The 54291-nt window shown below is 72.0% G+C and carries 56 protein-coding genes (2 of these 56 running past the window's edge); 24 read left to right on the forward strand and 32 right to left on the reverse strand.

Annotated elements, in window-relative coordinates:
- A protein-coding gene (locus AC59HU_RS03620; protein ID WP_497221967.1) for a putative B6 ABC transporter substrate-binding protein crosses the window boundary here: on the reverse strand, positions 1-1019 show its 5' portion. It extends 85 nt beyond the left edge of the window; only the first 1019 of its 1104 coding nucleotides appear in the window; the start codon lies at positions 1017-1019; its stop codon lies beyond the left edge, outside the window.
- Positions 1020-1216: 197 nt separating this feature from the next.
- On the opposite strand from AC59HU_RS03620, the gene AC59HU_RS03625 reads away from it, so the two are divergent.
- From AC59HU_RS03625 to AC59HU_RS03640, 4 genes are all read left to right on the forward strand, one after another.
- Positions 1217-1651 (forward strand): hypothetical protein, encoded by a 435-nt coding sequence (locus AC59HU_RS03625; RefSeq protein ID WP_497221968.1) that lies wholly within the window; start codon positions 1217-1219, stop codon positions 1649-1651.
- 94 nt (positions 1652-1745) lie between these two features.
- On the forward strand, positions 1746-2504 hold the full coding sequence (gene pldA, locus AC59HU_RS03630; protein WP_497221969.1) for a 4-pyridoxolactonase: 759 nt from the start codon (positions 1746-1748) through the stop codon (positions 2502-2504).
- Between the two features lies 1 nt (position 2505).
- Positions 2506-3240: a pyridoxal 4-dehydrogenase, SDR-type gene (pldH, locus tag AC59HU_RS03635; RefSeq protein WP_497221970.1), complete on the forward strand. Its 735-nt coding sequence runs from the start codon at positions 2506-2508 to the stop codon at positions 3238-3240.
- An 8-nt stretch (positions 3241-3248) separates the two neighbouring features.
- The gene (locus AC59HU_RS03640; RefSeq protein WP_497221971.1) at positions 3249-4865 is read left to right on the forward strand and encodes a GMC family oxidoreductase; all 1617 of its coding nucleotides are present in this window, start codon (positions 3249-3251) and stop codon (positions 4863-4865) included.
- A gap of 77 nt (positions 4866-4942) precedes the next feature.
- On the opposite strand, the gene AC59HU_RS03645 is transcribed toward AC59HU_RS03640, so the two are convergent.
- The 8 genes from AC59HU_RS03645 to AC59HU_RS03680 all read right to left on the reverse strand — a co-directional run bounded on the left by AC59HU_RS03645 (position 4943) and on the right by AC59HU_RS03680 (position 12241).
- A complete protein-coding gene (locus tag AC59HU_RS03645; RefSeq protein WP_497221972.1) occupies positions 4943-5401 on the reverse strand; it encodes a YbhB/YbcL family Raf kinase inhibitor-like protein in 459 nt (152 codons plus the stop codon).
- 110 nt (positions 5402-5511) lie between these two features.
- Complete coding sequence (locus AC59HU_RS03650; RefSeq protein WP_497221973.1) at positions 5512-6351, reverse strand: alpha/beta fold hydrolase; 840 nt, start codon at positions 6349-6351, stop codon at positions 5512-5514.
- Positions 6351-7286, reverse strand: coding sequence for a 3-hydroxyacyl-CoA dehydrogenase NAD-binding domain-containing protein (locus AC59HU_RS03655; protein ID WP_497221974.1), 936 nt, complete (start codon positions 7284-7286; stop codon positions 6351-6353). Before AC59HU_RS03655 ends, AC59HU_RS03650 begins: the two co-directional genes overlap by 1 nt.
- A 55-nt stretch (positions 7287-7341) precedes the next feature.
- Complete coding sequence (locus AC59HU_RS03660; RefSeq protein WP_497221975.1) at positions 7342-8121, reverse strand: class II aldolase/adducin family protein; 780 nt, start codon at positions 8119-8121, stop codon at positions 7342-7344.
- 62 nt (positions 8122-8183) lie between these two features.
- The gene (locus tag AC59HU_RS03665) at positions 8184-8771 is read right to left on the reverse strand and encodes an amino acid synthesis family protein (RefSeq protein ID WP_497221976.1); all 588 of its coding nucleotides are present in this window, start codon (positions 8769-8771) and stop codon (positions 8184-8186) included.
- Positions 8768-9916, reverse strand: a complete 1149-nt coding sequence (locus tag AC59HU_RS03670; protein WP_497221977.1) for an FAD-dependent oxidoreductase — start codon at positions 9914-9916, stop codon at positions 8768-8770. Before AC59HU_RS03670 ends, AC59HU_RS03665 begins: the two co-directional genes overlap by 4 nt.
- Positions 9917-9999: 83 nt before the next feature.
- Entirely contained in the window at positions 10000-11133 is a 1134-nt protein-coding gene (locus AC59HU_RS03675; protein ID WP_497221978.1) for a M20/M25/M40 family metallo-hydrolase, read from the reverse strand.
- Positions 11134-11302: 169 nt separating this feature from the next.
- A complete protein-coding gene (locus AC59HU_RS03680) occupies positions 11303-12241 on the reverse strand; it encodes an SDR family oxidoreductase (protein WP_497221979.1) in 939 nt (312 codons plus the stop codon).
- A gap of 134 nt (positions 12242-12375) precedes the next feature.
- Here AC59HU_RS03680 and AC59HU_RS03685 point away from each other — a divergent pair, with 134 nt between their 5' ends.
- Positions 12376-13218, forward strand: a complete 843-nt coding sequence (locus tag AC59HU_RS03685) for a helix-turn-helix transcriptional regulator (protein WP_497221980.1) — start codon at positions 12376-12378, stop codon at positions 13216-13218.
- A gap of 87 nt (positions 13219-13305) precedes the next feature.
- The gene (locus AC59HU_RS03690; RefSeq protein WP_497221981.1) at positions 13306-14088 is read left to right on the forward strand and encodes a glucose 1-dehydrogenase; all 783 of its coding nucleotides are present in this window, start codon (positions 13306-13308) and stop codon (positions 14086-14088) included.
- A 16-nt stretch (positions 14089-14104) separates the two neighbouring features.
- On the opposite strand, the gene AC59HU_RS03695 is transcribed toward AC59HU_RS03690, so the two are convergent.
- Both AC59HU_RS03695 and AC59HU_RS03700 read right to left on the reverse strand, forming a co-directional pair.
- Positions 14105-15826: an outer membrane protein assembly factor BamB family protein gene (locus tag AC59HU_RS03695; RefSeq protein ID WP_497221982.1), complete on the reverse strand. Its 1722-nt coding sequence runs from the start codon at positions 15824-15826 to the stop codon at positions 14105-14107.
- The gene (locus tag AC59HU_RS03700; RefSeq protein WP_497221983.1) at positions 15823-16257 is read right to left on the reverse strand and encodes an RNA polymerase sigma factor; all 435 of its coding nucleotides are present in this window, start codon (positions 16255-16257) and stop codon (positions 15823-15825) included. The genes AC59HU_RS03695 and AC59HU_RS03700 overlap by 4 nt, the downstream gene beginning before the upstream one ends.
- Positions 16258-16401: 144 nt before the next feature.
- Here AC59HU_RS03700 and AC59HU_RS03705 point away from each other — a divergent pair, with 144 nt between their 5' ends.
- The 4 genes from AC59HU_RS03705 (at position 16402) to AC59HU_RS03720 (ending at position 22409) form a co-directional block, all read left to right on the forward strand.
- Positions 16402-19077, forward strand: a complete 2676-nt coding sequence (locus AC59HU_RS03705; RefSeq protein WP_497221984.1) for an ATP-dependent Clp protease ATP-binding subunit — start codon at positions 16402-16404, stop codon at positions 19075-19077.
- A gap of 141 nt (positions 19078-19218) precedes the next feature.
- Positions 19219-20781 carry a sensor histidine kinase gene (locus tag AC59HU_RS03710; protein WP_497221985.1) on the forward strand — a complete coding sequence of 521 codons (1563 nt, stop codon included), beginning with the start codon at positions 19219-19221 and terminating at the stop codon, positions 20779-20781.
- Positions 20778-21443 (forward strand): response regulator transcription factor, encoded by a 666-nt coding sequence (locus AC59HU_RS03715; RefSeq protein ID WP_497221986.1) that lies wholly within the window; start codon positions 20778-20780, stop codon positions 21441-21443. Before AC59HU_RS03710 ends, AC59HU_RS03715 begins: the two co-directional genes overlap by 4 nt.
- A 96-nt stretch (positions 21444-21539) precedes the next feature.
- Positions 21540-22409, forward strand: coding sequence for a hypothetical protein (locus AC59HU_RS03720; protein ID WP_497221987.1), 870 nt, complete (start codon positions 21540-21542; stop codon positions 22407-22409).
- Positions 22410-22561: 152 nt separating this feature from the next.
- Here AC59HU_RS03720 and AC59HU_RS03725 read toward each other — a convergent pair whose 3' ends face one another.
- Positions 22562-22777, reverse strand: coding sequence for a PLDc N-terminal domain-containing protein (locus tag AC59HU_RS03725; RefSeq protein ID WP_497221988.1), 216 nt, complete (start codon positions 22775-22777; stop codon positions 22562-22564).
- A 58-nt stretch (positions 22778-22835) separates the two neighbouring features.
- On the opposite strand from AC59HU_RS03725, the gene AC59HU_RS03730 reads away from it, so the two are divergent.
- A complete protein-coding gene (locus AC59HU_RS03730; protein ID WP_497221989.1) occupies positions 22836-23777 on the forward strand; it encodes a quinone oxidoreductase family protein in 942 nt (313 codons plus the stop codon).
- Positions 23778-23858: 81 nt separating this feature from the next.
- Here the strand turns inward: AC59HU_RS03730 and AC59HU_RS03735 are convergent, their stop codons facing one another.
- Positions 23859-24326: a hypothetical protein gene (locus AC59HU_RS03735; RefSeq protein ID WP_497221990.1), complete on the reverse strand. Its 468-nt coding sequence runs from the start codon at positions 24324-24326 to the stop codon at positions 23859-23861.
- 33 nt (positions 24327-24359) lie between these two features.
- Positions 24360-24914: a hypothetical protein gene (locus tag AC59HU_RS03740; RefSeq protein WP_497221991.1), complete on the reverse strand. Its 555-nt coding sequence runs from the start codon at positions 24912-24914 to the stop codon at positions 24360-24362.
- A gap of 114 nt (positions 24915-25028) precedes the next feature.
- Between AC59HU_RS03740 and AC59HU_RS03745 the strand changes: the two genes are divergently transcribed.
- The 4 genes from AC59HU_RS03745 to AC59HU_RS03760 all read left to right on the forward strand — a co-directional run bounded on the left by AC59HU_RS03745 (position 25029) and on the right by AC59HU_RS03760 (position 28638).
- Positions 25029-25433: a TOBE domain-containing protein gene (locus tag AC59HU_RS03745; RefSeq protein WP_497221992.1), complete on the forward strand. Its 405-nt coding sequence runs from the start codon at positions 25029-25031 to the stop codon at positions 25431-25433.
- On the forward strand, positions 25430-26377 hold the full coding sequence (gene modA, locus AC59HU_RS03750) for a molybdate ABC transporter substrate-binding protein (protein ID WP_497221993.1): 948 nt from the start codon (positions 25430-25432) through the stop codon (positions 26375-26377). The genes AC59HU_RS03745 and modA overlap by 4 nt, the downstream gene beginning before the upstream one ends.
- Before the next feature lie 189 nt (positions 26378-26566).
- On the forward strand, positions 26567-27511 hold the full coding sequence (locus AC59HU_RS03755) for an ABC transporter permease (RefSeq protein ID WP_497221994.1): 945 nt from the start codon (positions 26567-26569) through the stop codon (positions 27509-27511).
- A complete protein-coding gene (locus tag AC59HU_RS03760) occupies positions 27508-28638 on the forward strand; it encodes a sulfate/molybdate ABC transporter ATP-binding protein (protein ID WP_497221995.1) in 1131 nt (376 codons plus the stop codon). The genes AC59HU_RS03755 and AC59HU_RS03760 overlap by 4 nt, the downstream gene beginning before the upstream one ends.
- Before the next feature lie 86 nt (positions 28639-28724).
- Here AC59HU_RS03760 and AC59HU_RS03765 read toward each other — a convergent pair whose 3' ends face one another.
- Both AC59HU_RS03765 and AC59HU_RS03770 read right to left on the reverse strand, forming a co-directional pair.
- Positions 28725-29270, reverse strand: a complete 546-nt coding sequence (locus tag AC59HU_RS03765) for a CDP-alcohol phosphatidyltransferase family protein (RefSeq protein ID WP_497221996.1) — start codon at positions 29268-29270, stop codon at positions 28725-28727.
- Positions 29267-29482: a hypothetical protein gene (locus AC59HU_RS03770; RefSeq protein ID WP_497221997.1), complete on the reverse strand. Its 216-nt coding sequence runs from the start codon at positions 29480-29482 to the stop codon at positions 29267-29269. The genes AC59HU_RS03765 and AC59HU_RS03770 overlap by 4 nt, the downstream gene beginning before the upstream one ends.
- 54 nt (positions 29483-29536) lie before the next feature.
- Here AC59HU_RS03770 and AC59HU_RS03775 point away from each other — a divergent pair, with 54 nt between their 5' ends.
- On the forward strand, positions 29537-29869 hold the full coding sequence (locus tag AC59HU_RS03775; protein WP_497221998.1) for an STAS domain-containing protein: 333 nt from the start codon (positions 29537-29539) through the stop codon (positions 29867-29869).
- On the forward strand, positions 29862-30281 hold the full coding sequence (locus AC59HU_RS03780; RefSeq protein WP_497221999.1) for an ATP-binding protein: 420 nt from the start codon (positions 29862-29864) through the stop codon (positions 30279-30281). The genes AC59HU_RS03775 and AC59HU_RS03780 overlap by 8 nt, the downstream gene beginning before the upstream one ends.
- 56 nt (positions 30282-30337) lie before the next feature.
- Here AC59HU_RS03780 and AC59HU_RS03785 read toward each other — a convergent pair whose 3' ends face one another.
- The 3 genes from AC59HU_RS03785 to AC59HU_RS03795 form a co-directional block, all read right to left on the reverse strand.
- The gene (locus AC59HU_RS03785; RefSeq protein ID WP_497222000.1) at positions 30338-31540 is read right to left on the reverse strand and encodes a PP2C family protein-serine/threonine phosphatase; all 1203 of its coding nucleotides are present in this window, start codon (positions 31538-31540) and stop codon (positions 30338-30340) included.
- Between the two features lie 9 nt (positions 31541-31549).
- Positions 31550-32050, reverse strand: coding sequence for a nitroreductase family deazaflavin-dependent oxidoreductase (locus AC59HU_RS03790; RefSeq protein ID WP_497222001.1), 501 nt, complete (start codon positions 32048-32050; stop codon positions 31550-31552).
- A gap of 93 nt (positions 32051-32143) precedes the next feature.
- Positions 32144-33214, reverse strand: coding sequence for an aggregation-promoting factor C-terminal-like domain-containing protein (locus tag AC59HU_RS03795; protein WP_497222002.1), 1071 nt, complete (start codon positions 33212-33214; stop codon positions 32144-32146).
- 383 nt (positions 33215-33597) lie between these two features.
- On the opposite strand from AC59HU_RS03795, the gene AC59HU_RS03800 reads away from it, so the two are divergent.
- Together AC59HU_RS03800 and AC59HU_RS03805 are read left to right on the forward strand one after the other, a co-directional pair.
- Positions 33598-33822, forward strand: coding sequence for a hypothetical protein (locus AC59HU_RS03800; protein WP_497222003.1), 225 nt, complete (start codon positions 33598-33600; stop codon positions 33820-33822).
- A gap of 32 nt (positions 33823-33854) precedes the next feature.
- The gene (locus tag AC59HU_RS03805; protein WP_497222004.1) at positions 33855-34232 is read left to right on the forward strand and encodes a DUF3618 domain-containing protein; all 378 of its coding nucleotides are present in this window, start codon (positions 33855-33857) and stop codon (positions 34230-34232) included.
- On the opposite strand, the gene AC59HU_RS03810 is transcribed toward AC59HU_RS03805, so the two are convergent.
- From AC59HU_RS03810 to AC59HU_RS03820, 3 genes are read right to left on the reverse strand one after another with little or no spacing between them, the layout of a single operon-like run.
- Positions 34210-35403, reverse strand: coding sequence for a cation:proton antiporter (locus AC59HU_RS03810; protein WP_497222005.1), 1194 nt, complete (start codon positions 35401-35403; stop codon positions 34210-34212). The genes AC59HU_RS03805 and AC59HU_RS03810 overlap by 23 nt on opposite strands.
- A gap of 10 nt (positions 35404-35413) precedes the next feature.
- A complete protein-coding gene (locus AC59HU_RS03815) occupies positions 35414-35908 on the reverse strand; it encodes a cation:proton antiporter regulatory subunit (protein WP_497222006.1) in 495 nt (164 codons plus the stop codon).
- 21 nt (positions 35909-35929) lie between these two features.
- Positions 35930-37096, reverse strand: coding sequence for an AI-2E family transporter (locus AC59HU_RS03820; protein WP_497222007.1), 1167 nt, complete (start codon positions 37094-37096; stop codon positions 35930-35932).
- A gap of 106 nt (positions 37097-37202) precedes the next feature.
- Between AC59HU_RS03820 and AC59HU_RS03825 the strand changes: the two genes are divergently transcribed.
- Together AC59HU_RS03825 and AC59HU_RS03830 are read left to right on the forward strand one after the other, a co-directional pair.
- Positions 37203-37853 (forward strand): GntR family transcriptional regulator, encoded by a 651-nt coding sequence (locus AC59HU_RS03825; protein ID WP_497222008.1) that lies wholly within the window; start codon positions 37203-37205, stop codon positions 37851-37853.
- 108 nt (positions 37854-37961) lie between these two features.
- On the forward strand, positions 37962-39065 hold the full coding sequence (locus AC59HU_RS03830) for an ATP-dependent DNA ligase (protein ID WP_497222009.1): 1104 nt from the start codon (positions 37962-37964) through the stop codon (positions 39063-39065).
- A 142-nt stretch (positions 39066-39207) separates the two neighbouring features.
- On the opposite strand, the gene ligD is transcribed toward AC59HU_RS03830, so the two are convergent.
- The 10 genes from ligD to AC59HU_RS03880 form a co-directional block, all read right to left on the reverse strand.
- The gene (ligD, locus tag AC59HU_RS03835) at positions 39208-40233 is read right to left on the reverse strand and encodes a non-homologous end-joining DNA ligase (RefSeq protein ID WP_497222010.1); all 1026 of its coding nucleotides are present in this window, start codon (positions 40231-40233) and stop codon (positions 39208-39210) included.
- 43 nt (positions 40234-40276) lie between these two features.
- Positions 40277-41350, reverse strand: coding sequence for a Gfo/Idh/MocA family protein (locus AC59HU_RS03840; protein WP_497222011.1), 1074 nt, complete (start codon positions 41348-41350; stop codon positions 40277-40279).
- A gap of 31 nt (positions 41351-41381) precedes the next feature.
- Positions 41382-44072: a phosphoenolpyruvate carboxylase gene (locus tag AC59HU_RS03845; protein WP_497222012.1), complete on the reverse strand. Its 2691-nt coding sequence runs from the start codon at positions 44070-44072 to the stop codon at positions 41382-41384.
- Positions 44073-44130: 58 nt separating this feature from the next.
- Positions 44131-44853: a hypothetical protein gene (locus AC59HU_RS03850; protein ID WP_497222013.1), complete on the reverse strand. Its 723-nt coding sequence runs from the start codon at positions 44851-44853 to the stop codon at positions 44131-44133.
- Positions 44850-45962, reverse strand: coding sequence for an LLM class flavin-dependent oxidoreductase (locus tag AC59HU_RS03855; RefSeq protein ID WP_497222014.1), 1113 nt, complete (start codon positions 45960-45962; stop codon positions 44850-44852). Before AC59HU_RS03855 ends, AC59HU_RS03850 begins: the two co-directional genes overlap by 4 nt.
- Positions 45959-47035: an ATP-grasp domain-containing protein gene (locus AC59HU_RS03860; protein WP_497222015.1), complete on the reverse strand. Its 1077-nt coding sequence runs from the start codon at positions 47033-47035 to the stop codon at positions 45959-45961. The genes AC59HU_RS03855 and AC59HU_RS03860 overlap by 4 nt, the downstream gene beginning before the upstream one ends.
- Positions 47036-47069: 34 nt before the next feature.
- On the reverse strand, positions 47070-47918 hold the full coding sequence (locus AC59HU_RS03865) for an NAD(P)H-hydrate dehydratase (protein ID WP_497222075.1): 849 nt from the start codon (positions 47916-47918) through the stop codon (positions 47070-47072).
- A 106-nt stretch (positions 47919-48024) separates the two neighbouring features.
- Positions 48025-48765, reverse strand: coding sequence for a histidine phosphatase family protein (locus tag AC59HU_RS03870; RefSeq protein ID WP_497222016.1), 741 nt, complete (start codon positions 48763-48765; stop codon positions 48025-48027).
- Between the two features lie 66 nt (positions 48766-48831).
- Positions 48832-49851 carry an LLM class flavin-dependent oxidoreductase gene (locus AC59HU_RS03875; protein ID WP_497222017.1) on the reverse strand — a complete coding sequence of 340 codons (1020 nt, stop codon included), beginning with the start codon at positions 49849-49851 and terminating at the stop codon, positions 48832-48834.
- A gap of 124 nt (positions 49852-49975) precedes the next feature.
- Entirely contained in the window at positions 49976-50749 is a 774-nt protein-coding gene (locus AC59HU_RS03880) for a hypothetical protein (protein ID WP_497222018.1), read from the reverse strand.
- Between the two features lie 190 nt (positions 50750-50939).
- On the opposite strand from AC59HU_RS03880, the gene AC59HU_RS03885 reads away from it, so the two are divergent.
- The 3 genes in view from AC59HU_RS03885 to AC59HU_RS03895 are tightly spaced (at most 44 nt apart) and all read left to right on the forward strand, a layout consistent with a single transcriptional unit that may run on beyond the window.
- The gene (locus AC59HU_RS03885) at positions 50940-53075 is read left to right on the forward strand and encodes a DUF262 domain-containing protein (protein WP_497222019.1); all 2136 of its coding nucleotides are present in this window, start codon (positions 50940-50942) and stop codon (positions 53073-53075) included.
- 44 nt (positions 53076-53119) lie between these two features.
- A complete protein-coding gene (locus AC59HU_RS03890; RefSeq protein WP_497222020.1) occupies positions 53120-53854 on the forward strand; it encodes an MSMEG_4193 family putative phosphomutase in 735 nt (244 codons plus the stop codon).
- Between the two features lie 9 nt (positions 53855-53863).
- Positions 53864-54291, forward strand: partial view of a DUF3090 domain-containing protein gene (locus tag AC59HU_RS03895; RefSeq protein WP_497222021.1) — the 5' portion only. It continues 133 nt past the right edge of the window; the window shows 428 of its 561 coding nt (coding positions 1-428); it begins with the start codon at positions 53864-53866; its stop codon lies off the right edge, out of view.

Raw genomic sequence — 54291 nt, forward strand, 5'->3', positions numbered from 1 at the left:
CCCTGCGACGCCTTGTCGACGGCATCCTTGATGGCCGACGTCATGCTGTCGGTCTCCTGCAGGTACATGCCGCCGTTCTCGACGTCGACCGGGTACGTCTTGGTGCCGAAGGTGCCGGCGTCGACGTCCTTGATCGCCGCCACGTAGGCCGGCTCGTAGTTCCAGCGCACCGAGGTGAGGAGCTTGCTCGGGTCGCTGAGGCCCGGGGTCACGTCGCCGATGTCGGCGATGTACTTGACGCCGGAGGCGGCGTCGATGGCCTGCAGGTAGCCGTGCGTCGCACCGTCGCCCATGCCGAACACGACGTCGGCGCCCGAGGCGATGACCTGCTCGGTCGCGGTCTTGCCGCCGGCGGCGTCGGCGTAGGCCGCCGGGCCGACCGAGGTGTAGAGCACCTGGATGGTCGGGTCGACGCTGTAGACGCCCTCCGCGAAGCCGGACGACATGGCGAACCAGTTCGCGTTGTCGGCAGAGACCACGATGCCGACCTTCTTCGAGGTGGTGGACATGGCGGCCGCGATCCCGGCGAGGTACCCGCCCTCCTGGCCCTCGGGCTTGGCGGCGGCGATCTGGCCGGGCACGTTCTCGTCCTCACCCGCATCCTGGATCAGGATCGGCACCTTCTTGGCCGCGGCGGCGCTGGCGGCACCGATGTTGTAGCCGGAGGCGTGGGCGACGATGAACTGGGCCCCGCCGTCGGCCACCTGCGTGAGCACGGTCTCGATGTTGTCGTAGCCGGCGTCGGGCACGATGGTGACGTCGATGCCGAGCTCCTTCGCCGCCTCGTTGGCGCCGTCGATGCCGGCCTGGTTGTAGCCGTAGTCGGACTCGTTCTCCGGGGCCACCAGGGCGAACTGGGTGACCTTCGTTCCGGAGGACGAGGTGGCGGCGGCGCCACCGGAGTCGTCTCCGCGGCCCGACGAGCAGGCGGCGAGGGTGAGGGCGAGTGCGCCGGAGACAGTGATCACTGCCACGCGGGCTGCGGTGCGGCGGCGGGTGCCGCTGATGAATCTGGTCATTGCCGAGATCTTCCTCTCAGGGTGATGGGCCCCCGGGCTGGTGTGCTGCGGTCCGATGCGAAGCGACCTTGGATTCTCTTACATTGTGCAGGGGTAGCGATACGATATGAGAATTCCGGGCGGATGCCAAGCCTGAAATTCAGTTGTTACACGTCGGAAACACGCTCCGTCAACGATGATCGGAGGAGGTTCTCCCTATGAATCGATCGACCCGAACGGCGCTCGTCGTCGCGCTCGCACTCTGCCTGTCGTCGTGCGCATCCGCGTCTCCGAACGCCCCCGATGCATCCCCCACCCCGAGCGCGCCGGCCCTCTCGAGCGAGGATGCCGCCGCGCTGGCGACACTGGCCCAGGTCGCCGGGCCCACCTCGAACGTCGACCCCGCCGCGATCACCGGCACCGAGTGCTGGCTGCCGTCGGAGCACCTGATCGACGACCCGAGCGTGAGCGCCACCACCTGGCGGGTGCTCTGCCGGGTGCACTACACGGATGCCGACGGGGAGCGCTACCAGGACGCCACCTGCGTCGGCGACTTCGCCGCGCAGCCGATGCTCGATCACTGCTACCGCTGGGCCTACTACACCGGCATGCCGATGTTCGAGGATCACCCCGGTGTTGTTTCGGGCTCGTGAACAAGCTCGCGTGCGCTTGACAGTGCCGAAACCGTTCTCATAACGTGATCCACAATTAACGTCAGATGATAAATAACGGGAAGTGAGCCGGACCATGACGGATCCGAAGGTGCATCTGCTCGACGGCGGGACGCTCGTGATCGACGAGTCGGACGTGCACTGGCACATCAACGCCGGGAACCCGGTGCGGTTCCCGGTCTACAGCGTGCTGGTCGAGCATCCGGACGCCCTCATCCTGTACGACACCGGCTTCGACCTCGACCACGTGAACGCGGTGCTGCCGTTCGAGCTGCCGTTGCAGACCCCCGAGCAGACCATCCCGGCGCAGCTGGCGGCGTGCGGCTTCACCCCCGACGACGTCGACATCGTGGTGAACTCCCATTTCCACTTCGACCACGTCGGCGGCAACAAGTACCTGAAGAAGGCCGTGACCCTGGTGCACAAGGAGGAGCTGCGGCACGCCAAGGTGCCCGAGCCCTTCGAGCGCCTGGGGTATTCCGACCTCTCGTTCGACCACGCCGACGTGACCTACAAGCCGATCTCCGGCGACTACGAGATCGTGCCCGGCGTCTGGCTCTTCGAGACCCCCGGTCACACCATCGGTCACTACTCGCTGCTGGTCGAGCTCGAGAACGAGCCGAGCATGCTGTTCTGCGGCGACGCCGCGTACACGCGCACCACCCTCGAGAAGGAGTGGATCGCCGGCTTCCACCTCGACCCGACCAAGTCGGTTGAGGCCATCCGCCGACTCAACTACCTGGCCCGCACCAAGAACGCCGACATCTACCCCTCGCACGACCTCGCGTCGTTCGAGGAGTGGAAGCTCGCACCCGAGTTCTACGGAGGAAACTGACATGACCGACACCACCACCCGCGTCGCCCTGATCACGGGAGCGGCCCAGGGCATCGGCGCCGCGATCGCCGACGAGCTCGCCGCCGAGGGGATGACCGTGATCGTCGCCGACGTGAACCAGGCCGGAGCCGAAGCCGTCGCCGCCCGCAACAACGGGGTGGCCAAGGTGCTCGACGTGAGCGACCCCGAGCGCGTCGCCACGGTGATCGACGAGATCGTGGCCGAGTTCGGCCGCATCGACGTGCTCGTCAACAACGCCGCCCTCGTGCCGCTCACCCCGTGGGCCGACATCACCTTCGAGGAGTGGCGGAAGGTCATGTCGGTCAACCTCGACGGCATCTACCTGGTCACCCACGCCGTGACGCCCGTGATGGGCGAGGCCGGCTACGGCCGGATCGTCAACATCGCCTCGAACACCTTCGTCGCCGGCACCCCCGACTGCGCCCACTACGTGGCGACCAAGGGCGCCTCGATCGGGCTGGTGCGCGCCCTCGCCGGCGAGCTCGGCCGCCTCGGCATCACGATCAACGCGGTCGCCCCCGGCATCATCGCGAGCGAGGGCGTGCTGAACGGACCGCACCAGGCGGGCTTCGACTACGTCGTGCCCATGCAGGCCTTCGACCGCCGCGGTCTGCCGCAGGACGTCGCGCCCGCCGTCGCCTTCCTCGCCTCCGAGAAGGCCGGCTGGATCACCGGGCAGACCCTCGTGGTCGACGCCGGCCACACCCGCAACTGACGCCCGCCATGGGATCCGACGTCATCGTCATCGGCGCCGGTTCTGCCGGCAGCGTCGTGGCCAACCGGCTGAGCGCCGACCCCGCCCGCCGGGTGACCGTGCTCGAGGCCGGCGACCCGGTCACCGACCCGGAGATGCGGCGGCCCGAGCTCTGGCCGTTCATCCACGGCCGCTCCTACGACTGGGCCTACCGCACCACCCCGCAGCGCGGGCTGGCCGGCCGCTCGCTCGACTGGGCGCGCGGCCGGGGTCCGGGCGGATCGAGCCTGGTGCACGCCATGGCGCACATGCGCGGCACCCGCGCCGACTTCGCCCGCTGGGTGGAGGAGACCGGCGACGAGTGCTGGGGGTGGGAGGGGCTCCTCCCCTCCTTCATCCGCTCGGAGTCGTTCTCCGGCGGCGAGGGGGCCTTCGACCATGCCGTGCACGGCGACAGCGGCCCGCTCCCGGTGCTCCGGCCCGGGCCGGAGCTCTCGAGCCCACTCGTGCTCGACTACCTCGAGGCCTGGCAGGCGCTCGGTGTGCCCCGCATCCGCGATCACAGCCAGGGCGAGATGCTCGGGGCCACCCCGAACTCGCTCACCATCCGCGACGGCCGGCGGGTGACCGTCTCCGACGTGTACCTCGACCCGGTGCGCGACCGGCCGAACCTCACGGTGTTGACCGGGGTCACCGTGCACCGGCTCGTGATCGCCGGCGGCCGGGTCACCGGCGTCGCCGTGACCCGCGAGGGGCGCGACGAGGTGATCGAGGCCGACGAGATCATCCTCTGCGGCGGATCGATCGGCGATCCGCTGCTGCTCATGCGCTCCGGCGTCGGCGACCCCGAGGTGCTCGCCGCCGCCGGGGTCGAGACCGTGCTCGAGTCGCCCGAGGTCGGCAGGAATCTGCACGACCACCTGCTGGGCGCCGGCAACGTCTACACCTCGCGCCGCCCGGTGCCGCCCACCCGGCTGCAGCTCTCGGAGTCGATGACCTATCTCTCGCGGCACGGACTCGGCACGACGACCGGGCCCGCCGACATCGTCGTGGGCTGCGTGGTCGGGCCGAGCGCCTCCGAGGCCCTGGCCGACGAGGCCGCATCCGCCCGGCCGGGCGAGGCGTACACGCTGCTGTTCGGCGTGACGAACCCCACCAGCCGCGGGTCGCTGCGCATCTCGGGCCCGGGCATCGGCGACGAACCGGTCATCGATCCGAACTACCTCGACACCGAGCACGACCGGGCGATGTTCCGGCTCGCTCTCGAGCACGCCCGGCTCGTCGGCGGCTCGGCCGGGCTCGACGGGTGGCGGGATGCGGAGGTGCTGCCGGGCGCGCTGGTGCCGAGCCGCCGGGGAGCGGCCCTCGACGGAACGGCCCTTGGCGGCACGGCCCTCGACGGCACGGACACGGATGCGGCGGCGGACGCGTTCATCGCCCGGGCCGCCATCACCCACCACCACCCGGTCGGCACCCTGCGGATGGGACGCTCGGACGACGCCCCGGTGACGCCCGACCTCCGCTTCCGCGGCCTCGACGGGCTGCGGGTGGTCGACGCCTCGGTGATCCCCGCCATCACGGCCGGCCCGGTGCACGCCGCCGTGCTGGCGATCGCGGAGTCGTTCGCGAGCACGTACCCCTCTTAACGGCATCGAGCCCGTATCCACGGTTAACCGCGTCGAGCCCGCACCCCGGAAGGAGTGCGGGCTCGACGCGTGCGGGACTAGTCGTTGCTGAAGAGCCCGACCGTGCGCGCCTGCTCGATGATCGAGTCGGCGTAGCGGGTGAGGAACTCCTCGCGGGTGGGCTCGCCCTCCACCTTCTCCTTCAGGGCGTAGAGGAAGAAGTAGTAGTGGTGGATGCCGTGGCCGGCCGGCGGCTGCGGGCCGTAGTAGCCGGCCTCTCCCCCGCCGTTCGGGCCCATCCGCACGCCGGGCGCCGAGAGGTCGAGCGTGGTCGCGTCGGCCGGGATGCCGTAGACGACCCAGTGCGTGAAGCCCTGCGCGAGCGGCGCATCCGGGTCGTTCAGGATGAGCGCGTACTCGACCGTGCCCTCCGGCGGGCCGGAGATCTCGATGGCGGGGGTCTCGTTGCCGCCGTCGGCGCTGAACCGGTCGGGGATGCGCTCGAGGTTCGCGAAGTCGGGGCTCGAGACGGTGAGCTTGTCGATGAACAGGGCCATGGATGGTTCCTTTCGATGGTGTTCGGCTGCGGCCGGGCTGTGCCGGCCGCGGTGGTCAGGTCGCGGTGGTCAGGCCGCGGTGGTCAGACCCAGTGGTCAGACCGCGGTGGTCAGACCGAGATCGCGCGAGCGATCTCCTCGGCCACCCGCTCCGGGAATTCTTCGGGGATGTAGTGGTCGGCCTCCTCGACCTCGACCCAGCGGTCGTCCGGTCGATCGAGCATCGCACTCCGCCACGAGGGTTCGCTGACGATCGAACTCAGCCTCCCCCGCAGGTGCGTCATCCGCACCGGCACACTCCGGAATTCCTCGAGGTAGGGCGTGCGGAAACCCTCGATCAGCTGCGTCATCGCCTCGGGCGACGCGCGCGGGATCCAGCTCCCGTCGGCCTGCTGCCGGTAGCCCCAGCGCGCCCGCCGCTCGACGGCACCGGGCAGGATGCGGGTGTACCGGTCGCGCAGGTACCGTTCGATCTCGCCGACGTCGGCGAACTCGCGGAACCCCGCGGCGACCCGGACGTCGAGCTCGTCGAGCACGGCCGCCTCGACGAACGGGGTGTAGTCGACCACGACCGCACCGCTCACCCGCTCGGGGTGACGGGAGGCGGCGAGCCAGGCGTTGCGGCCGCCGAGCGAGTGCCCCGCGACCAGGGCCCGGTCGAGCCCCAGGGCGTCGAGCACGGTGACGACGTCGGCGACGAAGTCGTCGCCGGTGTAGCCGGTCTCCGGTTTGTCGCTCCGCCCGTGGCCGCGCTGGTCGAGGGCGATGACGGTTGCGCCGCCCTCGAGCAGGTCGCCGACCGGCTGCCAGACCGCGTGGTTCGCCGACGTGCCGTGCAGCAGCACGACCGCGGGGCCGGAGCCCCGCATCCGGAACGCCACGTCGACCGCGGCGCCCCGGGTGCGGGTGAGGCCGTCGCCGATGCTCTCGAGGGAGACGGCGGCGGGCATCAGACGTTCGGGATGGTGGAGAGGGTCTTCCGCGCCGCGATGAGACCGGTGATGATCTCCTTGCGCTTCGCGTCGACGTCGCCCTCGCCGTACTCGTACATGCCGCCGTTCGACTTGAAGCCGAGCTGGCCGGCGGCGATCTTCTCCTTGATGAACTCCGGGGTGTCGGTGCTGTTGTCGAGATCCTTGTTCAGGTAGCTCGAGACCGCCTGGTAGATGTCCAGGCCCGCCATGTCGAGCAGGCGGGTCGGGCCTACGACCGAGAGCTTGTAGCCGATGCCCCACTTGACGCAGGCGTCCAGGCCCTCGGGGGTGACGATGCCCTCCTCCAGCAGCGCCATGCACTCGCGGAGGATCGCGTAGAGCACGCGGTTCTCGACGAAGCCGGGGATCTCCTTCTCGAGCACGGGCACGTAGTTGAAGGCCTTGACGATCTCGGTGAGCTTGCCGACGAGGGCTTCGTCGGTCGCCTTGCCCGGGATGATCTCGATCATCGGGATCAGGTGCGGCGGGTTCGACCAGTGCATCCCGATCAGGCGGCCGGGCAGCGTCATGGTCTCGGCCATGGTGCTGATCGGGATGCCGGAGGTGTTCGTGGCGATGATGACGTCGTCGCCGATGCGGGCCTCGAGGTCGGCGAAGACCTTCTGCTTGAGCTCGAGCTTCTCGGGCACGGCCTCGATGATCAGCTCGGTGTCGGCGACGGCCGCATCCAGGTCGGTGCCGAAGGTCACGGAACCGCCGGGCGCGGACGGCGACTCGACGGCCTCGAGCACGCCCTGCACCACGCCGTAGGCGGCCTCGGCGCGGGCGATGGCGTCTTCAGAGATGTCGTAGAGGCGCACCGTGGCTCCGGCGCGGGCGAGCACCGCGGCGATGCCGGGGCCCATGGTGCCCGAACCGATGACGGTGGCGATGGTGGGGAGACTGCTCATCAGGGAACTCTCTTTCGCGGGGTGGATGCGGGTGGAAGCGGGTGGAAGCGGTGGTCTAGATGCCCGGCGGGAGGGCGATAGGCGAGATGCCCAGGCCGAAGGCGTTCTCGACCCGGTCGAGCCGGCGGTTGAAGTAGGTCCAGAAGTTGTGCTGGGCCTTCGGCGGGTAGATGCGGTCGAACTTCTCCTTCGTCTCGAGCGCGTCGGGCTCGATCGGCGGGAAGCCGGAGGCCTTGAGGTCGACCTGGAACCGCGCCGCCTTCTCGAGGAAGATGCCGGTCAGGGTGACCTCGGCCACCGTGCTGCCGACGAACGCGACGCCGTGGTTGGCCAGCAGCAGCGCCTGCGCGTCGCCGAGCGCCTTCGCCGCCGCGACGCCCAGGGGCACCGTGGTGATGATGTGGCTGGTCTCGGCGAAGCGCGGGACGCCCTCGTAGGCGAACCAGACACCGTGGTTGTTGTAGGGCTTCAGCGTCTCCTCCGAGGCGCCGAGCACCGTGGAGTAGTGCGCGTGCGAGTGGCCGACGAAGTTGACGTCGGGGCGCGCCTTCATGATCTCGGCGTGCAGCGGCCACTCGAGGTGACGCAGGCCGCTGCCCTCCAGCACGGCGCCGTCGAAGTCGATCAGGATGAAGTCGTCGCCCTCGACCTCGCTGAGGGCGAGGTTGCCGCGCTTGAGCCACAGTCCGCGGCCGAACGGGTCGCGGAACGAGAGGTGGCCCATCGACATGTCGCCGTGGCCCTCCAGCTCGAGGATGCGGTGCGCCCGCGCCACGTCGGCCAGGATGCTCGCGATGGACGCGTCTTCGAAGTACTGGGTGTGCGAGTAGGTCACGGGTGCTCCCTCTTATATAGGACGGTGTCAGGTCGGGTCGGGTCGGGTCGGGTCGGGTCGGGTCAGGCGTTCGTGCGGGCGATCACGTCGGCGACGGTCATCCCGCCCACGCGGGCGTTCACCCGCCCGCCGGTCGCCACCGCGGCGATGATGACGATCTCGTCGGGCCGCGGTGCATCCGGAAGGGCGAGCGTGATCGCGTCGTAGTGCGACCGCACGTACACCTCATCCTTGTACGCCAGGGGCAGATCGATCGAGGCCCCCGCCGGGGCGACCTTCGTGGCCGAGGAGATCCAGGCCTCGCCGCCGCCGACCGCGGCGCGCAGGGCGTCGCCGAAGACCGTGGTGACGCAGGCCACGATGTGCTCCTGCTCGCCGTTCAGCCCGACCATGCCGCCCTTGCCGTAGCTCTCGACCGGGCGGCCGCCGAGCAGGGCCGCGGCGCGCTCGCCGAGCTCGGTGCCGAGGGAGGCGCTGGCGTCGGTGAGCGGCGAGAGGTCGTCGACCCAGCGGCCGGCGAACGGGTTCTCGAACACCACGGCGACCGCGGCCTTCACCAGCGGCTGCTCGGGCGCGGGGCCGAGCTCGTGCACGGTCTCCTGCACGAAGGAGTGCCAGGCGCGGACCTTGTAGATGGAGTCGATGCTCATGCTGCGTGTACCTCGTGTCGCTTGGGGTCGGTCGGGTTGTAGAGGGCGGTCGTGACGCTGTCGCCGGTGAACTGGTTGCCCTTGGCCATCTCGCGGGTGTCGGCGTACCACTGGGACTTGTCCTGCGCGAGGTCGGTGTAGGGGCGCTCCAGGCGCTCCCACTCGCGGAGCGCGGCGGGCAGGTCCTCCCCCGCGTCGAGCGCGGCGGTCGCGGCGACGGCCAGGGTCCACGCGTTCTGCATCGCGGTGCCGGCGCCCTGGGCGAGCGCAGGGCACATCGCGTGGGCCGAGTCGCCGATGACGGCGACGTGGCCGTCGGTCCAGTGCTCGAGGCGGGTCGTCTGGTAGCCGTAGTAGCGGCCCTGGATGCCCGCTGCATCCTGAAGCACCGGGGCGAGCTGGGGGAAGACGGAGGTCCACAGCTCGAGATCGATCGGCACGCGCGAGCCGTCGGCGTCGGCGGAGGGCGACATCAGCGCGATGTACAGCTCCTCGTCGTTGGCCGGCGTGTAGAGCACGCGGAGCACGCGGGGGTCGAGGTTCCAGAAGTCGATCACGTTGTCCCACTCGGTGTCGGGCTCGAGCGCCTGCAGCTCCGCCTTCCGGCGCGGCACGAGGAAGCGGGTGATGCCGTCGCGCGAGCGCTCGCGCTTCATCGGGATGCCGAGCGAGTCGCGCACGGCCGAGCCCACGCCGTCGGCGCCGATCACGAGGTCGGCCTCGGCCGAGCTGCCGTCGGCGAAGGTGACCGTGCCGTCCGGCGTGGCGCCGGTGACCTCGGAGTTCGCGATGATCTCGACGCCGGATTCGCGCGCCGCGGTGAGCAGCGTGTCGTGCAGGTGCGGGCGCGTCATCGTGCGCCAGCGGATGCCGTCGAGCGTCTCCTGCGACTGGATGACGTTGTTCATCCGGGTCTCGTAGGCCGGCGGGGTCATCGACCGCGCCTGCAGGTCGGGCGTGGCACCGATCTTGTCGAGCACCTGGAGGCTGTTGTTCCAGAGCACGATGCCCGCACCCTCGGCGCGGAGCTCGGCGGCACGTTCGTGCACGCGCACCTTCCACCCCTTCTGAGCGAGGGCACTGGCGGCGGTGAGTCCTGCGAAGCCACCGCCCGAGATCTCGGCGCGAGGTCGGCTGTCGGTCATGTGTCGGTCCTGTCTGTCGTTCTGACTGGTGAGGCTGATGGGGTGTGGTGCGGGGTGCTGGGGTTCCGGAGGTCGTCCGCCGGCTAGAGGGCGGCCCCGCCGATCCGAATGACCGAGAGGCCGATGACCTCCGCGGTCGCCCGGGCGTTCTCCTTGCCGGCGGGGCCCGCGAACTCCTCGGCGCCCGGCTCGGTGTGGTACCGCCAGCCCTCCGCGCGGCCGACGCCGACGATCGCCGAGCGCACCACCTGGGTGACGTTGCCGAAGTCGGTGGCGAAGCCGAGCGGCGGCGGGTCGGCGATGAACTCGCGGCCTGCCGCGGCGAAGGCGTCGCCGACGAGGGCCGTGATGCCGGCATCCGGGCGCACCTCGGCGATCTCGGCCGACCGCGTCCACTCGGCGTCGCCCTGCAGCTCGTGCACGCGGGCGGTGAGGGCGTCGAGGTTCGCCAGGGTGTCGGCGAAGAGCAGGTAGCTCGCCTCGAAGGTCATCCCCGCCGACTCCTCGACGTCGCCGTCGACCGTGACCGACTCGACGATCAGGGTCGACGGGTCGAGCTCCTCGGCGATGCGGGAGACGTTCGCGAGGGCGACCAGCGGGGTGCAGACCACGTCGCGGCGCAGGGTGCGGATGCCGACGACCTTGGCCGTCTCCCGGCGCATGAACAGCGAGGTGGGCCAGACGGTGTCGATGAACTCCGGATGCAGGTACAGCGCGACGTCGATGTCGTCCCAGACCCCGCGCGCCGCGGTGAGCGCCTTGCCGCTGCCGAGCGATCGGGTGAGGGGCGAGTGGATCTCGTCGGCCGGGCAACCGACGATCACGACCTTCCCCGCCAGCCGGTCGCGCACGGCGGCCAGCGCGAGGGCCGCGCCGACGACCCCGCCGGCCTGAGGGCCATGGCCGCAGGAGTGGATCGGGTCGACGAGCCCCTCGGCGGTGATCGAGGCCGGGGCGTCGTAGACGGCGACGACGCCCACCGTGTTGCCGGGGCGGCCGGAGTCGAGCTCGGCCCGGAAGGCGGTCGGCATGCCGGCGACACCCTCGGTGACCTCGTAGCCGGCGGCCCGGAGGCGGGCGACGAGGAAGGCCGAGCTCTCGACCTCCTGGTGCGCGAGCTCGGGATGCGTGGTGATGAAATCGACGATGCCATCGATCGAAGGGGTGAGGTCGGACACCGCTTCGCGGAACGCCTGGTCGACCGGATCAACCGCCATGTCGTGCCCCCATCGGACTCGTTATTCTCACATTGTGGATTGAAATGTCATCATATGACGCAAGTGACTTGAATTCTGTCGGGTTTGACGATTTGTAACAAGGGGTTAACACGGCGACGCCGACCGGGCCAGGCCGGTCGGCGTCTCGATTCCAGGGCGGGGCGGGCCTCTAGGCCTCGGGGAAGCGCACTCCCGTCAGGGCCTCCGAGAGCCGCCAGCTGCGCGCGGCCTGGCCGGCATCCCGCAGCCGCGAGTAGGGCTTCTGCCGCCCGGGCGCCCCGCCGAGGTGGCCGAGGCCGGAGGGGCCGTAGAAGCGGCCGGCGCCGTCGGGGTCGGTCGCGGCGACGAGCGCGGGCAGGCCGGCGGTCTCCGCGGTGCCGAGCAGGATGCCCCGTCGGGACAGCGCGCCGATGAACCGGCGGCCCGCGGCGTCCTCGCTCCGCCCCAGTTCGGGTCGGGCCGAGAGCAGGCTGGTCGGTGCCACCCCGGGGTGGGAGAGGTTGCTGGTGATGCCCCACCCGTTCGCGCGGGAGCGCCGGTCGAGCTCGAGACCGAACAGACCGAAGGCGATCTTCGACTGGCTGTAGGCGCGCACCCCGCTGTACGCGCGCTCCCAGTTCGGGTCGTCCCAGTTGATGCTCCCCTGGTTCGCGGCCACGCTGATCTGCGAGGTCACCCGCGCGTGGCCGGCTCGCAGCAGGGGCAGGAGGCCCGCGACCAGGGCGACGTGGCCGAGGTGGTTCGTGCCGAACTGCAGCTCGAAGCCGTCGGCGGTGGTCTGGCGGGTGGGCGGGGTCATCACCCCGGCGTTGCCGATCAGCAGGTGGATGGGCGCGCCCTCGGCCCGGAGTGTCTCCCCGAGAGCCGCGACCGATGCGAGCGAGGACAGGTCGAGCGTCAGCAGCCGCACCCGCGCATCCGGTGTCTGGCGCCGGATGGCGGCGAGCGCCGCCTCGCCCTTGGCCTGGTTGCGCACCGGCAGCAGCAGCTCGGCGCCGGCGGCCGCGAGGCGGGTGGCGATGCCGAGGCCGATGCCGTCGCTGGCGCCGGTCACCAGGGCGCGGGTGGCGCCGAGATCGGGAAGGGGGAGGTCGATGGACCGTGGCATGGGGACTCCTTGTCGTCACGCCCACTCTGCCGCCGCACGCCGCGGGGAGTCAGGGCCTGTTCATCCTCGGATCGGCGATCCGTGGATGCGGGCGGCCGCACGCGCTAGAAAGGGACGAGCAGAAGGAGCACGACATGGACATCGACCGGACCGGTCTCGCCGAGTTCCTCCGCCGCCGGCGCGAATCGCTGCAGCCGGAGGACGTCGGGCTGCCCCGCGGGGCGCGCCGGCGCACGTCCGGGCTCCGTCGCGAGGAGGTCGCGGCGCTGTGTCACATGTCGGCCGACTACTATTCCCGGCTCGAGCGGGAGCGCGGCCCGCAGCCCTCGGAGCAGATGATCGCGTCGATCGCGCAGGGGCTGCACCTCTCGCTCGACGAGCGCGACCACCTCTTCCACCTCGCCGGGCACCAGCCACCGGCGCGGGGCGCTCTCGGGACGCACGTCTCCCCCGGTCTGCTGCGCATCCTCGACCGGCTGGAGGACACCCCCGCCGAGATCGTGACCGAGCTCGGCGAGACGCTGCGGCAGACCCGGCTCGGCGTCGCGCTCACCGGCGATCTGACCGCGTACACCGGGCCCGAGCGGAGCCTCGGCTACCGCTGGTTCACCGACCCGGCCGTGCGCGAGCGCTACGCGCCCTCCGATCACCGGTACCTCTCGCGGCTGTTCGCCTCGGGGCTCCGGGAGATCGCCGCGGTGCGCGGCCCGGGTTCGCGGGCCGCCGAGCTCGCCGAGCAGCTGCAGGCGCGGAGCGAGGAGTTCTGCGAGGTGTGGGGCCTGCTCGAGGTGGGACTCAGGCCCGGCGAGGTGAAGCACCTCAGGCACCCGGAGGTCGGCGAGCTCGAACTGACCTGTCAGCGGCTGATCGACCCGGAGAGCTCGCACTCGCTGCTCGTGTACACGGCGGTGCCGGGCAGCGAGAGCCACGAGAAGCTGCGGTTGCTCGCGGTGATCGGGGCTCAGGCGGTCGGGTGAGTCGTCGCGGGAAATACCTTTAACTACAGGCGTATGCTCGGAGGTGATCGCCCGCCATCCAGACGGGCCCGCTCGAAAGGCCCCCCAGTGAAGCGCTTCACCGACCGCGTCGTCCTCATCACCGGCGGAGGGTCCGGCCTCGGCCGCGCCACCGCCGTGCGTCTCGCCTCCGAGGGCGCGAAGCTCTCCCTAGTCGACGTCTCCGAGGCCGGCCTCACCGCCACCGTCGAGGCCGTGACCGCCGTCACGCCCGACGCCGAGATCCTCACCCTCGTCGCCGACGTCTCGAAGGAGGAGGATGTCGACCGCTACGTCGCCGAGACCGTCTCCCGTTTCGGCCGCATCGACGGCTTCTTCAACAACGCCGGCATCGAGGGCCGCCAGAACCTCACCGAGGACTTCACCGCCGCCGAGTTCGACAAGGTCGTCGCGATCAACCTCCGCGGCGTGTTCCTCGGCCTGGAGAAGGTGCTGAAGGTCATGCACGAGCAGGGCTCGGGCATGGTCGTGAACACCGCCAGCGTGGGCGGCATCCGCGGCATCGGCAACCAGTCGGGCTACGCGGCCGCCAAGCACGGCGTCGTCGGCCTCACCCGCAACTCGGCCGTGGAGTACGGCCAGTTCGGCATCCGCGTCAACGCGATCGCCCCCGGCGCCATCTGGACCCCGATGGTCGAGAACTCGATGAAGCAGCTCGACGCCGAGAACCCGCGTGCCGCCGCGGAGCAGTTCATCCAGGCCAACCCCACCAAGCGGTACGGCGAGGCGCCGGAGATCGCGGCGGTCGTGGCGTTCCTGCTCAGCGACGACGCGAGCTACGTCAACGCGGCGGTCGTGCCGATCGACGGCGGTCAGTCCTACAAGTACTGAGCCTGAGCGGCGGCGTTCAGGCGATCCCGAACACCTTCCCGTTCGAGAAGCCGATGAGGTAGCCGCCCGCGAACTCCCAGCGCTCGTCGTAGGCGATCGGGATGCTCCAGAGGGGCGCCCCGGTCGCCGCGTCGACAGCGGTGCCGGTGCCCTTCGGCGCCGAGTCGACGTCGACGGGCTTCTGGCCCTTGTAGCTCCACAGCCCGCCGGTGCCCATGCCGCCGGTGAGCTGGTAGGAGAGCTGCAGACCGCGCGCACCCTTCCACGGACTGACGCGCGTGCTGACATCGACCGACGAGCCCGTGGCCTGGTCGAAACCGCACCGTCCGGAGTCGTCGTCGTACGAGACGACCAGCCCGTCGGACGTCGCGAAGAACGACGAGGTCGACACGAAAGTGCCCGACGTCGTGCTGGTGGTCGCGCACGCGGAACCATCGGCCTTCCACCTGGTCGCTCCCGTCCGACCGTCGATGAGTTCGAGTTGTGTCCCGGGTCCGACCAAGAGCACGTCGGAGACGAGTGGGAAGCTCGAATTCGGGTCGGCGCCGACGCGGTTCACGGGCGCGATGCGGTAGCCGGAGTCCAGAGTGCGATTCCAGATCTCATTGCCGGCGTCGTCGATCCCCGCGACGGACCGGAAGACGTCGCCGTCGAGCATGTCGGAGCCCCGCAGCGTGAATCCCTCGTAGTAGAAGTAGCGTCGGCCGGTGGCATCGGAGACCATCACCGCCCCGGTGTCCACATCGAAGACGTCGAGCGCACTGTGGCGACTGTCGATGGTCCGATTCACCTGGAGGATCGAGCTGTCGTTCTCGATCGCCGCGGCCGTCACACGCTCACCCTGAAGCGGCACCGACCAGAGGGGGCTGCTGAGATCGCGCGGGTCGGACCGCATGACGACCCAGTTCGTCGTGGGCTCGCCCGCCGGGTCGAGCTGCCGCGCGACGAACGAGACGTCACCGGAGACGCCGGGCACCGGGTCGAGCCGATCGATTTCCATGCCGGCCGGCGTCGAGATGGTGCCGAGCGTGGTTCCCGTTGCAAGATCGAGCACCTCGCTGGGCCCCGCCGTCGGGCCGTTGTTCGTATAGAGATCCCGCACCATCACCCGACCCGAGGTACCGAGCAGGGTCGCGGTGGTCTGAGCGTTGTAATCGAACGCCCAGGTCCAGTCCCGGCTCCAGATCGCGGTGCCGGTACTGGTGTCGATCAAGGTCAGCGAGTAGCGGCTCTCGTCGAGGTCGCAGTCGTAGGCGGAGTCCTCCGGTGGCCTGGTAGGCCCGGTCTGCACGAGCGCGTAGCCGTCGGAGACGTTGACCACGCTCGGGTACTCGCACATGTCACCGATGCCCGGGAGCGTCAGCGACCACTGCGGGGTGCTCGCGGGCTGGGTGAGCACGTCGTGGGGGGCGATGGGGTCGCCGGTGACGACGAGGGGGTGGGGGCTGGCCGTCGGCGCCGGCGCGGTGGGCTTCGGCGTCGCGACCGGCGAGGGGGCCGCGACCGCCGTCTCGGTGACGACGGGCGCCGGGGCCGGGGCCCCGAACAGGTCGGTGCCGGTGAGGGCCACGGCGACACCGGCCGAGCCGATGCCGGCGGCGAGCGCGGCGATCACCGAGATGACCGCGATGCGGAGGTGCCGCTTGTGGTCGCGCCGCGGCGCGTCGGCGACGGTGGACACGAGCATGCTGCGGATGGCCGCACTTCGCGACTCGTCGAATCGGGGCTGGTCGTTCATCGGGCACCTCCGGCGTTGAGATCGGGTGTGTCGGCGATGCCGGGGCCGGGGGCCGGCGGTGCGACGGAATCGAGGTCCCGCTTCGGGTCGGGTTCGATGTGCGGAGAAGAATCGTGGGGCTCGGTGATGCGGGCGAGCAACGGCGCGTAGCGCGCGGCGAGCTTCCCGCGCTGCCGCACGACCCCCCGCACCGATCCGCCGAGCCAGCCGCCGAGCGACCCGTCGACGAGCTTCACGCTCGACCGTCGGTGCCAGGCCTCGAGGAAGACCATCGCGGTCACGTCCTCGGCCTCGCGCGCATCCGTCACCGCGGTCAGCACCTGCGCGAACACGTCGTCGCGATGCCGGTCCCAGACGCGCGCGAACGCGTCGGAATCCCCCGCTCGAGCCGACGGCCAGTCGGTCTCGTCGTTGTGTGGATCAGTCCCCATACCCCCTAGTGTCCGGTACCCCCGATCGGTTCCACGACACCCGTCGCCTCAGGGGCGGCGATCTCCGAGCGGCGGGAATAAGTTCGGGGCCCTGGCGTTGAACTTGAGCGTAAGGCACTCAAGTTTTTCAAACCAGGAGGTTTCGTGCCCGAGAACGTCACTCCCGAGGGAGTCAACAACGACGCCGGCAGCAACTCGTTCGACGAGTTCCTCGCCCGGTACCTCGAGGGCGAGCAGCGTGCGGCACGAGCCGGGCGCTCCATCGACCTCAGCAAGCTGATCAGCCGCCGCACCCAGGAGCTCCTCGCTCAGGCCGGCCGCTACGCGATCGAGCACGGCCACCGTGAGCTCGACGCCCTGCACATCCTGCGCACCATCGCGCCCCAGGATCCCGCCGCCGACGCCATCCGCCGTGTCGGCGCCGACCCGCGGGCGATCGCCCGCGCCGCCGAGCTCCGGCTTCCCGCCGAGAGCCACGACCAGGTCGAGCAGCCCGCTCTCACCCAGTCGGCCCAGCGCGCGCTGTTCCACGCCTACCAGGTGGCCCGCGCATCCGGTTCGACCTACATCGACCCCGAGCACCTGTTCTTCGCGCTCGTGATCAACCAGGACTCCCCCGCCGGCCAGGTGCTGGCCCAGGCGGGCGTCACCCCCGACGCCCTGCAGGAGGGCATGCGCCAGAACCTCGGCGCGGGCCCCGACGGCAGTGCCGGCGACCCGTCGAACGGCTACGGCGCGCAGGCGGGCCAAGCCGGTCAGCCCGGCCAGGGCGACGGCGCCGAGTCCGACACCCCCACGCTCGACCGCTTCGGCACCGACCTCACCGAGCGCGCCCGCCAGGGCGAGCTCGACCCGGTGATCGGCCGGCTCGACGAGATCGAGCAGACCATCGAGATCCTCTCCCGCCGCACCAAGAACAACCCGGTGCTGGTCGGCGAGGCCGGCGTCGGCAAGACCGCGATCGTCGACGGCATCGCCCAGGCGATCGTCGACGGCGGTGTGCCCGAGCAGCTGCGCGACAAGCGCGTCGTGGCCCTCGACCTGCCCGCGATGCTGGCCGGGACCAAGTTCCGCGGCGACTTCGAGGAGCGTCTCACCACGCTGATGGACGAGATCTCGGCCCACAAGGACGAGCTGATCGTGTTCATCGACGAGATCCACACCGTGGTCGGGGCCGGCGGCTCCGGCGAGGGCGGGATGGATGCCGGCAACATCCTGAAGCCCCGCCTGGCCCGCGGCGACCTGCACCTGCTGGGCGCCACGACCGTCAAGGAGTACCGCGGCATCGAGAAGGACCCGGCGCTGGAGCGCCGCTTCTCGCCGGTGACCGTGGGCGAGCCCTCGATCGACGACGCGGTGCTCATCCTGCAGGGCCTCCGCCCCGCCTACGAGGAGCACCACGGCGTGAGCTACACCGACGCCGCCATCACGGCGGCCGTCGAGCTCTCGGCGCGCTACGTCAGCGACCGCTTCCTGCCCGACAAGGCGATCGACCTGATCGACCAGGCCGGTGCACGCCTGCGCCTCTCGCTCGGCAAGATCCCCGCAGTGGTCGACATCTCGTCGCTGCAGGCCGATCTCGCCGCCCTCGAGGGCGCGAAGAACGCCGCCGTCTCGGCCGAGCACTACGAGGAGGCGTCGCGCATCCGTGACGAGATCGAGGAGATCCAGCAGCAGCTCGCCGAGGCCACCTCGGTGAACCGCCGGGTTGCCGCCGAGCGCGCCACGGGCGGCATCGATCTGGATGCCGTGGTCGACGAGGCCGAGATCGCAGCCGTGATCTCGCGTTCGACCGGCATCCCGGTCTCTCGCATCGGCGAGGTCGACCGCGAGCGCCTGGCCGCCCTGGAGGGCGAGCTGCACGAGCGCGTGATCGGACAGGACGACGCGGTCACCGTGGTCGCCAAGGCCGTGCGCCGCAACCGCACGGGCATGGGCGACGCGAACCGGCCGATCGGCTCGTTCCTCTTCCTCGGCCCGACGGGCGTGGGCAAGACCGAGCTGGCCAAGTCGCTGGCGGAGTCGCTGTTCGGCTCCTCCGGGAGCATGCTGCGCTTCGACATGTCGGAGTTCGGCGAGCGCCACACGGTCTCCCGCCTGGTCGGCGCCCCTCCCGGATACGTCGGTTACGACGAGGCCGGCCAGCTGACCGAGCGCGTGCGTCGCAACCCCTACTCGGTGGTGCTGTTCGACGAGATCGAGAAGGCGCACCCGGACGTGTTCAACCTGCTGCTGCAGGTGCTGGACGACGGTCGCCTGACCGACGGCCAGGGCCGCACGGTCGACTTCCGCAACACGGTGATCATCATGACCTCGAACCTCGGTTCGGAGTTCCTGGCCTCGCGGTCGGGTGCGATGGGCTTCGTGGCCCGGGCGGCCGACGGGTCGGACGGCAACGGCTTCGGCTCGGACAAGGCTCTGCGCGACCGCGTGATGGGCAAGCTCCGCGAGGCAATGCGGCCGGAGTTCCTCAACCGGATCGACGAGATCGTGCTGTTCCGCAAGCTCGAGAAGGAGCAGCTGCGCGAGATCGTGTCGCTGCTGCTGGGAGCCACCCGCGCCCGGCTGGCCGCCCACGAGATCGAGCTGACGGTGACGGATGCGGCGATCGACTGGATGGCCGGGAACGGCTACGAGCCCGAGTACGGTGCTCGCCCGCTCCGCCGCGTGATCCAGCGCAACGTCGACGACGCGATCGCCGACCTGCTGGTCTCGGGCGCGCTGGTCGACGGCGGAGCCGTCGTGCTCGACGCGGCCGACGGTCGGCTGACGGCGTCGCCGGCCGCGACCGACGCGTTCGAGTTCGCACAGGCCGCGTAGTCGCTCTAGCAGAACGTCGCTCGAGCAGAACGACGCTCTGGCAGATCGACCCTGAAGGGCCGGGCACCCCACGGTGCCCGGCCCTTTCGCGTGCCCGCGTGCGGTCGCGGGTGGCGTGACGGGCTCGTAGGGTGGAGAGGGATGCAGACCACCCGCGACACAGACGACCCGGGCCCGACCGCTCCGTTCGTCGAGCTGACGACGTCGGTCGGCGACCGTCGATCAGGCTCAGGCGCCCGCGCGGGGGCAGGCGCCGGTGGTGCCGGCGCAGGCGGTTCCGGTCTCCCGCCGACCCGCCGCGGCCTGATCGCCGGCCTGATCGTGGCCGCCTCCCTCGTGGTGCTCGTCGTGCTGGCGGTCGGGATCGTGATCGCCCGGCAGATCGCCGAGACCGAGGCGGCGGGCGAGGCGGCCCGCACCGCCGAGCTGCTGGGCGACGTGATCGTCGAACCCGCCCTGAGCGACGGTCTGCTCGACGGCGATCCGGCCGCGCGGGCCGCCCTCGACGAGCTGGTGCGGAGCCGGGTGCTCGGCACCTCCGTCGTGCGGGTCAAGATCTGGGATGCGGCCGGGACCATCGTCTACTCCGACGAGCCGCGACTGATCGGCGAGACCTTCGGGCTCGACGAGGAGGAGCGCGAGATCCTCGAGGGTGGCGGCGTCGACGCCGAGGTCTCCGACCTGTCGGCCCCGGAGAACCGGTTCGAGACCGGTCAGGGCGACCTGCTCGAGGCCTACCACGCGGTGCGCACCCCCTCCGGTCGCTCGGTGCTGTTCGAGGCCTACTTCCGCTACGACCAGGTCAGCGAGCGCTCGGGCGCGCTGTGGGCGGCGTTCTCGCTGCTCGCCTCCGGCAGCGTGCTCGCGCTGATCCTGCTGCTGCTGCCGATCGGGCGCCGCCTCCTGGTCTACCTCCGCGACGTGCGGGCGCAGCGCGAGGCCCTGCTCCAGCACGCGCTGGAGGCCTCGTCGAACGAGCGGCGACGGATCGCGGCCCGCCTGCACGACGGCGCCATCCAGGATCTGACGGCCAGCGCCCTCGCCCTGAGCGCGGGAGCCTCGAGCGCCCGCCGCACCGGAGACGGAGCGCTCGCGCAGCAGCTCGACACCGCGGCGACCGCCGTGCGCGGCAGCGTGGGCGGCCTGCGTTCGCTGCTGGTCGACGTCTACCCGCCGAGCCTCGCGGCGGCCGGGCTCGACGTCGCGCTCGACGACCTGGCCACCGCCGTGCGGGCACGAGGGCTGCAGGTCGAGGTGGTGAACCGCCTCGCCCCGGATGCGCTCGGCCCGGATCAGGCTCGACTGCTCTTCCGCGTGGCGCGGGAGTGCCTGGCCAACACCGTGCGGCACGCTGCGGCCCGCTCGGTGACGGTGACGATCGGCGCAGCGTCCGCCGGCGCCCCGGCCGGCCCCGACGCCCCGACCGGCCCCGACGCCCCCTCCGGCCCCGGGGCCCCGGCCACCGGCGTCGCGCTCGACATCGTCGACGACGGGCGCGGTTTCGACCCCGCCGCGCTCGCCCGGCCCGCCAGCGGTCACCTCGGCATCCCGCTGCTCGTCGAGGCCGCCGAGAGCGCGGGCGCCCGCCTCGCCGTGAGCTCGGCACCCGGCGCCGGCACCCACTGGCGCCTCGAACTCGCACCCGAGCTCACGAGCGCGCCGCGCCGGCACCGCGGCGGGGGCGACAGCGGGGGCCGCGGATGATCCGGGTCGCGTTGGTCGACGACCATCCCCTCGTCCGCACCGGCCTGATCGCCCTGCTCCGCGACCTCGACGACGTCGAGGTGGTCGGCGAGGCCGCCGACGGGAGCGAGGCGACCGCGCTGGTCGGAGCCACCCGGCCCGACCTGCTGCTGATGGACCTGTCGATGCCGGGCGTCGACGGAATCGAGGCGACCCGGCGGGTGCGGGACGCGCATCCGGAGGTCTCGGTGGTCATCCTGACCAGCTCCCGCGACGCCGCCCGGCTGCGCGAGGCCCTCGCCGCCGGCGCGGCCGGCTACCTGCTGAAGGATGCCGAGCCCGCCGAGATCGCGGCCGGCGTGCGCGCGGTCGCCGCGGGGCACGCGCCGATCGACCCGCGGGTGACGCGCGACCTCTTCCCGCCCAGCGCCTTCCCGCCCGGCGCCGGCTACCCCGCTGGGACCGCGGGAGACGAACCGGGCTTCCCGGCCGACGGCCCGGTGCGCGGCCGCGAGGCCGAGGTGCTGCGGCTGGTGGCCCGGGGCCTGGCGAACAAGCAGATCGCCACCGAGCTCGGCATCGCCGAGCGCACGGTCAAGGTGCACCTCGGCAGCGTGTTCCGCCGCATCGGCGTCAACGACCGCACCAGCGCGGCCCTCTGGGCGCGGGAGAACGGGTACTAGTACCAACGTCGTATCGACCCCGGGGCATCCAGCGGAGACGATGAATTCCTGCACGACGCGCAGACTCCCGTCTCCTCCTCTTCCGGAAGGCCTCTGATGTCCCACTCCTCCCGCTTCGGCCGGTTCGCCCGCACCGCGGTCGCCGTGACCGCCCTTGCTTTGGCCGGCGCCGTCGCCGTGGCCGCGCCCGCCTCCGCCAAGCCCTCCGCGAACGGCGGCGACTACGCCGTCACCGTGAACGGCACCACCTACAACCCCGCGCCCGGCAAGGACGTGAAGCTGAAAGACCTGGCGGTCTCCGGCTCCATCTCGGTCACGGGGGTCAACAACACCTTCCGCATCGATCCCTCGACGCTCGGCGTCTACGACTACACCCTCACCGGGGCTCCGGATGCGCTGCGCATGGTCACCTCGCCGACGGTGGTCTTCGCCTCCAAGGTGCCCACGCTCTCGGCCGCCCAGCTCGGCAAGGTCACGATCAAGCAGCTGGAGATCAAGGACGACACCCTCGTCATCATCTTCAACGCCGCGGGCGGCAAGCTGAAGATCCAGGCGAAGGACGGCGCCCAGGGCGGCATCTTCCAGATGGAGCCCGAGTTCGCCGGCTCGGTCGAGCTCGTGCACACGCTCGGCCCTGGCCTGTTCTACTTCGTCAACCAGTACACCGGCAAGATCAACTTCGGTTCGGGCGTCGACGCCGTGAGCGCGTCGGTCGACCCGGTGGGCTACCACCAGATGCTGCTCGGCAAGGACAGCCCCCAGGTGGCGACCAAGACCCTGCAGACCGGCACCGTCACCAAGTGGCTCGTCACCTCCGGCGGCCGGCTGGGCGGCGTGCTCGGCGAGGACGCCATCGAGCTCTCGCAGGGTGCCACGAACTGCACCAGCCAGTGCCAGGCGCAGAACCAGATCCACGGCTCGCTGCCGGTGCCGCCGAGCCCGACCGATCCCACCCCGATCGGCTGAGTCGTCGCACGAACGGAAGGGCTGGACACCGCTTTGGTGTCCGGCCCTTCTCGCTGCCCGTGGGCGCTGGCCGTGGCCGCCGCCGTGGGGTTACGCCGCCGCGCGGTGGCTCCGCCGCGCGGTGGCTCCGCCGCGCGGTGGCGCCGCCGGCCTCAGGTGCTGGTGCCGGGCCGCGGACGGCCGAAGGCGAACCAGCCGATCGCCCCGATCAGCGGGATGATCACCACCACCACGATCCAGATCACCCGCTCCGCGGTCGTCAGCCGCGGCGACCGAGCGATGCTCACCAGCGCCGCGAGCCAGAGCGCCACGGAGGCGAGGGTCAGCAGCAGCACGAGCAGGTGGGAGGGGGAGAATTCGCCGAACATGGCTCCACGGTCTCACGCGCCGGAACGATCCGCCACCGGCCCTCGTAGGCTGGCGTGCATGGCGACGATGTGGGTGGCAGACGATTTCGGCGGACTCGACGTGTTCCGCCCGGCGCGGGTCGACGTACCGGCGCCGGGGCCCGGCGAGGTGACCATCGGCATCCGTGCGGCGGGGATGAACCCGGCCGACTTCAAGCACGTCGCGAGCGGCACCGACCGCTCGCTCCTCCCCATCCCGATCGGCTACGAGTGCGCCGGCGTGGTGACCGCGGTGGGCCCGGAGACCCGGATCGGGTCGGGCGCGGTGGCGGTCGGCGACGAGGTGCTCGCGTTCCGGATCTCGGGCGGCTACGCCACCGAGCGCACCGTGCCGGCGGCCGACGTGTTCGCGAAACCGGCCTCTCTGTCGTTCGAGGAGGCCGCGAGCCTGCTCCTGGTCTCGACCACGGCTGCCGAGATGCTCGACGTCACCCGCGTGCGGGCCGGCGACCTCGTGCTGCTGCACGGTGCATCCGGTTCGGTCGGGGTCGCCGTGCTGCAGCTCGCCGCCTCGATCGGCGCCCGGGTGATCGGCACCTGCGCCGACGAGAACGCCGACCTGGTCAGGCGCTACGGCGGCGTGCCCGTGGCCTACGGTCCCGGCCTCGAGGAGCGGGTGCGCGCTCTGGCACCGGAGGGCGTCGACGCGGCGCTCGACGCCGTCGGCACCGACGAGGCGATCGACGTCTCGCTCGCCCTGGTCGCCGACCGCACCCGCATCGTCACCATCGCCGCCATGGCGCGGGCCGCCGAGCGGCAGGAGGGTTTCCGTGTGATCGCGGGGGCGATGCCCGCGAGCAAGGTCTTCCGCGACGGGGCACGGCAGCGGTTGATCGACGCGGCCGGCCGCGGCGAGCTGGTCATCCCGATCGCCCGCACCTTCCCGCTCGCCGAGGCGCGCGAGGCGCTGGGGGTGTTGGCGGGTCAGCACCCGGGCGGCAAGCTGGTGCTCCTCCCCTGACCCGGGAGGCGAGCTGGTCCCATCCCTGACCCGGGCGGCAAGCTGGCCACCTCCCCTGACCCGGGAGGCAGCCGCCGCGGTTCACCCGACGTGATCGCGCCGCAGGGCGTGCGCCGAGAAGGCCCCGCCCACGGCGGCGGCGCCCGGCACCGTCCACCACAACCACCGCAGCGCCTCCGGGCTCTGCACGGTGACGATCGCGGCGACCGCGGTGGCGGCGAGCGCCATGGCGAGCCCGACGCCGATCGAGGCCCGCCGGATCTCCCGCGACCGCAGCCCGGCGTACCAGGCGATCAGCCCCCCGGCGACCGCGGTGAGGCCGAGGGCGGCGCCGACGATCATGCTCGTCAGGGCGGCGAACATCCAGAAGCTGAGGTCGGGCCAGCTCAGCACGACGAGAACGGTCTGGGTGGTGAGGATGCTCGCGAGCATCGTCGCGAGCCCGCCCTCGAGGGCGAAGCGCACCGGTGAGACAGGGGCGCCGGCGGGCTCGACGACGGCGGCCGTACCCCGGTCGTCCGCGCCGTCAGCGCGTGCTGCGCCCTCCATGGATCGAGTATGCCAGCCGGTGGTCGGCGCCGGTCACGACGACTGTCGCAATCCGGATGCGCCGATTCCGGCGAGCTCCCGCGCCGCCACCAGAGCGGCGGCCGCCCCGGAGAACACGACGGGCACGAGGGCGAGCGGCCAGTGCGGCCAGAGGGTCGGCTGCACCGCCATCACCAGCAGCCCGACGGCCGAGCCGAGAACCGCGACCGCGACTCCGATCGCGAGACCGGAGACGCCCGGCGACCGCGGCATCCTCGCCCGCCCGACCAGCGCCCAGGTCACCACCCCGGCGACGGCGAAGACGACCGCCACCACGAAGCCGCTCACGGCGGCGTCGAGCACGACGACCCGCCCGTCGTCGGTCAGCCAGCCCTGGCGAATGAGCACCTCGCCGAGAGCGACGCCGAACCCGGTGACGGCGGCCACGCTCGTCGCGGCGACCACGAAGCGCGACGACAGGCGGCCGGCGGATGTGGCGGCCGCGGAAGTGCCGGTCGCGGAGGGATCGGCCGCGGAGGAGCCGGTCGCGGAGGCGTCTGCCGAGGAGATCCGGCCCCGGTCGCGAGAGGCGGATGGATCGATCGTCATCCCGCCTCCCCTCGCTCGCACCCCGTGCAGACCCATCGTACCGGCGCGGGCGGGCGGGGACAGATGCGCGTTCTGTCGCAGTGACTCCGCAGATTCGGCCCTAGGCTGACTGTCGTGACGCAGATACGGATAAAGGATGCCGCCGTCTTCCTCGGGGTGAGCGACGACACCGTGCGGCGGTGGGTCGAGGCCGGGATGATCGCGAGCGAGAAGGACGACGCGGGCCGCACCGTGGTCGACGGCCTCGACCTCGCCCGGCTGGCGCGCAAGAACGCGGTGCTCCCCGTCGACCCGAGCGAGATCGGCCGGAGCGCCCGCAACCGCTTCGTCGGGCTCGTCACCGAGATCATCGAGGATACGGTGATGGCCCAGGTCGAGCTGCAGTGCGGCCCGCACCGGGTGGTCTCCCTGATGTCCAGCGAGGCGGTGCGCGAACTCGGGCTCGAGCTCGGATCCGTCGCGATCGCCGTCGTCAAGGCCACGACCGTGCTGGTCGAGACGCCTCGGGGTGACGCATGACCGGCCGGATGACGGCCGGCCGGATGATTGCCGGCCGCTCCCCCCGGATCGCGTCGCGCGTGGCCACCGGCCTCGCCTCCCTCACGATCGCCCTGGCGCTCGCGGGCTGCGCGGGCGGTTCCGGCGGCTCGGCCGCGCCGACCGACGCGGCGGCCGGAACGGGCGCCACCACCGCGACGCCCACCCCGAGCACGCCGACGCTCGAGGGCTCGATCACCGTGTTCGCGGCGGCATCCCTCAAGGGCACCTTCACCGAGCTCGCGAGCCGGTTCGAGGCCGAGAACCCCGGAACCGACATCGAGCTCTCCTTCGCCGGCTCGAGCGACCTGGTGACCCAGATCACCGAGGGCGCGCCCGCCGACGTCTTCGCCTCGGCCGACGAGAAGAACATGGCCAAGCTCACCGGCGCCGGCCTGATCGATCCGGCCGCTCCGGTCGACTTCGCGACGAACGTTCTCGAGATCGCGGTGCCGCCGGGCAACCCGGCCGGCGTCGCGTCGTTCGCCGACCTCGCCAATCCCTCGACCAAGGTCGTCGTCTGCGCCCCGCAGGTGCCGTGCGGCACGGCCACCGCGGCGATCGAGCAGTCGACCGGGGTCGACGTCCCCGCCGTCAGCGAGGAGTCCTCGGTCACCGACGTGCTCGGCAAGGTCACGAGCGGCGAAGCGGATGCCGGACTGGTCTACGTCACCGACGTCACCTCCGCCGGTGCCGCGGTGCAGGGCGTCCCGTTCCCCGAATCCTCGGGCGCGGTCAACACCTACCCGATCGCGGTGGTCGGCGGCAGCGGATCCGGCGCCGGCGGGTCGAGCGGCGGATCGAGCGGCGGGTCGAGCGACGCGGCGACCGTCGGCCGGGCCGCTCTCGCGCAGGCCTTCGTCGACTTCGTCGCCGGCCCCACCGGCCGCTCGGTGCTCGGCGCCGCCGGGTTCGGCAGCCCCTGACCGACCCGAGCGCACCGGCCCGGGCGCACCGACCCGGGCACACCGACCCGGGCGCTCCGACCCGGGCACGCGAAGCCGGCCACGCAGAGCCGGCGACCGGGGCCCGAACACCAGAGCCGGCGCCCGGGGCCGGCATCCCACCCGACCACTCCACCTGACCACGCAGACCGATCACCGAAAGGGGCCGAGGTGCCGTACCGCTCACTCCCCCGATGGCTGATCGTCGTCGCCGGCGTCGGCGCCGCTTTCGTCGTGCTGCCGCTGGCGGGCGTGGTGCTCCGGGTCGACTGGGCGCAGTTCGTGCCCCTGATCACCTCCGACTCCTCGCTCGCCGCCCTCGGCCTCAGCCTGCGCACCTCGCTCGCCGCGACGGCGCTCTGCATCGTGCTCGGGGTGCCGATGGCCCTGGTGCTCGCCCGCACGCGGTTCTGGGGCCAGAAGGTGCTGCGCTCGCTCGTGCTGCTGCCGCTGGTGCTCCCCCCGGTGGTGGGAGGTCTCGCCCTGCTCTCGACCTTCGGCCGCCGGGGCCTGCTCGGGGACACTTTCGAGGCCTTCGGCATCGAGATCGCGTTCTCCACCACCGCGGTCGTGCTGGCCCAGACCTTCGTCGCCCTTCCCTTCCTGGTGCTGAGCCTCGAGGGGGCGCTCCGCACCGTCGGCACGCGGTACGAGGCGGTCGGCGCGACCCTCGGAGCCGCGCCCAGCACGGTGCTCCGCCGGATCACCCTCCCCCTCGTGCTCCCCGCGCTCGTCTCCGGCGCCGTGCTCTCCTTCGCCCGCGCCCTCGGCGAGTTCGGCGCGACGCTCACCTTCGCCGGCAGCCTCCAGGGCGTGACCCGCACCCTCCCGCTCGAGATCTACCTGCAGCGCGAGACCGATCCGGATGCCGCGGTCGCCCTGTCGCTCGTGCTCGTCGTCGTGGCGGTGCTCGTGGTGGCCGTCGCCCACCAGGCCGGCGAGAGCTCGCCGCTGCGCCGTGCCGCGCGGCTCGCGCCGGGCGAACTGGGCGACCCCGGCAGTCCGGATGCTCCCGGCGGGCCGAGCGGATCGGGCGGGCCGGGCGATCCGGATGCGCCGGACGAGCCAAGCCGCGGCGACGACCGCCGGGCGTCGGTCACGAAGGGCCGGTCATGAGCCTCGAATTCCGGGCCGGGATGCGCGACCGCGGCTTCGACGTCGAACTCTCGGTCGCCGAGGGCGAGACCCTCGCCGTGCTCGGCCCGAACGGCGCCGGCAAGTCGACGCTGCTCGGGCTGCTCGCCGGTCTCCTCCGCCCGGACTCAGGGCGCGCCGAGCTCGACGGAACAGTGCTCTTCGACGTGCCTGCCGGCCCCGGTCGCGGCACGGTGCTGCCGCCGCACCGCCGCGGGGTCTCGCTGCTCGCCCAGGAGGCCCTGCTCTTCCCCCACCTCACCGCGCTCGAGAACGTCGCCTTCGGCCCGCGCTCCCGTCGCCGTCGCGACTCCGACGCCGTCGCGCTCGCCTGGCTCGACGAGGTCGACGCCACCGGGCTCGCCGGGCGACGGCCCACCGAGCTGTCGGGCGGCCAGGCGCAGCGGGTCGCCGTCGCGCGCGCGCTCGCCTCCGAGCCCCGCCTGCTGCTGCTGGACGAACCGATGGCCGCCCTCGACGCCACCGTCGCCCCGGCGCTGCGCCGTACGCTCCGCCGCGTGCTCGAGGGCCGCACGGCCATCATCGTCACCCACGACATCCTCGACGCCTTCACCCTGGCCGACCGGGTGGTCGTGATGGACGGCGGCCGGATCGTCGACGCCGGCCCTACCCGCACGGTGCTCGACCGGCCGACCCGGCCCTTCACCGCGGGGCTCGCGGGCCTCAACCTGCTCCTGGGCACGGTCGCGACCCCCGCTCCCGCTGCGGACGCGGGCCTGGGCACCGGAATCGGCGACGGGCGCCCCGTCGCGATCGAGCTCGTCGGCGACGCGGACGGCTCCCGCCTGCTCGCCCTGGCCGACGCCCCGCTGGAGCCCGGCCGTCGTGCCGCCCTCGCGGTCCGCCCCTCCCGCGTCACCGTCACGCTCACCCCGCCCCCGGCCGAGGAGGGGGTCACGGTGATCGAGGGTCACGTGCTCGACCTCGAGCAGCGCGGCGACGTCGTCCGGATCCGCACGACCCACCTCGCGGCCGACCTCGCCCCGGGCGACCTGGCCGCCCTCGACCCCGCGGCGCTCGACCTCGCCGAGGGCCGCCGCGTCTGGTGCCGCTTCGCGCGAGCGGACGCACTCGCCTACCCTGCCTGAGTCGCCGCCACGGTCCCTTCAGTCCCGCGCACAGCTGAGACCGGCACCGCGCTCAGACCCGCACCCCGCTCAGACCCGCAGACAGCTCAGACCCGCACCTCGCGGCGCGGCCCGCGCAGGGTGACCACCGTGTACTCGAGGTTCGCGATCGCGTGCAGCACGCATCCAGCCCCCACCACCGTCAACGCGGCCGTGGTCAGCACCACGTCGTCCGGCCAGAACGAGGCGACCAGCAGCAGCAGCGGGAACCCGACCATGAGCAGCACCGTGCGCACCCGGCCGATCCACCGCACGGTCACGATGCCGGGCTTCCGCACCAGGATGGTGATCCCGAGCACCAGGTCGGCGACCAGCAGCACGAGCGCCATCCAGAGCGGCACGATGCCCGCGAGCACGAGCGTCGCGCACACCACGAACTGGCTCACCCGGTCGGCGATCGGGTCGAGCTTCTTGCCGAGCTCGGTGACCAGCCCGAAGCGGCGCGCGATGAACCCGTCGGCCCAGTCGGTCGCGCCCAGCACGATCAGCACCACGAGCCCGAGCAGCGGACTGCGGAACTCCAGGAGCACCACCACGAACAGCGGTGTCAGGATCAGCAGTCGGCCGAAGGAGATCGCGTTGGGCAGGTTCACGAGTCGGGCAGAGCCTCGCTGGTGATGATCGTGCCCGTCCACCCTGGCTGGCGGGCGACGAGCTCGGTGAGCTCGGCGTTGATGTAGAGGGTGCCGCCGTCGGTGCCGGCGGTGTGGAAGTACGAGTCGTTGAAGACGCTGTCGCTGAGCACGACCTTCACGTTCGGATAGGTCTGGATGATGCGCGCGATGGCGCGTTCCGGATCCGGCACGTCGTCTCCCTTCGATAGCCTGGCATCAGCTTAGTTCTAGGGGGTATCCATCACATGGAGTTCACGACGGAATCGATCGGCGACGACGTCGCCGTCATCCGCGGCGACGGCCGGCTCAACATGGTCTCGGCTCAGCCGCTGCGCGAGATCGTGAAGCGCACGATCGACGGCGGCCGCACCCGGATCGTGGTCGACCTGAGCCGGGTGCCGTTCATGGACTCCTCGGGCCTCGGCGCCCTGATCAGCTGCCTGAAGTCGGCCCGCGAGAAAGACGGCGACCTGCGCATCGTCGCCCCGTCGACCCAGGTCACGATGGTGCTGAAGCTCTCGAACGTCGACAAGATCCTCACCCCGTACGCCACGATCGAGGAGGCCACCCGTGACTGAGGAACGCACGAGCCTGGTCTTCTCCTCGCCGCCCGACGACGTGGATGCGGTGCACGAGTTCCTGGAGTCGGTCTGGTCGGCGAACCCCGGCGTGAGCGAGCTCGACCGGATGGCGTTCGAGACCGCGCTGATCGAGCTGGCCGCCAACGTCATCCAGCACGCCTCGGGCGAGGGCGGCGTGACCTGCGTGCTCTCGGTCACGGCCGACGAGAACGGCCTCTCGGCCTCGCTGGCCGACACGGCCGACGCGGGCGGCATCGTGCTGATGAACCGGGAGATGCCGGACGAGCTGTCCGAGTCCGGGCGCGGCATCGCCCTGATCCAGGCCCTGGTCGACGACCTCCGCTACGAGCGGGTCGACGAGCGGAACGTCTGGTCCATCTCGCGCGCCCGCGAGGCGTCGGCCGACTGACTGCCTGAGCCGGCTGACAGAGCGAGCCGGCTGACAGGCGGGCGGCCGACCGCGACTCAGGCGGTCGTCTGCCGGGTGACCACGACCACGGTCACGTCGTCGTCGGCCGAGGCGTCGGCGGTCAGCTGCGCGACCCGGGCCACCGCATCCTGCGACCCGTCGGCCGCGGCCACGATCGCGGCGATGTCGGCGATGCAGTCGAGGGTGCCGTCGAACAGGTCGAGCAGGCCGTCGGTGAAGGTGATCAGCCGGTCGCCCGGTGCGAGCTCGACGCGGCCCGCGGTCCACAGCCCGTCGGCGACCAGGCCGATCGGCAGGCCCGTCGCCTCGAGCCGCTCGAACGAGCCGTCGGGGCGCACGATCACCGTGAGTCCGTGCCCGGCGTCGGCGTAGTCCAGGGTGCCCGACCCGGTGTCGATGATCCCGTGGAAGAGCGTCGCGAACGACCCGGTCTCCCCCAGGTCGCGCGCCAGCTGGTCGTTGACGTCGCGCACCGCCTCGACCACGTCGGCACCGGAGCGGGAGAGGAACGCCGCGCGCACCGTGGCCGCCATGATCGCGCCGGCGGTGCCCTTGCCCATCACGTCGGCGATCGTCAGTTCGATGCCCGACTCGGTGCCGCGCCAGGAGTAGAAGTCGCCGCCGACGTTCTTGGCGGGCAGGCAGACCCCCGCCACCTCGAAGTCCGGCAGGCTCGGCTGCTCGCGGGGCAGCAGGCTCTGCTGCACCTCGGCGGCGCGGTCGCGGTCGGCCGAGTCCTGCAGCTCGCGCTCGACCCACTGCCCGAGCTCCTCGAGCAGGCGGTACTCGTCGGCAGTGAACTCGCGCGGGGCGGTGTCGACCAGGCACAGGGTGCCCACCCGCAGATCGTCGCCGAGGCTCAGCGGGCGGCCGGCGTAGAAGCGGATGTGACGCTCACCGGTGACCGTCGAACGCCAGGAGAACCGGTCGTCCTTCGTCGCATCGGGCACCACGAGCACCTCGGGGCGCTGGATCGTGACGTCGCAGAACGACTGCGAGCGGTCACTGTCGGTCGAGACGCCGGGCAGCTGGGGCGACTTGGTGAACTGGCGGGTCTCGTCGAGCAGGTTGATCTCGGCCACCGGCACGCCGAACAGCTCGCGCGCGATGCGGGTGATGCGGTCGAAGCGCTCCTCACCCGGGGTGTCGAGGAGGTCGAGCTGCCGCACCGCGTCGACGCGCAGCTGCTCGAACCGGTCGGGATCGAGCGTTCGGGCCTGGTGCATGTCCTCCGCCATGCCTCAACACTATCCGGCACCCACCCCCGTGCGGGGGTCGAGGCGGAAGATGCGGAGGGTGCGGCCGGAAGCACGCTCGTACCCGCGATAGCCCGGCCACTGCCGTTCGATGAAGGCCCACACGGCTTCGCGCTCGTCGTCGTCGACGAGGTGCGCCCGCACCGGGATGCGGCGTCCGCGCACGACGACTTCGGCATCCGGATGCGCGATCAGGTTCGCGCTCCAGGCCGGGTGCGCGGCGCCGGCGAAATTGCTCCCGGTCACGAGCATCCGCCCGCCCGGTTCGGGCACGTACATCAGCTCGGTCTCGCGCGCGAGGCCGGACTTCGCCCCGGTCGTGCGCAGCACGAGCGACGGCACGAGCACTCCGCTCAGCTGCACCCGTCCGCCGGTCAGGAACCGGGTCGCCCGTTCGAGCGGGGGCATGATCCTCGGACCGACGCGGCGGAAGAAGCGGGTCCGGGAGAACCGGGCGACGGCGATCCGGATGCCGCGGACGAGGGAGGCCATGCCTCCATCATGCGCCCGCGGTCATCCGGATGCGCCCGCGGTCATCCGGATTCGCCCGCGGTCATCCGGGATGCGCCGACCGGGGTGCGTCGATCAGTACCAGTTGACCGACTGCGAGTGCGACCAGGCCGAGCACGGGGTGCCGTAGCCGCGCTTGATGTAATCCAGACCCCACTGGATCTGGGTGACGGCGTTGGTCTGCCAGTCGTCGGCCACGGTGGCCATCTTGCTGCCGGGCAGCGACTGCGGGATGCCGTAGGCGCCGCTCGAGGCGTTCTCGGCCTGGTAGTTCCAGCCCGACTCCTTCGACCAGAGCGAGCTGAGGCACTGGAACTGGTCGCTGCCCCAGCCGTACTGCTCGGCGGCCATGTCGGCGGCGACCGCGCGGGCGCCGTCCGGGGTGTTCGCCTGGGCGATCTTCTCGGCCTCGGCCTGGGCGGCCGCTGCGGCGTCGGCGGCGGCCTGGGCGGCTGCGGCCGCGGCCTGGGCAGCAGCCTCGGCGGCGGCCTTGTCGACCGCGGCGGCCTGGAGGGTCGCCTGCGTGGTCGCGGCGGCGGCCGTGTTGGTGAGGGTCTGCACCGTGGTGGTGTCGAGGTAGGGGTAGTTCGCCAGCGAGGCCACCGAGGCGACGAGCGGAGCGGTGTCGACCTTGCCGTTGACCGAGGCGAGCACCTGGTTCGCCGAGCTGACGGTCTGGGCGGCGCGGGTCTCCGCGCGGTCCTTCGTGCGCTCGATCAGCTGGTCGGGCGACTCTCCCGCGGCGGCGGCGACCGAGATGGTCGTGCTCACGCGGGAGGCGTTGGTGGTGCCGACGGTGGTCTCGGCGTTGGCGATCGCCGGATGCACGACCGAGGCGGCGACCACGAGCGCGGCGGCGGCGGCGGCGGCGACGGATCCGATCGGGCCGAGCACGTGCGCCGCACGGCGCAGGCGGTGCCGGCGGTCGTGCTGGCGGATGGCGCGGCGGCTGTCGAACGAGGTGGGCCGGCGGGCCGCGATGATCGCGTTCTCGCCGGTGTCGGTCGAGAGGAACTGCACCGGGGAGTCGGTGGCGCCGATGCCGGAACCGGCGGTCGGGGCGAGGCGGGCGGACGTCGCCGCGGAGGAGGACTTCGTGGAGGATGACGGGTTCGATGAGGGGGTGGCGGGCGTTGCGGGGGGCATGGTTTCCAATGGTTCGGCCAATGGGTGCGGGCGCGCGCGAGCGGTCGGCTGCACTCCGGCCGCGAAGACGGGCACGCCGCGGGATGCGGTGCGCGCGCGGGAGAACAGGGGCTGAGGGGGGTCTGCGCCCTGCCGCGGCGATTGGCGGTGACGGTCGATGTCGGGTTGTTCCAGAGGCCTTCACGGCTCCGGCATGACGCTCGCACCGGGGGCCGGATGATCGGGTTGGCCGGCGGGCAAACGATTGAAGCAACAAGTATTGACCGGGTTCCTGAAAGAAATCTCCATACGGCGTAATACGTGCTGTGCACCGGAGCCGGTTCGGCCCACGATGGAGAGCACGGTGAATCCACCGACCTCGCTCAGCGACGAACGGACACATCATGAACAAGATCCTCCTGCTCCTGGCCTTCGGGGCCGGTTACGTCCTCGGCACCCGCGCCGGCCGCCGCCGCTACGAGCAGATCCGCGCCAAGGCGAAGGACTTCTGGAACGACGAGCACGTCCAGTCGGCCGTGCACTCCGCCGGCGAGGCCGTCGAGTCCGCTGCGGGCAAGGCCGCCGACAAAGCGAACGACCTCATCGGCAAGGTACGCTCGGCGAACTGAGGCCGTCTGCCGAGAAACCGAGGAGTCCCGCCGTGGCGAAGAAGAAGCCCGAACCGCACGATCAGCAGCTGAGCGTCCCCGCCGCGGTGACGCAGGTCGCGCGCGGCGTCGTCACGGCGCGTGCCGTCAAGACGAACGAGCACGACGAGAACGCCGAACCCGCTCCGAAGCGGACCCGGGCCGAGCTGCAGGCCGATATCAAGGCGGGCCGTGCCGAGCTCTCGGGTGTGCTGGAGGAGATCCAGCAGCGGCTCGACGTGCCGGCCCGCGCGGAGGAGATCGTCGGCGACTTCCGGGCCGACCCCGCCACCGCCGTGCGCACCCACAAGAAGACGACCGCGGCCGCCGTTGTGACGGTGGCCGCCGTTGGCACCGGGATCGGGTTCCTCATCCGCGCGATCGTGAAGTGACCGCGGCCTGACGCGACCGCACCCGCTGCTTGAACCAGCGGGTGTCCGGGATGCGCGCGAGGAACGGCCCGACGACGACCGTGATCAGCACGTACCCGGTCGCCAACGGGGCGAGCCGCGGCTCGATGCCGGCGCTGACCGCGAGCCCCGCGATGACGATGGAGAACTCCCCGCGCGGGGTGAGCGACAGCCCCGCCCGCCACCGGCCGGGGATGCCGATGCCGCCTCGACGCGCGGCCAGGTAGCCGGTCGCGACCTTCGTCGCCATGGTCAGCACGGCCAACAGGGCGGCCGGGACGAGCATCGAGACCAGCTGGGATGCATCCGTCGCCAACCCGAAGAACACGAAGAACACGGCGGCGAACAGGTCGCGCAGCGGCGTCAGCACCTGGCTGGCCTGGTGCGCCACCTTGCCCGACACCGCGATGCCGACCAGGAACGCCCCGACGGCCGAGGAGACGTTGACCTCGGCGGCGACCCCGGCGACCAGCATGGTCAGCCCGAGCACGCCGAGCAGCAGCGGCTCGGGATGCTCGGCCGTGAAGATCCGGGAGATGAACCGCCCGTAGCGCAGCGCCACGAAGAGGATGGCGGCCACGGCCCCCACGGCGATCGCCACTGTGACCGCGCCCTGCACCAGGCTGACGCCGACCACGAGGGCGGCGAGGATCGGCAGGTAGAACGCCATCGCGAGGTCTTCGATCACGAGGATGGCCAGCACGATCGGCGTCTCGCGGTTGCTCAGCCGGCCGAGGTCGCGGAGCATCTTCGCGACCACCCCGGAGGAGGACACCCAGGTGACGCCGGCGAGCGCGACGGCCGCGACCGGACCCCAGCCCAGCAGCAGGGCGAGCGCCGCGCCGGGCACGGCGTTCAGGGCCGCGTCGAGCAATCCGGCGACGCGCGACTGCTTGAGGTTGCTCAGCAGCTCCTGCGCCGTGTACTCGAGCCCGAGGAGCGCGAGCAGCAGGATGACGCCGATCTCGGAGCCGACCTCGAAGAAGTCGGCGCTCGCGTCGAGCGGGATGAAGCCGCCGTTGCCGAACAGCAGACCTACGAGCAGGTAGAACGGGATCGGCGAGATCCCGATGCGCAGGGCGAGACGCCCGAGCAGGCTCATGCCGAGCAGGAGAGCGCCGACCTCGATCAGGATCACCGTCGTCTCGTGCACGGCGCTCCTCTCAACCCGGTCCGGAGGCGATGATGCGGCTGAGGGCGTCGAGCCCCTCGCGGATGCCGACCGCGACGATCACGTCGCCGGGGCGGAGGATCTCGGCCGGTGTCGGCGACGGCATGACGGTGGTGCCGCGCACGAGCGCCACGATCGACACCCGCGTACGGGTGCGGGCCTTCGTGTCGCCGAGCGGGCGGTTGAGGTAGGGCGAGTCGGTGGGCAGCAGGAGCTGCTCGGTGTACAGCCCGGCCACGTCTCCGGCGAGACTGGTGAGCCGGGTCATCGAGATCGAGCTGCCCAGGAGGTCGGCGAGTGCCGCCGCCTCGTCGTCGGTGAGCTCGACCGAGTCGCTCGAGGAGTCCGGGTCGTCCTCGTCGACGAAGGCGAGGTCGTGGTCGCCGTCGCGGTGCGAGACCACGCTCACCCGTCGTCCGGCGCCGGTCAGCAGGTCGTGCCGGACGCCGATGCCCGGCAGGTCGACCTTCTCGATGCGTACTCCCACGAGGCCACGGTAGCAGCGGCGTCAGCCGGCCGCGGGCTCCGGGTCGGGCCCCGGGTCGTGCCCCGGATCGGGCTCGCGCTCGGTGACCGCCTCCGTCGGGGCGTGCTCGGGCCCCGACCAGACCTTGACGATCGCCCAGGCGACGGCGGCGATCGGCACCGAGAGCACGGCGCCGATGATGCCGCCGAGGATGGTGCCGGCGGTCAGCGCGACCAGGATGACCAGCGGGTGCAGCTTGAGCGACTGCGCCATCACGACCGGCTGCAGAAAGTTGCCCTCGAGCTGGTTCACGCCGATCACGATGATCACGACGATCAGCGCGACCACGGGCCCGTTCGCCACGAGGGCGACCAGGGCGGCGAGGACTCCGGCGAGCGTCGCACCGACGATCGGGATGAACGCGCCGATGAAGACGATGATCGCCAGCGGCAGGGCGAGCGGCACCTGCAGGATCGCGAGGCCGATGCCGATCGCCGCCGCGTCGACGAAGGCGATGATGGCGGTGCCGCGGACGTACCCGCCGAACACTCGCACGGCGGTCGCGCCGACGCGCTCGCCCCGGGCGTGCCGGTAGCCGTGGAACGGGCTGATCAGGAACGACCAGATGCGGGCGCCGTCCTTCAGGAAGAAGAAGAGGATGACGACCATCAGCACCGCTCCGGTGATGACCTCGCCCGCCGCCGAGACCCCGGCGAGCGCACCGGTTCCGAAGGCGCTGCTGGTCAGGAAGCCGGTCACCGCATCCCGTGCGCCGTCGATCTGCGACTGGTCGATCTCGATCGGCAGGCCGACGATGAAGCCGTGCAGGTCGTCGATGCCCTGCGCCGCCGAGTCGCCGAGCGAGGACCACTGGCCCCTCACCGCGAAGACGATCAGTGTGATCAGCCCGCCGATCACGACGATCCCGGCCACGAGCGTGATCCAGGTGGCGAGCATCGACGAGAGGCCGCGGCGACGGAAGAAGCTCATCAGCGGGTTGAGCGCCGACGCCAGGATGAGCGCGATCAGCACCGGGATCACCACGAGCTTCAGCTGCACCAGCGCGAACACCACGACGGCGGCCAGGGCGAGCACGATCAGGATCTGGCCGCTGCGGAGGCTGAGCTCGCCGAACTTGTCGGTGAGCAGGTCGCGGAGGGCGGGACGGCGGCCGACGGACGGTGTCGGCGCTGATGGTTCGGTCGGCATGCCACAACCTTGACATGCCGGGGTCGTGACCGCCCGCAGGTCGGCGCGCTACCCTCGGCAGCAGGAGCCCTGCCGGGGTCTCCCCGAGTGCCGAGAGGAGGGCACGGTGCCCCATTCGCCGACCGTGGTCGAGCATCTCGCGGGTGAGCTGCGCGAGCTCATCCTCGACGCCCGGCTCAGCCCGGGGCAGCCGCTCCGCGAGGAGACCCTCTCGGCCGAGTACGGCGTCAACCGGCACACCGTGCGGGCGGCCCTGCAGCAGCTCGCCGCCGCCCGCCTGGTCTCGTTCGAGCCGTACAAGGGCGCGCGTGTGCGGAGCTTCGACGACGAGGACATCCTGGCCCTGATGCAGTACCGCACCGCGCTCGAGGGCGAGGCGGTGTCGCTGCTGGTGGCCGCGTCGCCGGACGGCACGGTCCGGCTGCCCGAGACCGTCGTCGCCGCGAACGCGGCCCTCCGCGCCGTGTGCGAGCGCGACCCCGGCGACCACCGCGGGATCGAGCGCGCCCACGCGGCCCTGCACCACGCGATCGTCGAGGCCGCGGGGAGCACGCGGATCACCGAGGCGCACGCGGGGCTGGAGAGCGAGCTGCTGCTGTTCCTCAACCAGCTGCGGTCGGTGCTGCCGGCCGCCGAGATGGCCGACCAGCACGACCGGCTGCTGGCGGGCATCCGGTCGCGGGGCACCCGCGAGATCCGCGAGCACCTGCGGGCGTCGGCGGGGCAGCTGATCGCGCTGAACCACGAGGCGCGCTGAGGGGCTGGCGCCGGGGGCCGGCGTCTGCCCGCTGCCGGCTGCGGGCCATCGACTGCGGGCTCGGCTGAAGGGCTGGCGCCGGGACGGGGTGCCGGGCAGGATCGGTGCATGACCGACTCCGCCGCGTTCCCCGTCGTCCCGATGCTCGCGAAGGCGGTCCCGACCGTGCCCGAGCCGGACAGCGTCGAGGGCGGGCTCTCCTACGAACCGAAATGGGACGGCTTCCGCGGCGTGGTAGCGGTGACCGCCGACGGTGTCGAGATCGGCAGCCGCGGCTCCAAGCCGCTCACCCGCTACTTCCCCGAGCTGGTCGCCGAGTTCGCCCGCCAGCTGCCGGTGGGCACCGTGCTCGACGGCGAGATCATCCTGCCCCGGCCGGTCGACGGAGGCGGCGAGGGCACCGGCGCGGCCACGGGCGCCGGCTCGACCGAGCGCCGGCTCGACTGGGAGGCGCTGTCGCAGCGCATCCACCCCGCCGCCAGCCGCGTGGCGAAGCTGGCCGAGGAGACCCCGGCGCTGTTCGTCGCCTTCGACCTCCTGGCCCACGACGGCGAGGAGCTGCTCGACCGCCCGTTCTCCGAACGCCGGGAAGCGCTCGAACGGCTCGCCGAGGGCTTCGAGAACCCGGTCTCGCTCTCGCGCCGCACGCTCGACGTCGAGCAGGCGCGCCGCTGGCTGGTCGAGTTCGAGGGCGCCGGTCTCGACGGCGTCGTGGCCAAGCCGCTCGCGGCCGCCTACGCACCGGGCAAGCGCGTGATGCTCAAGGTGAAGCACCACCGCGAGGCCGACGTCGTGGTCACCGGCTACCGCATCCACAAGAGCGGGCAGGGCGTCGGCTCGCTGCTGCTCGGGCTCTACGACGACGAGGGCCGGATCCTCGGGGTCGGCGGCGCCTCGGCGTTCAGCGACGCGCGCCGGCTCGAGCTGATCGACGAGCTGGAGCCGTACGTGCGGCGCGACGACGAGGGCCGGCCGGTGCTCGGCGAGGGCGAGCGCAGCCGGTTCTCCTCGGGCAAGGACGTCTCGTTCGTCGAACTCGAGCCGCGACTGGTCGCCCAGGTGCGCTACGACCAGATGGAGGGGCTGCGGTTCCGCCACACCGTGCAGTTCGAGCGCTGGCGTCCCGACCGCGAGGCCCGTTCGTGCACCTTCGAGCAGCTCGACCGGCCGATCGCCTACGACCTGGGCGAGGTTCTCGTCCGAACGGAATGAGAATCGGCACCCCCGAGGGCACCAGGGGCTCGTACCCCCCGATTCTCCTTCCGTTCGGAGGGGGCTCTGCACGAACGGGCTGATAATCGCGCCTATACGTGCATAGTGCACGTATGACGACGATCTTCAGCCCGTTCGGACATCACTCCTCCGTCTTGCGCGCCCTGCTGGGCTGCACCCGCGGCGGCTCGCCCGGCATCTTCGGGTAGTCGGGTGGGAAGGGCAGTTCGCCGAGGCCGTTCCCGAGGTCGCGCGCCCACCACTCCAGCAGCACCCCGATGCGGCCGGGATCGGCGCCCATCGACTCCCAGGGGTCGCCGACGGTCGTCAGGCGCTCCGGCACGCTCGTCACCGTGAAGGTCGTCGGGTCGGCCCCGGGCAGCTCGTCCCAGGTCAGCGGGCAGGAGACGGGGGCGTGGGCGAGCGCGCGCGGACTGTAGGCCCCGGCGATCGTGCGGTCGCGGTTGGCCTGGTTGAAGTCGACGAAGACGCGCCGGCCGCGCTCCTCCTTCCACCAGTTCGTGGTCACCTCCTCCGGCATCCGGCGCTCGAGCTCGCGGGCCGCGGCGATGACGGCGTGGCGCACGTCGAGGAAGTCGTGCTCCGGCTCGATCGGCGCGAACACGTGCAGCCCGCGGTTGCCCGAGGTCTTGACGAACGCGGTGAGGTCGGCCTCGGCCAGCACCTCCCGCAGCGCGAGCGCGGCGGGGATCGCGTCGCCGAAGTCGGTGCCGGGCTGGGGGTCGAGGTCGATCCGCAACTGGTCGGGGAAGTCGGGGGCCTCGGCCCGCGAGGGCCAGGGGTGGAACACCACCGTGTTCATCTGCCCGGCCCAGACCGCCCCGGCGGGTTCGTCGATCACGAGCTGCGGATGCACGCGGCCGCTCGGGTAGGTCACCGGCACCGAGCGCACGTAGTCCGGCGTGCCCTTCGGCGGGTTCTTCGAGAAGAACTGCTCGCCGTCGATGTCGCCGCCGAAACGCTGCAGCGAGATCGGCCGGTCGCCGTTGGCCCGCACGAAGGGGTCGCCGACCGCGATCAGGTAGTGGGCCAGGTCGAGCTTGGTGAGCCCGACCGCGGGCCAGAGCACCCGGGAGGGGCTGGATATCCGCACCGCGCGGGTGCCGTGGGGGCCGTCGACGTCGACGGTGGTCGCTTCGCTCGCCATGGCCCCACGCTACTGCCTCGGCCCCCGGAGCGGCAGGGCGCCCTCAGCCCTGCTGCCGGTGCGCCTCCTCGATGATGCGCAGCACCTGCTCGCTGTCCCGCGGATCCACGGGCAGGGGCGCCCCGTCGAGCAGGGCGTCGGCGAGCTCGCGGTAGAACGAGGCGAAGCGGCCGCGCTCGATCGGCACCGGCCGGGCACCGTCCGGCGAGGCGAGCAGCGCCTCCGGCCTGCCCTCGCTCGCGCCGAAACCGGGGTCGTCCTGACCCCGGCCGGCGGCCAGCTGCGCCTCCTGCGGATCGAGGCCCTCGATCGTCAGCACCGCCGCCGAGCCGACGACGCGGAACCGCGGCCGCGGAGACGGCGCGACCGCGCTCATCCAGAGCCGGCTGCGCACGCCGCTCCGGTGGGCCAGGGTCAGGAAGACCTCGTCGGCCGCGACGGCGCCCTCCCGGCGCCGGTCCAGTTCGGCGTGCACCCCGCCGCCGTCGACGTCGACCTCGCCGAACAGCTGCAGCGCCTGGTCGATCAGGTGCGGACCGAGGTCGAACAGGATGCCGCCGCCGTCCTCCGACGACGCGCCGTCCTTCCAGCGCTTGGGTCCGAGCGCCGGCTTCCAGACCTCGAAGGCCGAGTCGAACTGCCGCGCCTCGCCGAGGTCGCCGCTCGCGAGCAGCGAGCGCACGGTCAGGAAGTCGCCGTCCCAGCGCCGGTTCTGGAATACCGTGACCCGGCGGCCGACCGCCGCCGCGTGCTCCCGCACGTCGCGCGCGTCGTGGGCCGTGAGGGCGAAGGGCTTGTCGACCACGACGTCGAGCCCCGCATCCAGGGCTCGGTGGGCCAGCGGTGCGTGGGTGGCGTTCGGGCTGGTCACGACCACGAGATCGAGGTCGTCGGCCCGCGCGAAGAGCCCGTCCGTGTCCGGGACCACGATCCCCCGCCCGTACCGCGCCTCGGCCTCCGCGCCGCGGTCGGGGTCGCCGGTGACGATGGCGACCAGGTCGAACGCCGGGTCGGCGGCGATCAGCGGCGTGTGGAAGACCCGGCCGCCCAGGCCGTAGCCGATCACGGCGGTGCGGATGCGGCGGGCGGGGCGGGAGTCGTCGTCGTGCGGAGTCATCCCCCCACGCTAGCGGGCACCCCCGCCCGGATCACCCGGTGTTCTGCAGGCCGGCCGCGACGCCGTTGACGGTGAGCAGCAGCAGCCGGTGCGGCGCGTCGTCCGGATCCGAGCTGCCGGAGGCCCGCACCGCCCGGAGCGCCCGCAGCTGGAGCAGCGACAGCGCATCCACGTACGGGCTCCGCAGGCGCACCGCGCGCTGCAGCACCGGCCGGTCGTCGAGGATCTCGGCGTGCCCGCTGGTGCGCCGCACCCAGTCGCGGGTCAGGTCGGACTCCTCCTGCACCAGGGCGGCGAGGTCGGGCCGGTCGCCGAGGGCGAGGTAGCGCTCCGCGATCCGCGGGTCGGTCTTGGCGAGCGACATCTCGACGTTGTCGATCATGGCGGTGAACAGCGGCCAGCGGGCGTAGGCCTCGCGGAGCAGCCCCTCGTCGCCGACGGCCGCGAGGGCCGAGCCCAGGCCGAACCAGCCGGTGAGATTGATGCGCGCCTGGGTCCAGGAGAACACCCACGGGATGGCGCGGAGGTCTTCGAGCGACTCCACCGAGAGCCCGCGGCGGGCGGGCCGGGAGCCCAGCGCGAGCAGTCCGACCTCCTCCATCGGGGTGACCTGGGCGAACCAGGGCGCGAAGCCCTCGGCCTTCACCAGCTCGTAGAACCGCTGCCGGGAGGCCTCGTCCATCGTGGCCGCGACCCCCGCGAAGTCGAGCGCCGACTGCCGGTTGGCCTCCTCGTTCGAAGGGCTCGAGGCCAGCAGGGTGGCGGCGGCCATCTGCTCGATGTGCCGGGCTGCGATGGTCTTGTCGCCGTACTGCGCGAAGATCACCTCGCCCTGCTCGGTGAGCTTGAAGCGCCCCTCGACCGACCCGGGCGGCTGCGCCAGCACGGCCTCGTTGGCCGGCCCGCCGCCGCGGCCCAGGGCACCGCCGCGACCGTGGAACAGGGTGAGCTCGATGTCGTTCTCGGCGGCCCAGTCCGAGATCCGCGACTGCGCGGAGTAGAGCGCGAGCGTGGCCGAGACCGGCCCGACGTCCTTCGACGAGTCGGAGTAGCCGAGCATCACCTCGAGCCGGCGGCCGGTGGCGGCCAGGCGCGCCTGCACCTCGGGCAGCTCGATCATCTCGGTGAGGATGCCGGTGGCCGCGTTCAGGTCGTCGAAGGTCTCGAACAGCGGGATGACGTCGAGCACCGGCGCCTCCGCCTCGCCGAGCGCTGCGACCGCGAGGGCGTAGACGTTCGCGAGATCCTCGGACGACTGGGTGAACGAGACGATGTACCGCCGCGAGGCCTCGACGCCGAAGCGCTGCTGCAGCGCGGCGATCGTACGGAAGACGGCGAGCACCTCCTCGGTCATCTCGGCGCGCTCGCCTCCGTCGCGGAGGTTCTCCAGCGCCTGCCGGTGCACCTTCGAGTGCTGCCGTACCTCGAGCTCGGCGAGGTGGAAGCCGAAGGTCTTCACCTGCCAGACCAGGTTCTGCAGCTCGCCCTCGGCGCTGCGCACGGCGCCGCCGGAGCGGAGCGAGTCCTGCAGCACCGCCAGGTCGGCGAGCAGCTCGGCCGGGCGGCCGTAGGCCAGCCGCCGCACGTCCTCCTCGGCGTCCGGACGGGCCGCGAGCCGGGTGGCCGCGATCCGCTCGGCGATCACGAGCAGCACCCGGCGGTGCGGCTCGTTGGGAGCGCGGGTGCCGATCTGCGAGGTGACGTGGGGCGCGAGCTCCTGCTGGGCGGCCGCGAGCGCACGGAGCGCCTCGGAGGGCGGGGTGTCGGCCTCGTCGAGCGTGAGGGTACGGCCGATCCGGGTGGCGACGTGCTCGAGCCCGAGGAGCACGTGCTCGGAGGCGATCGAAGCGGCCTTCGCGGTCACGTCGGCGGTGACGAAGGGGTTGCCGTCGCGGTCGGCCGCGATCCAGCTGCCGAGGCGGAAGAAGGCGGGCGCGCTCGCGGGCATCGCGCCGGCCCCCGCGCCGAGCAGCCAGTCGTCCAGCAGCCGGTACACCTGGGGCACGGTCTGGAACAGGGTCTGGTCGAAGATCGACATCGCGGTGCGCACCTCGTCGAGCGGGGTGGGCCGCGTGGTGCGCAGCGGCGAGGTCCGCCAGAGCACGTCGATCTCCTCGAGCAGCCGACGCTCGTTCTCGACCAGGCCGATCGATCCGGGAAGCAGGTCGTCCCGCTGGTCGAGCAGATCGCTGATCCGGCGGATGGCGCTCGCGACCGCGCGCCGACGCGCCTCGGTCGGGTGGGCGGTCAGCACCGGGTGGAAGCGCAGGTCACGGAGGCGCTCGGCGGTGGCGGCGCGCCCGATCTCCTCGGACATCCGCTCGAGGGCTGCCGGCAGCGAGTCGTTGCGGTCGGCGTCGGGCCCGAGCGAGGCCCGGGCGTGCAGCACGCGCACGCGGTGGTGCTCCTCGGCGAGGTTGGAGAGGTGGAAGTAGCAGGTGAAGGCGCGGGCGATCTGCTCGGCGCGCTCCTGCGTGAACGACTCCACCAGCGCCTCGGCGTCCTCGATCGAGTCGTCGCTGTCGCGCTCGTAGGCGTGGATGACCAGGCTGCGCAGACGCTCGACGTCGGCGAGCAGGCCCTCTCCCCCGGCCTCGGTCAGCACGCGGCCGAGCAGGGCGCCGAGCAGGCGCACATCCTTGCGGAGATCTTCGTCCACCTGGCCGCTGACGTTCTGGCGACTGGCTTCCGTGGGGGCGGGGCTTCCCGGGTCGAGGCTCACGGGTCGAGGCTAGCGCGAGGTCGGGGCCGCGCTGAAATCCGATCCGGATGCGCGGGGCTCAGCCCCAGGCATCCGCCGGCGCTGCGACGACGGTCACCGGCGTGTAGGCCCAGTGCGAACCGTTCGCGTAGTGGCTGCTCGCCCAGGGCGAGGCCCAGATCGCGGCCTCGATCTGCTCGGTCGGGGCCGAGGACATGAAGCCGGCGACGATGTCCCGGTAGCCGGAGTTGCCGTGCAGCGCGTTGCCCACGTTCGCGGCGGCCGTGACCAGGCTGTCGTAGCTCCCGAGCCCGGAGCCGCCGCCCGATCCCCAGCCGTTGTTGAGCGGGTTGTTGCGGAGGTACCAGCTCTCGGGGCCGTTCTCCTGGCGCATCCAGCGCAGCATCACCGTGATGTTCGAGTCGGTCATCGGGAAGCCGCCGAGCAGGAGCACGAGCTGCGCCCAGTCGCGGTTCGTGCGGCCGGCGACGAGGGTCTCGACCCCCGAGGTGGCGGCGTAGTCGTCGCGTGCGATCGCTGCGGCGACAGCTCCCTCCGAGACGGTGACCGACTGGATGCCCGCCATCGGCCGGCCGCCGGAGGTTCCGATCAGCGGGGCGCTGGTCGGGGTGGTCGCCGTGGCCTGCTCCGTGTCACCGGTCGCCGAGACGGTGGGCGGCGGGGCGAGCGCGGTGAGGGCCGCGAGCCCGAGCACGGAGGCTCCCGCGAACAGGCCGAGGGCCGCCGACCAGGGGCGGCGGGTGGCGCGGCCGGTGCGCGAGCGCAGGAACAGGGAGCTCATGAGCCGGCGCCCGTCTCCGCCCCGGCCCCCACCGAGGCCGCGGCGCCGGACCCGGCTTCGACTCCGGCCCCTGTCCCGACAGAGGCGCCGCCGCGCACCAGCGGGATGACCTGCTCGGCGAAGCGCACGAGCTCGTCGAGGGGGGGCGAGAACTGCAGCAGCAGGGTGTCGACGCCGACGGCCTCGAACTCCGCGATCCGCCGCGCGACCTGCTCGGGCGTGCCGACGAAACCGGGGCGGAGCCCGCGGTTGGAGACCGAGTAGTCGCGCAGGTCGACCGGGGTGTCCAGCTGCGACTTGCTCACGAAGTCCTGGTACGAGGCGTAGGCCGCCCCGTGGCGCACGTCGGTGATCCGGTCGAGCTCGGCGAGCGCCTCCTCCTCGGTGTCGCGCACGATGGCGAAGGCGGCCATCCCGATGTGCTCGAACGGCGGCCTGCCGATCTCGGCCCGGCGGCGGCGCATGTCGGCGACCTTGGCCGCGAGCTCGTCGACCGTGCCGCCGTGGGTCACGTAGGCGTCGGCGAAGACGGAGATCGCGGCGCGGCCCGCCTCGCTCTCGCCGCCGGCGTAGACGAGGGGCTGCACCGAGGGCTTGGGCTCGAGGAAGGTGTCCTCGAGTGAGAAGTAGGTGCCGTCGTGGCTGTAGGGCGTGTGGCTCCAGAGCCCGCGCAGCACCTCGAGGTACTCGGTCGTGAGCGTGTACCGGTCGTCGTGGGCCCGGAACTCGACCCCGTACTGCCGTGCCTCCTCCGCCCACCAGGCCGAGACCACGTTGAGCGTGAGCCGGCCGTCGGCGATCTGCTGGATGGTCGTGGCCTGCTTCGCGGTGAGCGCCGGCGGGTGGTAGCTCGGCCGCAGCGCGACCATGATCTCCAGACTCGTGGTGACCGCGGCCAGCGCCGCCGTGGTGGCCCAGGCATCCATCGTCGGCCCGTCGAAGCCGCGGATGTCGTTGAGGTTCAGCTCGGGGATCAGGGTGAGGTCGAAGCCCGAACGCTCCGCGGTCTGCGCGATCTCGGCCAGGTGCGGGAAGGTCAGCGGGGTGTCCTCGTCGTCGACGTTCCGCAGCCAGCCGCCGAAGACCGGGGTCCAGTAGCCGAATCTCATGCCGGCACCGCCTCGGCGCCCTCGGTGCGTCCGGCTCGCGTCGCGAGCTCCCCCGCCAGCTCTCCCGCGAGGAAGGCGGCGAGCGCGCGGGCCGCCGGGCGGGCCGAGACGCCCTCGACGTCGGCGTTGTAGTTCGTGTTGGTGTTGATGTCGTACGGCATCAGCCGCCCGTCGGCCGTCTCGAAGAACTCGACCCCGGCGACCTCGATGCCCTGGGCGCCGAGGAAGGACTCGAGGCGGGCGATCAACGGATGCGCGGCGTCGATGTCGTCGCGCTCCTGGAAGAGCGGCACCGGCCCGGTCTCCCCCAGGGCCGACTCGCTCTGGCCGGGCTCGCCCAGGCCGGGCACGGCGCAGGCGTCGGCCGGGCACAGCTCGAAGGAGCCGGCCGAGGTGTCGACCCGGACGGCGTAGACGAAGCGGCCGCCCACGAACTCGGCGCGGGTGACGAAGGGCTCCGCGGTGGTCACGTACTCCTGCAGCAGGGTGATGCCGTCCGCGGGCGCCTCGAACTCGGGGCCGGCGACGTAGGCGTCGAACTCCTCGACGCTGTCGAAGCGGCGCACGCCGAGGCCCTTCCCGCCCTGGTTGTGCTTGGTGATGAACGGGGTCGGCAGCTCGCGCGCGCGACGGCTCAGGTCGGCGGTGCCGAAGACCGCGACGGTGTGCGGCACGTCGAAGCCGGCCGCGCGGAGGGCGGCGTACTGCGCGGCCTTGCTGACCTCGAGCTCGACGACCCGGCTGCCGTTGACGACCCGGCGGCCCGAGGCCTCGAGCCAGCGCAGCACCGCGCGGGCGTAGTCCTTCGCGTGCTCCTGGCCGCGGGTGTGCGAGGAGGCGCTGAGCCGCGACCAGAACACGCCCTCGGGAGGCGTCGCGCCGAGGTCGATCGACCCGCCGGAGAGCGACCACTCGTGGTGCTCGACGCCCTCGGCGTCCAGCGCCGCGGCGAGCGGCGGGATCCACTCGGGGTTGTCGTGCAGGATGTACACCGCGGGCTCGGCGTCCCCGCCGGCCCCGGCCTGCCCGGCACCGTGCGCGGCGGCCTGTCCACTCGAGGTCTGATCGCTCATCCTTCGATCGTACGACGACCGCCTCACAACGCTCTCAGCCGATCTCCACGAGCACGCGCGGCAGCTCCTCCAGGAGTTCCCGGGCGAGGAAGCCGAGCGGTCCGACCGCCACGGCCAGCCGGTCGCCCGCCGCGGCGTGCGCGTGGGTCGCCCAGACGGCGGCCTGCTCGCGGCTGGCCCCGCGCGCTGCGAGACCGCCGATCGCTCCGGCCAGCACGTCGCCGCTGCCCGAGGTGCCGAGGCCGCCGTGGCCGGTGCCGATCCGCCAGAGCCGGCCGTCGGGATGCGCGACGCGCGCCTGACAGGAGACCACCGCCCCGTAGCGGCGCGCGATCTCGCGCGTCGCGGCATCCAACTCGTCGTCGGAGCCGGGGTCGAGCGGGTCGTCCTGCCCGAGGAGCGACGCGGCCTCGCCGAGGTTGGGCGAGAGCACGAGCCGGCCCGAGAGCGCCTCCCGGGCGGACGAATCCGGCAGCGCGGCGAGGGCGAAGGCGTCCAGCAGCACGGTGGTGTCCTCCCCGACGGCGTCGGGGAGCGCGGCCACGAGCACGGCGGCCTGCTCGGCGTCGTCGAGCCCGGGCCCGACCAGCACCGCGTCGGCCTTGCCGAGGTCGTCGGCCGCCTCGTCGAGCCGCGCGCCGTCGATGTGGCCGGATGCGGTCTCCGGCAGCAGCACGACCCCCGACTCCGGCAGGGCTACCGCGGCGGCGACCGCCACGCTCTCGGCGATCGCGATCGTGAGGCGGCCCGCGCCGACCCGCAGCGACGCCTCGGCCGCGAGCAGTGCGGCGCCGGGCGAGCGCCGGTCGCCACCGACGATCACCATCTGGCCGCGGTCGTACTTCGAGGCGCCCGCCGAGGGCAGCGACCAGTCCCGCAGCATCAGCGGAGTGACCGTCTGCGGGGGCTGTTCCGTGCCATGCCGTGCGGCCGACTCCTGCTCCTCGGCGGCCTGCTTCTCGGTGGCCTGCTTCTCGGTGGCCTGCTTCTCAGTGCTCTGCGTCATCGTGGTCTCCTTGGTGCTCGGTCGTCTCGACATCGAGGGCGTCGAGGTGCTCGTGTTCGGCGAAAGCGGCGACCTGCCAGCGCCCCTCCCCGCTCGGGCGCACCAGCCGGGTGACCGAGGCGTTGGTCACGACGTGGGTGAGCGAGAAGTCGAGCAGCTCGTCCTCGCTCAGCTCGCCGCAGATGTAGAGGAAGAGCAGGACCACGGCGTCGTGAGCCACGACGAGCGCGGTCCCGCCGTCGTCGTCGGCATCCAGGTCGTGGAGGAACGAGCGGATGCGCAGGGCGACGTCGGCCCACGACTCCCCGCCCGGGGGCCGGTAGTAGAACTTGCCGAGCCAGCGCCGCCGCGCGGCCTCGTCCGGGTGGAAGGCGTCGACCCCCGCGGCCGTCAGGAGGTCGAGGATCCCGAGCTCGCGGTCACGGATCCGTTCGTCGACCCGGGTGCGCATCGACAGCCCCGCGGCCTCGAGCGCGATCGCCACCGTCTGCCGAGCGCGCAGGTAGGACGAGCTCCACGACGTCGTCGGGGCACCGTAGTGGGCGTGCTCGGCGATCCACCGGCCGAGCGCGGCGGCCTGCTGCTCGCCCGTCGGCGACAAGGGCACGTCCGCGTCGCGCCACTCGACCTCGATCCTCAGCTCGCCGGCCTCCTGGGCCGCCGTCGCGATCACGTTCGCGACGCTCTCGCCGTGCCTGACCAGCCACATCTCCGTCGTTCCCATGCGCCCCACGTTAGGACGGGCGGAGCGCGGCGCCACCCCCCTTGCGGTGGTGCGACATCCGAGGTGTCAGGCGGCCGGGCTCCAGCCCAGCGCGGGCCCGAGCGAGCCGGCGATGTCGGTCAGCAGCTGCACGTAGTCGTCGCGCTCGAAGCTGAACGGCAGGGCGAAGGCCACCTCGTCGACGGCCTGGAACCCGGCGTGGGCGTACAGCTGCTCGGCGAGCTCGGCCGAGGTGCCGATCAGGTCGGCCGCGAACAGCATCCGTCTCGGTCCCTGCGGCACCCCGACCCGGTCGCTGCGCGAGCGCACGTACTCGGCGTACCGCTCCTTCTGCGAGGCGGTCGCCGAGTCGGTCGGGATGACGACGAGGCCCTGCGAGACGCGCGCCGCGGCACCGGCGAGATGCGCCGCGCGGAAGGCGTCGATCTGGGCCCGCTGGTTCGTGGCGAAGTCGTCGCCCTGCTCGCCGGAGACGACGCTGCTGGTGAGCAGGTTGAATCCGTTCTCGCCGGCCCAGGTCGCGGAGGAGAGACTGCCGGCGCCGTACCAGAGCCGGTCGGCCAGACCCGCGGAGTGCGGCTCGACGCGGGAGGAGAACTCCTCGATGCCCTGACGGCCCTCGAAGTCGCTCACCCGGTCGCCCCGGAGGAACGAGCGCAGGCGCAGCAGCCGGTCGACCCCGAGGTCCTCCTGCTCCCAGGTCCCGGGATAGACGGCCTCCTTGTAGCGGTCGAAGTTCATCGGCGTGCCCACGCTGAAGCCGGGGTTGACCCGCCCGCCGGTGAGCACGTCCACGGTCGCGAGATCCTCGGCGAGGCGGAACGGGTTCTCGGCGCCGAGCGGGGTCACGGCCGTGCCGAGCTCGATCCGGCTGGTGCGCTGGCTGGCGGCCGCCATCACGGCGACCGGCGAGGAGATCCCGAACTGCAGGTGGCGGTGGCGGAGCCAGGCGCTGTCGAACCCGAGCCGCTCCCCCAGTTCGATGATCTGCAGGGTGGTCTCGTGGCCGCCGGCCGGCTCGTCGCGGTCGAAGAGTCCGATGGTGAGGAAGCCGAGCTTCCGGAGCGGCTGGTCGCTGGTGGGCATGTTCCGACCCTAGACGAGGGTCAGCACGGTGAGGGCTCGCACGACGAGCGTTCGCACGACGAGCGTCGCCGCAGACGGCGAAGGGCCCCGGTCGAGACCGGGGCCCTTCAGGCGATGGCGGGGATCAGGCCTCGCTCATCACGGCCTTCTCGGCCTGGCCGCGCGCGGCGAGCGCGGCGGCACGGGCGGCGAGGCGACGGGTCTGCTCGGCCTGACCGGCGTCCAGCTCGTCCTGGGGCACCTCGAAGCTCTCGACGTGGTTCACGCCGTGGTACTTCTCGATGTAGGCGTCGAGCTCGGGGCCCGACTCCCACGAGGTGATGAGGCAGTAGCGGGGCTCGGCACCGGGGTGCGAGGCGGCGTGCCAGAGGCGCTGGGTGTCGACGATCAGCTGCGCGCCGGCGGGGAGCGCGATGCGCACCTCGCCCTCCGGGTCGGTGCGGTTGTGACGGAGGACGAAGTAGCTGTCCTTGTCGTCGGTGAGGTTGAAGAAGCCGCGGACGACCCAGCCGGTGCCATCCGGGTTCAGGCGGTTGTTGTCGTCCTGGTGCAGGTTGTAGAGGGCGTCGGCGTAGGTGTTCGGCTGCAGCTCGATCACGCGGCAGCGGCCGACGTTCGCGCCCGGCTCCTGCGCACGGCGGGTGAGGTTCGGCGCCTTGGCGATCTGCGAGTCGATCCAGACGCCGTCCTTGTCGGTGCGCGGCGGCTTGTGGTTCCAGAAGCCGTTGCACTCGATGTCGCCGAAGGCGCTCGCGAGCGGAGCGAACCGGGTGTCGCCGGAGGACTTCCAGTCGTTGTACTCGATGTCGAGCCACTCCTTGGGGTCGAGCTCCTGGTTGTACTTGTCGAGGACGACGTAGCCGGTCTCTTCCAGAGCGGCGGAGGTGATGTAACCCATGACCGTGATCATGTCCTTTCGTCTAGGGCCAGCACGTTTTAACAGGCCCGAACTTAGGCAAGCCTACCTTGGGGTGCCTGAATAGGGACTTAGGTCACACCACGGGGCGCGGGCGCGCCCCAGAATGGCCTCACGCGCATCCATTAGACTCGGCGGCTGCGACAGCCACCCGGAGGGCGAACCAGATCAGATGAGCACAGCCACGAACGTCGACGCCACCGCGGTCAACACGATCGCCTGGCTCTCCGCACCCGAGACCACGATCGTCGTGCCGGTCTATCAGCGTCAGTACCGGTGGGACATCGGCGGCTGCGAGCAGCTGCTCGGCGACATCCGCGCGGTGTCGGACACGGACGACCGGCACCGGCACTTCATCGGGTCGATCCTCTCGACCGGCGCCGACGCCGAGGACGACGCGGAGCTCGTGCTGATCGACGGCCAGCAGCGGATCACGACGCTGATGCTGCTCGTCGCCGCCCTGCGCCACACGGTCGAGGACTCCGACCCCGAGCTCGCCGCCGAGCTCGAGCGGGTGCTCGTGAGGGCCTCCGACCCGTCGCGCACCAAGCTCCGCCCGCACAAGGCCTGGGCCGAGGTCTTCGAAGACGTCGTGCTCGGTCGAGCGGATGCGGCGGGTCGCCCCGGCGGGCCCGGTGCCGTCGGCGGGCCCGGCGCCGTCGGCGGGTCCGGTGCGTCCGCACTCCGCGACTCCCGCTTCGACGACAACTACGCCTTCTTCCGCAGCCAGGTCGGCGCCGACGAGGTGCGCCGTATCTGGGGCGGGCTGCAGAAGCTCGAGCACGTGGCCATCACCCTCGGCGCGGATGCGAACGCGCAGCAGATCTTCGAGAGCCTCAACTCGACCGGTGAGCCGCTCCGCGACCACGAGCTCATCCACAACTACGTGCTGATGGGCCTCTCGCACGCCGAGCAGAGCGAGATCGAGGACGAGTACTGGTTGCCGATCGAGACCAGCACCGGGGAGGCGATCGCCTCGTTCTGGCGGCACTACCTGGTGATGCGCACCGGCCGCGAGGTGGTCGTCGTCGGCGAGCGCGGGGTCTACGACGCCTTCCGCCAGGAGTTCCCGCGGCTCGACCTGCAGAGCCTCCGCGACCACGCGGCCGAGTGGCGCGACTACGCCGGCGCCTACGCGGTGATCCTGGATCCGGCCCTCGAGGCCGACCCGGAGATCGCCCGCCAGCTCGGCTACCTCGCGACCTTCGGGCGCGGCATGGCGCCCCTGGTGATGCGCGCCTACCTCGAGTACCGTCGCGGTCGCACCACGGCGGCCGAGTTCGTGGGGCTGCTCGAGCTGGTGCAGTCGCTGCTGCTGCGCCGCGAGGTCTCCGGCCTCGGCAACGACCGACTGGTCGCGCGCCTGTGCCGGGCCCGGGAGCAGGGTCACGAGGCGCTCGTGCGCGCGATCGGGCGCATCACGCCCTCGGACGAACGGGTGCGGGTGGCGCTGAAGTACAGCGAGCTGCCGCACGCCGCCTACGTGCTCGACCGGATCGCCCGGGCGGCCGCAGCGGGCCGGAATGCCGGCGCGGCGGACGACGCGAAAGCCGACACTGCGAACGGCGTCGGCACCGACCTCGGCATCGACCTCGTGCTCGAGCACGTCGTCCCCCTCGCCCCCTCCGACTCCTGGAGCGGCGACGGGCAGCGGGCCTGGGCCGAGTACACCGACGACGAGCAGAACAGCCACCGCGCCCTCGCGCAGACCCTCGGCAACCTCACCCTTCTCGAGGAGGCCCTCGCCGACCGGGGGTTCGAGGAGTCCTTCCCCGCCAAGCGCGAGCTCTACGCCCGCAGCGGCGTCGGGATCACGCGCGAGCTCGCCGAGATCCCGGCCTGGGGCACCGCGGCGATCGCCGCCCGCACGGTCGCTCTCACCGAGACCTTCCTCCGGGTCTGGGCCCGCCCCGCGAAGGTGGTCATCGACGACGACAACCTCACCCCCGTGCTCGACGCGGTCAAGCGCCGCGGCTGGCCCCGCGGCTGGGAGCGGGAGTTCGAGTACGTCGAGTACCGCGGCGAGCACTGGGAGGTCTACGACGTCAAGCACCTCTTCAACCGCGTCTTCAAGCGGCTCTGGGCCGACTCGCGCGAGAGCGTCGTCGCCTTCGGCAGCCTGCGCGGTGGCCCGATCTACGACGCGCAGTCCTGGAACGGGCAGTGGGATCAGCTCGACGAGTCGCACTTCCTCTACATGGGCTGGGACTCGAAGTACATGCTGACCGCCGTGCAGGGCGTGCTGGAGGAGGCGGGGCTCGCCTCCGAGGTGTTCGTCAAGTACTCCTACTTCGGCGCGGTGATGTGACCCCGGCCGACGGCCCGCCCGTCCCGGGTGTCTAGGCTGGCTCCATGGCCACAGTGATCCTCGTCCGGCACGGACGCACCACGGCGAACGCCTCCGGCGTGCTGGCGGGCCGCACGGCGGGCGTCGAACTGGATGCCGTCGGCCGCGAACAGGCGGCGCGCACGGCCGCGCGCCTGGCCGCCCTCCCGCTCGCCGCCGTCGTCACCAGCCCGCTCGAGCGGTGCCGCCAGACGGCGCGGATCATCCTCGACGCCGGCGCGCATCCGGAGACCGCCGAGCTCGTCGAGGAGGCGATCACCGAGTGCGACTACGGCGACTGGCAGGGCCGCAGGCTCGCCGAGCTCGCCAAGGAGCCCCTCTGGTCGGTCGTGCAGACCCAGCCCTCGGCGGCCGTCTTCCCCGGCGGCGAGTCGCTGCAGGCGATGCAGGCGCGTTCGGTCGCCGCCATCCGACGACGGGATGCGGCGTTCGAGGCCGAGCACGGCCCCTCCGCCGTCTGGGTGGCTGTCAGCCACGGCGACATCATCAAGTCGATCCTGGCCGACGCGCTCGGGATGCACCTGGACCTGTTCCAGCGAATCGACGTCAGCCCCGCCTCCGTCTCGATCGTGCGCTACGGCGCGGGGCGGCCCGTCGTGCACGCCACGAACACCGACTCGGGCGACCTCTCCTGGCTGCGGGCGCCCGCCCCGGGCCCCGACGCCGTGGTGGGCGGCGGAGCAGGCCCGGACCAGACACCTGGGGCCGAGCCCGATGCGGGCCCGGCGGAGCGATCATAAAGTAGCGGTATGCCCACAATCCTCCATGAGTTCACCTGGCCGGATCGGGTCGTCGTCGGCACCGTCGGCCCTCCGGGTTCGCGCACCTTCTACCTGCAGGTGCGCACGCGCGCCCAGGTGGTCAGCGTCGCGCTCGAGAAGGAGCAGTCGGCCGTGCTCGCCGAGAAGATCGACGAGATCCTCGACGAGCTGATGGTCTCCGACGGCAACACCTACAGCGTCCCGGCCACCACCCCGGTCGAGCTCGTCGACAACGACCCGCTCGACCAGCCCGTCGACGAGCAGTTCCGCACCGGCGTGATGAGCCTCGGCTGGGATCCGTCGACCGCGCAGGTCGTGATCGAGGCCTACCCCTACGCCGACACCGACGAGAACGAGTTCGGCGCCGACCTCGACCCCGAGGAGATCGAGCCCGCCGAGGTGCTGCTGGTCAGGAT

The sequence above is a fragment of the Herbiconiux sp. 320_LB genome (genome assembly GCF_059691755.1).

What these genes read in the sequence shown, in the direction of transcription:
- AC59HU_RS03625 (WP_497221968.1), top strand. Translation starts at nt 1,217, where the DNA reads ATGAATCGATCGACCCGAACGGCGCTCGTCGTCGCGCTCGCACTCTGC.
- pldA (WP_497221969.1), top strand. Translation starts at nt 1,746, where the DNA reads ATGACGGATCCGAAGGTGCATCTGCTCGACGGCGGGACGCTCGTGATC.
- pldH (WP_497221970.1), top strand. Translation starts at nt 2,506, where the DNA reads ATGACCGACACCACCACCCGCGTCGCCCTGATCACGGGAGCGGCCCAG.
- AC59HU_RS03640 (WP_497221971.1), top strand. Translation starts at nt 3,249, where the DNA reads ATGGGATCCGACGTCATCGTCATCGGCGCCGGTTCTGCCGGCAGCGTC.
- AC59HU_RS03645 (WP_497221972.1), bottom strand. Translation starts at nt 5,401, where the DNA reads ATGGCCCTGTTCATCGACAAGCTCACCGTCTCGAGCCCCGACTTCGCG.
- AC59HU_RS03650 (WP_497221973.1), bottom strand. Translation starts at nt 6,351, where the DNA reads ATGCCCGCCGCCGTCTCCCTCGAGAGCATCGGCGACGGCCTCACCCGC.
- AC59HU_RS03655 (WP_497221974.1), bottom strand. Translation starts at nt 7,286, where the DNA reads ATGAGCAGTCTCCCCACCATCGCCACCGTCATCGGTTCGGGCACCATG.
- AC59HU_RS03665 (WP_497221976.1), bottom strand. Translation starts at nt 8,771, where the DNA reads ATGAGCATCGACTCCATCTACAAGGTCCGCGCCTGGCACTCCTTCGTG.
- AC59HU_RS03670 (WP_497221977.1), bottom strand. Translation starts at nt 9,916, where the DNA reads ATGACCGACAGCCGACCTCGCGCCGAGATCTCGGGCGGTGGCTTCGCA.
- AC59HU_RS03675 (WP_497221978.1), bottom strand. Translation starts at nt 11,133, where the DNA reads ATGGCGGTTGATCCGGTCGACCAGGCGTTCCGCGAAGCGGTGTCCGAC.
- AC59HU_RS03680 (WP_497221979.1), bottom strand. Translation starts at nt 12,241, where the DNA reads ATGCCACGGTCCATCGACCTCCCCCTTCCCGATCTCGGCGCCACCCGC.
- AC59HU_RS03685 (WP_497221980.1), top strand. Translation starts at nt 12,376, where the DNA reads ATGGACATCGACCGGACCGGTCTCGCCGAGTTCCTCCGCCGCCGGCGC.
- AC59HU_RS03695 (WP_497221982.1), bottom strand. Translation starts at nt 15,826, where the DNA reads ATGAACGACCAGCCCCGATTCGACGAGTCGCGAAGTGCGGCCATCCGC.
- AC59HU_RS03700 (WP_497221983.1), bottom strand. Translation starts at nt 16,257, where the DNA reads ATGGGGACTGATCCACACAACGACGAGACCGACTGGCCGTCGGCTCGA.
- AC59HU_RS03710 (WP_497221985.1), top strand. Translation starts at nt 19,219, where the DNA reads ATGCAGACCACCCGCGACACAGACGACCCGGGCCCGACCGCTCCGTTC.
- AC59HU_RS03715 (WP_497221986.1), top strand. Translation starts at nt 20,778, where the DNA reads ATGATCCGGGTCGCGTTGGTCGACGACCATCCCCTCGTCCGCACCGGC.
- AC59HU_RS03720 (WP_497221987.1), top strand. Translation starts at nt 21,540, where the DNA reads ATGTCCCACTCCTCCCGCTTCGGCCGGTTCGCCCGCACCGCGGTCGCC.
- AC59HU_RS03725 (WP_497221988.1), bottom strand. Translation starts at nt 22,777, where the DNA reads ATGTTCGGCGAATTCTCCCCCTCCCACCTGCTCGTGCTGCTGCTGACC.
- AC59HU_RS03730 (WP_497221989.1), top strand. Translation starts at nt 22,836, where the DNA reads ATGGCGACGATGTGGGTGGCAGACGATTTCGGCGGACTCGACGTGTTC.
- AC59HU_RS03735 (WP_497221990.1), bottom strand. Translation starts at nt 24,326, where the DNA reads ATGGAGGGCGCAGCACGCGCTGACGGCGCGGACGACCGGGGTACGGCC.
- AC59HU_RS03740 (WP_497221991.1), bottom strand. Translation starts at nt 24,914, where the DNA reads ATGACGATCGATCCATCCGCCTCTCGCGACCGGGGCCGGATCTCCTCG.
- modA (WP_497221993.1), top strand. Translation starts at nt 25,430, where the DNA reads ATGACCGGCCGGATGACGGCCGGCCGGATGATTGCCGGCCGCTCCCCC.
- AC59HU_RS03760 (WP_497221995.1), top strand. Translation starts at nt 27,508, where the DNA reads ATGAGCCTCGAATTCCGGGCCGGGATGCGCGACCGCGGCTTCGACGTC.
- AC59HU_RS03775 (WP_497221998.1), top strand. Translation starts at nt 29,537, where the DNA reads ATGGAGTTCACGACGGAATCGATCGGCGACGACGTCGCCGTCATCCGC.
- AC59HU_RS03785 (WP_497222000.1), bottom strand. Translation starts at nt 31,540, where the DNA reads ATGGCGGAGGACATGCACCAGGCCCGAACGCTCGATCCCGACCGGTTC.
- AC59HU_RS03790 (WP_497222001.1), bottom strand. Translation starts at nt 32,050, where the DNA reads ATGGCCTCCCTCGTCCGCGGCATCCGGATCGCCGTCGCCCGGTTCTCC.
- AC59HU_RS03795 (WP_497222002.1), bottom strand. Translation starts at nt 33,214, where the DNA reads ATGCCCCCCGCAACGCCCGCCACCCCCTCATCGAACCCGTCATCCTCC.
- AC59HU_RS03800 (WP_497222003.1), top strand. Translation starts at nt 33,598, where the DNA reads ATGAACAAGATCCTCCTGCTCCTGGCCTTCGGGGCCGGTTACGTCCTC.
- AC59HU_RS03820 (WP_497222007.1), bottom strand. Translation starts at nt 37,096, where the DNA reads ATGCCGACCGAACCATCAGCGCCGACACCGTCCGTCGGCCGCCGTCCC.
- AC59HU_RS03830 (WP_497222009.1), top strand. Translation starts at nt 37,962, where the DNA reads ATGACCGACTCCGCCGCGTTCCCCGTCGTCCCGATGCTCGCGAAGGCG.
- ligD (WP_497222010.1), bottom strand. Translation starts at nt 40,233, where the DNA reads ATGGCGAGCGAAGCGACCACCGTCGACGTCGACGGCCCCCACGGCACC.
- AC59HU_RS03840 (WP_497222011.1), bottom strand. Translation starts at nt 41,350, where the DNA reads ATGACTCCGCACGACGACGACTCCCGCCCCGCCCGCCGCATCCGCACC.
- AC59HU_RS03850 (WP_497222013.1), bottom strand. Translation starts at nt 44,853, where the DNA reads ATGAGCTCCCTGTTCCTGCGCTCGCGCACCGGCCGCGCCACCCGCCGC.
- AC59HU_RS03855 (WP_497222014.1), bottom strand. Translation starts at nt 45,962, where the DNA reads ATGAGATTCGGCTACTGGACCCCGGTCTTCGGCGGCTGGCTGCGGAAC.
- AC59HU_RS03860 (WP_497222015.1), bottom strand. Translation starts at nt 47,035, where the DNA reads ATGAGCGATCAGACCTCGAGTGGACAGGCCGCCGCGCACGGTGCCGGG.
- AC59HU_RS03865 (WP_497222075.1), bottom strand. Translation starts at nt 47,918, where the DNA reads ATGCTGCGGGACTGGTCGCTGCCCTCGGCGGGCGCCTCGAAGTACGAC.
- AC59HU_RS03870 (WP_497222016.1), bottom strand. Translation starts at nt 48,765, where the DNA reads ATGGGAACGACGGAGATGTGGCTGGTCAGGCACGGCGAGAGCGTCGCG.
- AC59HU_RS03875 (WP_497222017.1), bottom strand. Translation starts at nt 49,851, where the DNA reads ATGCCCACCAGCGACCAGCCGCTCCGGAAGCTCGGCTTCCTCACCATC.
- AC59HU_RS03880 (WP_497222018.1), bottom strand. Translation starts at nt 50,749, where the DNA reads ATGGGTTACATCACCTCCGCCGCTCTGGAAGAGACCGGCTACGTCGTC.
- AC59HU_RS03885 (WP_497222019.1), top strand. Translation starts at nt 50,940, where the DNA reads ATGAGCACAGCCACGAACGTCGACGCCACCGCGGTCAACACGATCGCC.
- AC59HU_RS03890 (WP_497222020.1), top strand. Translation starts at nt 53,120, where the DNA reads ATGGCCACAGTGATCCTCGTCCGGCACGGACGCACCACGGCGAACGCC.